The 57,671-nt window shown below is 64.2% G+C and carries 55 protein-coding genes and 1 other RNA gene (2 of these 56 running past the window's edge); 31 read left to right on the top strand and 25 right to left on the bottom strand.

The window, feature by feature from the left end:
* Nucleotides 1–576: the beginning of a DNA cytosine methyltransferase gene (locus ACOGJB_RS17765; protein WP_419840763.1), read on the bottom strand. It extends 645 nt beyond the left edge of the window; the window shows 576 of its 1,221 coding nt (coding positions 1–576); its start codon is at nt 574–576; its stop codon lies beyond the left edge, outside the window.
* Nucleotides 577–1,425: 849 nt separating this feature from the next.
* Here ACOGJB_RS17765 and ACOGJB_RS17760 point away from each other — a divergent pair.
* From ACOGJB_RS17760 to ACOGJB_RS17745, 4 genes are read left to right on the top strand one after another with little or no spacing between them, the layout of a single operon-like run.
* Nucleotides 1,426–2,850: an ATP-binding protein gene (locus ACOGJB_RS17760; protein WP_419838414.1), complete on the top strand. Its 1,425-nt coding sequence runs from the start codon at nt 1,426–1,428 to the stop codon at nt 2,848–2,850.
* A 9-nt stretch (nt 2,851–2,859) separates the two neighbouring features.
* Nucleotides 2,860–5,580: a Z1 domain-containing protein gene (locus tag ACOGJB_RS17755; protein ID WP_419838413.1), complete on the top strand. Its 2,721-nt coding sequence runs from the start codon at nt 2,860–2,862 to the stop codon at nt 5,578–5,580.
* Nucleotides 5,570–6,580 (top strand): PD-(D/E)XK motif protein, encoded by a 1,011-nt coding sequence (locus tag ACOGJB_RS17750; RefSeq protein ID WP_419838412.1) that lies wholly within the window; start codon nt 5,570–5,572, stop codon nt 6,578–6,580. Before ACOGJB_RS17755 ends, ACOGJB_RS17750 begins: the two co-directional genes overlap by 11 nt.
* Nucleotides 6,570–8,642 carry an AIPR family protein gene (locus tag ACOGJB_RS17745; protein ID WP_419838411.1) on the top strand — a complete coding sequence of 691 codons (2,073 nt, stop codon included), beginning with the start codon at nt 6,570–6,572 and terminating at the stop codon, nt 8,640–8,642. Before ACOGJB_RS17750 ends, ACOGJB_RS17745 begins: the two co-directional genes overlap by 11 nt.
* A gap of 21 nt (nt 8,643–8,663) precedes the next feature.
* Here ACOGJB_RS17745 and ACOGJB_RS17740 read toward each other — a convergent pair whose 3' ends face one another.
* Nucleotides 8,664–9,647, bottom strand: coding sequence for an NAD(P)H-quinone oxidoreductase (locus ACOGJB_RS17740; protein WP_419838410.1), 984 nt, complete (start codon nt 9,645–9,647; stop codon nt 8,664–8,666).
* 121 nt (nt 9,648–9,768) lie between these two features.
* Here ACOGJB_RS17740 and ACOGJB_RS17735 point away from each other — a divergent pair, with 121 nt between their 5' ends.
* The 7 genes from ACOGJB_RS17735 to ACOGJB_RS17705 all read left to right on the top strand — a co-directional run bounded on the left by ACOGJB_RS17735 (nt 9,769) and on the right by ACOGJB_RS17705 (nt 18,002).
* Nucleotides 9,769–10,959: a DNA cytosine methyltransferase gene (locus tag ACOGJB_RS17735; RefSeq protein WP_419838409.1), complete on the top strand. Its 1,191-nt coding sequence runs from the start codon at nt 9,769–9,771 to the stop codon at nt 10,957–10,959.
* A gap of 46 nt (nt 10,960–11,005) precedes the next feature.
* Nucleotides 11,006–12,079: a hypothetical protein gene (locus ACOGJB_RS17730; RefSeq protein ID WP_419838408.1), complete on the top strand. Its 1,074-nt coding sequence runs from the start codon at nt 11,006–11,008 to the stop codon at nt 12,077–12,079.
* Nucleotides 12,076–13,035, top strand: a complete 960-nt coding sequence (locus ACOGJB_RS17725) for a hypothetical protein (protein ID WP_419838407.1) — start codon at nt 12,076–12,078, stop codon at nt 13,033–13,035. Before ACOGJB_RS17730 ends, ACOGJB_RS17725 begins: the two co-directional genes overlap by 4 nt.
* A 182-nt stretch (nt 13,036–13,217) precedes the next feature.
* A complete protein-coding gene (locus ACOGJB_RS17720) occupies nt 13,218–14,009 on the top strand; it encodes a tyrosine-protein phosphatase (protein ID WP_419838406.1) in 792 nt (263 codons plus the stop codon).
* A 68-nt stretch (nt 14,010–14,077) separates the two neighbouring features.
* Complete coding sequence (locus tag ACOGJB_RS17715; RefSeq protein WP_419838405.1) at nt 14,078–15,865, top strand: ABC transporter substrate-binding protein; 1,788 nt, start codon at nt 14,078–14,080, stop codon at nt 15,863–15,865.
* Between the two features lie 40 nt (nt 15,866–15,905).
* Nucleotides 15,906–17,018, top strand: coding sequence for an acyl-CoA dehydrogenase family protein (locus ACOGJB_RS17710; protein ID WP_419838404.1), 1,113 nt, complete (start codon nt 15,906–15,908; stop codon nt 17,016–17,018).
* Nucleotides 17,019–17,312: 294 nt separating this feature from the next.
* The gene (locus ACOGJB_RS17705; RefSeq protein ID WP_419838403.1) at nt 17,313–18,002 is read left to right on the top strand and encodes an MT-A70 family methyltransferase; all 690 of its coding nucleotides are present in this window, start codon (nt 17,313–17,315) and stop codon (nt 18,000–18,002) included.
* Between the two features lie 57 nt (nt 18,003–18,059).
* Here ACOGJB_RS17705 and ACOGJB_RS17700 read toward each other — a convergent pair whose 3' ends face one another.
* On the bottom strand, nt 18,060–18,695 hold the full coding sequence (locus ACOGJB_RS17700) for a BglII/BstYI family type II restriction endonuclease (RefSeq protein WP_419838402.1): 636 nt from the start codon (nt 18,693–18,695) through the stop codon (nt 18,060–18,062).
* A gap of 44 nt (nt 18,696–18,739) precedes the next feature.
* A complete protein-coding gene (locus tag ACOGJB_RS17695; RefSeq protein ID WP_419838401.1) occupies nt 18,740–19,621 on the bottom strand; it encodes an MBL fold metallo-hydrolase in 882 nt (293 codons plus the stop codon).
* Nucleotides 19,622–19,738: 117 nt separating this feature from the next.
* Here ACOGJB_RS17695 and ACOGJB_RS17690 point away from each other — a divergent pair, with 117 nt between their 5' ends.
* Complete coding sequence (locus ACOGJB_RS17690; protein ID WP_419838400.1) at nt 19,739–20,188, top strand: PGPGW domain-containing protein; 450 nt, start codon at nt 19,739–19,741, stop codon at nt 20,186–20,188.
* A gap of 30 nt (nt 20,189–20,218) precedes the next feature.
* On the opposite strand, the gene ACOGJB_RS17685 is transcribed toward ACOGJB_RS17690, so the two are convergent.
* The gene (locus ACOGJB_RS17685; protein WP_419838399.1) at nt 20,219–21,934 is read right to left on the bottom strand and encodes a fumarate hydratase; all 1,716 of its coding nucleotides are present in this window, start codon (nt 21,932–21,934) and stop codon (nt 20,219–20,221) included.
* Between the two features lie 100 nt (nt 21,935–22,034).
* On the opposite strand from ACOGJB_RS17685, the gene ACOGJB_RS17680 reads away from it, so the two are divergent.
* The 3 genes from ACOGJB_RS17680 (at nt 22,035) to ACOGJB_RS17670 (ending at nt 25,174) form a co-directional block, all read left to right on the top strand.
* Entirely contained in the window at nt 22,035–22,451 is a 417-nt protein-coding gene (locus ACOGJB_RS17680; RefSeq protein ID WP_419838398.1) for a VOC family protein, read from the top strand.
* A gap of 81 nt (nt 22,452–22,532) precedes the next feature.
* Complete coding sequence (locus tag ACOGJB_RS17675) at nt 22,533–23,915, top strand: replication-associated recombination protein A (RefSeq protein ID WP_419838397.1); 1,383 nt, start codon at nt 22,533–22,535, stop codon at nt 23,913–23,915.
* Between the two features lie 80 nt (nt 23,916–23,995).
* Nucleotides 23,996–25,174, top strand: a complete 1,179-nt coding sequence (locus tag ACOGJB_RS17670; RefSeq protein WP_419838396.1) for a phytanoyl-CoA dioxygenase family protein — start codon at nt 23,996–23,998, stop codon at nt 25,172–25,174.
* Nucleotides 25,175–25,255: 81 nt separating this feature from the next.
* Here ACOGJB_RS17670 and ACOGJB_RS17665 read toward each other — a convergent pair whose 3' ends face one another.
* Entirely contained in the window at nt 25,256–26,350 is a 1,095-nt protein-coding gene (locus ACOGJB_RS17665) for an ABC transporter ATP-binding protein (protein WP_419838395.1), read from the bottom strand.
* A gap of 143 nt (nt 26,351–26,493) precedes the next feature.
* Here ACOGJB_RS17665 and ACOGJB_RS17660 point away from each other — a divergent pair, with 143 nt between their 5' ends.
* Nucleotides 26,494–27,258: an SDR family NAD(P)-dependent oxidoreductase gene (locus tag ACOGJB_RS17660; protein ID WP_419838394.1), complete on the top strand. Its 765-nt coding sequence runs from the start codon at nt 26,494–26,496 to the stop codon at nt 27,256–27,258.
* A 54-nt stretch (nt 27,259–27,312) separates the two neighbouring features.
* Here ACOGJB_RS17660 and ACOGJB_RS17655 read toward each other — a convergent pair whose 3' ends face one another.
* Genes ACOGJB_RS17655 through ACOGJB_RS17645 form a run of 3 tightly spaced genes read right to left on the bottom strand, consistent with a single transcriptional unit; the run spans nt 27,313 to nt 28,938 of the window.
* Complete coding sequence (locus ACOGJB_RS17655; protein ID WP_419838393.1) at nt 27,313–27,729, bottom strand: type II toxin-antitoxin system VapC family toxin; 417 nt, start codon at nt 27,727–27,729, stop codon at nt 27,313–27,315.
* Nucleotides 27,730–27,735: 6 nt separating this feature from the next.
* Nucleotides 27,736–27,978: a hypothetical protein gene (locus tag ACOGJB_RS17650; protein ID WP_419838392.1), complete on the bottom strand. Its 243-nt coding sequence runs from the start codon at nt 27,976–27,978 to the stop codon at nt 27,736–27,738.
* A gap of 42 nt (nt 27,979–28,020) precedes the next feature.
* Nucleotides 28,021–28,938 carry a 50S ribosomal protein L11 methyltransferase gene (locus tag ACOGJB_RS17645; protein WP_419838391.1) on the bottom strand — a complete coding sequence of 306 codons (918 nt, stop codon included), beginning with the start codon at nt 28,936–28,938 and terminating at the stop codon, nt 28,021–28,023.
* A gap of 132 nt (nt 28,939–29,070) precedes the next feature.
* Between ACOGJB_RS17645 and ACOGJB_RS17640 the strand changes: the two genes are divergently transcribed.
* Complete coding sequence (locus ACOGJB_RS17640; protein WP_419838390.1) at nt 29,071–30,048, top strand: hypothetical protein; 978 nt, start codon at nt 29,071–29,073, stop codon at nt 30,046–30,048.
* Between the two features lie 91 nt (nt 30,049–30,139).
* Nucleotides 30,140–30,503: a transfer-messenger RNA gene (ssrA, locus tag ACOGJB_RS17635) on the top strand.
* A 119-nt stretch (nt 30,504–30,622) separates the two neighbouring features.
* Here ssrA and ACOGJB_RS17630 read toward each other — a convergent pair.
* Nucleotides 30,623–31,783 carry a M24 family metallopeptidase gene (locus ACOGJB_RS17630; RefSeq protein ID WP_419838389.1) on the bottom strand — a complete coding sequence of 387 codons (1,161 nt, stop codon included), beginning with the start codon at nt 31,781–31,783 and terminating at the stop codon, nt 30,623–30,625.
* Nucleotides 31,780–32,607 carry a hypothetical protein gene (locus ACOGJB_RS17625; protein WP_419838388.1) on the bottom strand — a complete coding sequence of 276 codons (828 nt, stop codon included), beginning with the start codon at nt 32,605–32,607 and terminating at the stop codon, nt 31,780–31,782. The genes ACOGJB_RS17630 and ACOGJB_RS17625 overlap by 4 nt, the downstream gene beginning before the upstream one ends.
* Before the next feature lie 454 nt (nt 32,608–33,061).
* Here ACOGJB_RS17625 and ACOGJB_RS17620 point away from each other — a divergent pair, with 454 nt between their 5' ends.
* Together ACOGJB_RS17620 and ACOGJB_RS17615 are read left to right on the top strand one after the other, a co-directional pair.
* The gene (locus tag ACOGJB_RS17620) at nt 33,062–33,493 is read left to right on the top strand and encodes a PPOX class F420-dependent oxidoreductase (protein ID WP_419838387.1); all 432 of its coding nucleotides are present in this window, start codon (nt 33,062–33,064) and stop codon (nt 33,491–33,493) included.
* 39 nt (nt 33,494–33,532) lie between these two features.
* Nucleotides 33,533–34,087 (top strand): hypothetical protein, encoded by a 555-nt coding sequence (locus ACOGJB_RS17615; RefSeq protein WP_419838386.1) that lies wholly within the window; start codon nt 33,533–33,535, stop codon nt 34,085–34,087.
* A gap of 18 nt (nt 34,088–34,105) precedes the next feature.
* Here the strand turns inward: ACOGJB_RS17615 and ACOGJB_RS17610 are convergent, their stop codons facing one another.
* From ACOGJB_RS17610 to ACOGJB_RS17580, 7 genes are all read right to left on the bottom strand, one after another.
* Nucleotides 34,106–35,041: a GIY-YIG nuclease family protein gene (locus ACOGJB_RS17610; protein WP_419838385.1), complete on the bottom strand. Its 936-nt coding sequence runs from the start codon at nt 35,039–35,041 to the stop codon at nt 34,106–34,108.
* 83 nt (nt 35,042–35,124) lie between these two features.
* Entirely contained in the window at nt 35,125–36,153 is a 1,029-nt protein-coding gene (locus tag ACOGJB_RS17605) for a hypothetical protein (RefSeq protein ID WP_419838384.1), read from the bottom strand.
* Nucleotides 36,154–36,239: 86 nt separating this feature from the next.
* Nucleotides 36,240–37,169: a DNA-methyltransferase gene (locus ACOGJB_RS17600; protein ID WP_419838383.1), complete on the bottom strand. Its 930-nt coding sequence runs from the start codon at nt 37,167–37,169 to the stop codon at nt 36,240–36,242.
* A 272-nt stretch (nt 37,170–37,441) separates the two neighbouring features.
* Nucleotides 37,442–38,191, bottom strand: a complete 750-nt coding sequence (locus tag ACOGJB_RS17595) for a SagB/ThcOx family dehydrogenase (RefSeq protein ID WP_419838382.1) — start codon at nt 38,189–38,191, stop codon at nt 37,442–37,444.
* Between the two features lie 100 nt (nt 38,192–38,291).
* Nucleotides 38,292–39,185: an alpha/beta fold hydrolase gene (locus ACOGJB_RS17590; protein WP_419838381.1), complete on the bottom strand. Its 894-nt coding sequence runs from the start codon at nt 39,183–39,185 to the stop codon at nt 38,292–38,294.
* A gap of 4 nt (nt 39,186–39,189) precedes the next feature.
* Complete coding sequence (locus tag ACOGJB_RS17585; protein ID WP_419838380.1) at nt 39,190–40,014, bottom strand: hypothetical protein; 825 nt, start codon at nt 40,012–40,014, stop codon at nt 39,190–39,192.
* 87 nt (nt 40,015–40,101) lie between these two features.
* On the bottom strand, nt 40,102–40,899 hold the full coding sequence (locus tag ACOGJB_RS17580) for a HugZ family protein (RefSeq protein WP_419838379.1): 798 nt from the start codon (nt 40,897–40,899) through the stop codon (nt 40,102–40,104).
* Nucleotides 40,900–41,284: 385 nt separating this feature from the next.
* On the opposite strand from ACOGJB_RS17580, the gene ACOGJB_RS17575 reads away from it, so the two are divergent.
* A complete protein-coding gene (locus ACOGJB_RS17575; RefSeq protein WP_419838378.1) occupies nt 41,285–41,746 on the top strand; it encodes a nitroreductase/quinone reductase family protein in 462 nt (153 codons plus the stop codon).
* A 37-nt stretch (nt 41,747–41,783) separates the two neighbouring features.
* Here ACOGJB_RS17575 and ACOGJB_RS17570 read toward each other — a convergent pair whose 3' ends face one another.
* Complete coding sequence (locus ACOGJB_RS17570) at nt 41,784–43,100, bottom strand: CynX/NimT family MFS transporter (RefSeq protein ID WP_419838377.1); 1,317 nt, start codon at nt 43,098–43,100, stop codon at nt 41,784–41,786.
* A 161-nt stretch (nt 43,101–43,261) separates the two neighbouring features.
* On the opposite strand from ACOGJB_RS17570, the gene ACOGJB_RS17565 reads away from it, so the two are divergent.
* Nucleotides 43,262–43,876, top strand: coding sequence for a PQ-loop domain-containing transporter (locus tag ACOGJB_RS17565; RefSeq protein WP_419838376.1), 615 nt, complete (start codon nt 43,262–43,264; stop codon nt 43,874–43,876).
* Between the two features lie 37 nt (nt 43,877–43,913).
* Here ACOGJB_RS17565 and ACOGJB_RS17560 read toward each other — a convergent pair whose 3' ends face one another.
* Together ACOGJB_RS17560 and ACOGJB_RS17555 are read right to left on the bottom strand one after the other, a co-directional pair.
* Entirely contained in the window at nt 43,914–44,384 is a 471-nt protein-coding gene (locus ACOGJB_RS17560) for a hypothetical protein (protein ID WP_419838375.1), read from the bottom strand.
* Nucleotides 44,385–44,495: 111 nt separating this feature from the next.
* Nucleotides 44,496–44,750 (bottom strand): hypothetical protein, encoded by a 255-nt coding sequence (locus ACOGJB_RS17555; RefSeq protein ID WP_419838374.1) that lies wholly within the window; start codon nt 44,748–44,750, stop codon nt 44,496–44,498.
* Between the two features lie 246 nt (nt 44,751–44,996).
* On the opposite strand from ACOGJB_RS17555, the gene ACOGJB_RS17550 reads away from it, so the two are divergent.
* The 7 genes from ACOGJB_RS17550 (at nt 44,997) to ACOGJB_RS17520 (ending at nt 53,233) form a co-directional block, all read left to right on the top strand.
* Nucleotides 44,997–45,776 (top strand): indole-3-glycerol-phosphate synthase, encoded by a 780-nt coding sequence (locus ACOGJB_RS17550; RefSeq protein ID WP_419838373.1) that lies wholly within the window; start codon nt 44,997–44,999, stop codon nt 45,774–45,776.
* A 585-nt stretch (nt 45,777–46,361) separates the two neighbouring features.
* The gene (locus ACOGJB_RS17545) at nt 46,362–47,846 is read left to right on the top strand and encodes an amidase (RefSeq protein WP_419838372.1); all 1,485 of its coding nucleotides are present in this window, start codon (nt 46,362–46,364) and stop codon (nt 47,844–47,846) included.
* 189 nt (nt 47,847–48,035) lie between these two features.
* Complete coding sequence (locus ACOGJB_RS17540) at nt 48,036–49,547, top strand: amidase (RefSeq protein ID WP_419838371.1); 1,512 nt, start codon at nt 48,036–48,038, stop codon at nt 49,545–49,547.
* On the top strand, nt 49,544–50,053 hold the full coding sequence (locus ACOGJB_RS17535; protein WP_419838370.1) for a hypothetical protein: 510 nt from the start codon (nt 49,544–49,546) through the stop codon (nt 50,051–50,053). The genes ACOGJB_RS17540 and ACOGJB_RS17535 overlap by 4 nt, the downstream gene beginning before the upstream one ends.
* 70 nt (nt 50,054–50,123) lie before the next feature.
* Nucleotides 50,124–50,975 carry a fumarylacetoacetate hydrolase family protein gene (locus ACOGJB_RS17530; RefSeq protein ID WP_419838369.1) on the top strand — a complete coding sequence of 284 codons (852 nt, stop codon included), beginning with the start codon at nt 50,124–50,126 and terminating at the stop codon, nt 50,973–50,975.
* Nucleotides 50,976–51,392: 417 nt separating this feature from the next.
* Entirely contained in the window at nt 51,393–52,736 is a 1,344-nt protein-coding gene (locus ACOGJB_RS17525) for a D-alanyl-D-alanine carboxypeptidase family protein (protein ID WP_419838368.1), read from the top strand.
* Nucleotides 52,737–52,966: 230 nt separating this feature from the next.
* A complete protein-coding gene (locus tag ACOGJB_RS17520; RefSeq protein WP_419838367.1) occupies nt 52,967–53,233 on the top strand; it encodes a hypothetical protein in 267 nt (88 codons plus the stop codon).
* 157 nt (nt 53,234–53,390) lie between these two features.
* Here ACOGJB_RS17520 and ACOGJB_RS17515 read toward each other — a convergent pair whose 3' ends face one another.
* From ACOGJB_RS17515 to ACOGJB_RS17505, 3 genes are all read right to left on the bottom strand, one after another.
* A complete protein-coding gene (locus tag ACOGJB_RS17515; protein ID WP_419838366.1) occupies nt 53,391–53,561 on the bottom strand; it encodes a hypothetical protein in 171 nt (56 codons plus the stop codon).
* A 261-nt stretch (nt 53,562–53,822) separates the two neighbouring features.
* Nucleotides 53,823–54,089: a cupin domain-containing protein gene (locus tag ACOGJB_RS17510; protein WP_419838365.1), complete on the bottom strand. Its 267-nt coding sequence runs from the start codon at nt 54,087–54,089 to the stop codon at nt 53,823–53,825.
* A 138-nt stretch (nt 54,090–54,227) separates the two neighbouring features.
* Entirely contained in the window at nt 54,228–54,518 is a 291-nt protein-coding gene (locus ACOGJB_RS17505) for a hypothetical protein (protein ID WP_419838364.1), read from the bottom strand.
* Between the two features lie 90 nt (nt 54,519–54,608).
* Between ACOGJB_RS17505 and ACOGJB_RS17500 the strand changes: the two genes are divergently transcribed.
* Both ACOGJB_RS17500 and ACOGJB_RS17495 read left to right on the top strand, forming a co-directional pair.
* Entirely contained in the window at nt 54,609–55,892 is a 1,284-nt protein-coding gene (locus ACOGJB_RS17500; RefSeq protein ID WP_419838363.1) for an acyl-CoA dehydrogenase family protein, read from the top strand.
* A 55-nt stretch (nt 55,893–55,947) separates the two neighbouring features.
* Entirely contained in the window at nt 55,948–56,799 is an 852-nt protein-coding gene (locus ACOGJB_RS17495) for an LLM class F420-dependent oxidoreductase (protein WP_419838362.1), read from the top strand.
* Between the two features lie 173 nt (nt 56,800–56,972).
* Here the strand turns inward: ACOGJB_RS17495 and ACOGJB_RS17490 are convergent, their stop codons facing one another.
* Nucleotides 56,973–57,671, bottom strand: partial view of a sulfotransferase family protein gene (locus ACOGJB_RS17490; RefSeq protein WP_419838361.1) — the 3' portion only. The gene runs 555 nt beyond the window's last position; 699 of the gene's 1,254 nt are visible here — the last part of the coding sequence; its start codon lies beyond the right edge, outside the window; it ends in the stop codon at nt 56,973–56,975.

Below are 57,671 nucleotides of genomic sequence, written 5' to 3'. Positions count from 1 at the left end.
GAGATCATCTGAGTCCTTCGTCCGACTCAGTCCGGAGCGCAACGCTGGCAGTTCCCGAAGAACGTCGATCAACGCTGTGTGCTCAGATGGCGCAGGAAGCGGGCTCAAGACACTTTCCCCTCGCGCTACGCAATCGCTCCGGATTCCAACGATGATTACACGGTGCCGAGCTTGGGGCAATCCGAGCTGCTCTGTCCGCACAACGAACCTCTCTGCTGGTGGTTCGTCCTCCTCGCCGTCCATCGGTGAATCGGATGTAACGAGTGGAAAGAGCTGATACTCGACATTTCGGTGTCTCGGCTGGTAGTCGTTGAGGGCCTTCCCAGGAAAGCAGAGGTCCTTTCGGATTTGGCCGAAGACTCGTGCCCCATCGCGGGTAGACGAGAGCATCCCCTTGACATTCTCGAACACAAAGGCCGCCGGGGAGTGGTCAGCCAAGATTTTGAGGTATTCCCGATACAGAAAGTGTCGCTGGTCAGCTTCGAATTCTGCACCTTGAACAGGTTTCATCCGTGAACGGCCGACTAGGGAATAGGCCTGACACGGCGGCCCGCCTACCAAGACAGCATCACCCATGTTGTTGTCTTTTCCGAGCGCCTCGTCGACGCGCGACCGAATCTGCAGGTGATCTTCGGCACCAAGTTCAGCTAACCAAGCCTCCCGCTCCGCCTGCTCCCATTCGTCGGGATATGCTCCGGTGAGTTCAGAGAGTGGAATGTCTCCGCGTGCGTAGCAATAGTACTTAGTCGGTAGGTCGTTCACCCCGAACTGTCGAACGAACGAGCGTAGCAGCAGAGTCCTGTGCGCCGATCCTTCCATTTCAATAGAAATGACGACCCGAAAAGGGTTCCCGGCTAGTGCACTGAAACCTTCGCTAAGCCCTCCAGGCCCTGCGAAGACATCAACGATCGGCACTTGGCAAGAAGGCAGACTCCGCCGTGGGTGGTCATCAGACTTCAAATCGACTCGCTATCGCCACACAGGGCCATGTTCTAGTTGTCTCGATGAGTCCACAAGGAAGAGACCGGTCCGCACGAAACAGTTCCCGATATGGCACGATTCGGGCGAATCACTACTGTGCGGCAGGCCACCAGCCCCGCCCGGGTGCATCCGAAGCAGCGTCAACAATCGAGTCACTCTCGGCACCCTCCCGATTGGATTGCCGGCCTCGCGACAGTATAGGTAGGCACGGCCCGCGCTTATGTAGATCACACTCGACAGCAGGCTAATCTAGCGCTGCCGAGACGGCTCGAACCAGGAGCTATGCGTTCGCCGCGTCACACACCATCCTCTTTCAGCCGAAGCCAACCGACAAACTCAGCATCTAGAATCTCGAATCGTGCAACGAACCGCTCATCAAGAAAAGGAAGCAACGACTTGCGCACGGTAAACGTTCCTCCGAAGCCGTCAGCCCTTATCGAGAGCATGAGGGATATCGGGTACTCCCTCGGGACAGCACTCGCGGACCTTGTTGACAATTGTCTCACGGCTGGAGCACACACGATCCGCATCGTCGCTGACACCTCGAGTGCCGCTCCGAGAATCGGCATCCTCGACGATGGCGTGGGGATGGACGAGGCAACGCTTGTCGACGCGATGCGGCTAGGGACCCGAAGCCCGTTGGAAGAACGCGATCGCTCTGATCTCGGGCGCTTCGGCCTAGGGCTCAAGACCGCATCCTTCTCCCAGTGCAGGCAACTCACCGTTGTCACCAAGCAGGATGGGGCGGCGCACAGTGCGAGATGGGACTTGGACTACGTGGCCAAGACCAATGAGTGGCTAGTCCAAGTCCCAGAGACCACAGCCGGCATCCCGTGGGCGGAAGAACTCGGCGACACAGGGACGCTTGTGCTCTGGGAAACGTTGACAGCAGGAGTGCTGGAGGGCGCGGACGAGTCCGACCTGATCCGCGAGCTGGATGATGCTAGGTCCCATCTCGAACTGGTGTTCCACAGATTCCTCGCCGGCGAGCCTGGACTGCATAAGGTCAAGATCCTCATGAATGAACGGCCGTTGGAGCCTTTCGATCCCTTTCATTCTAAGCATCCAGCTACGATCGTCGGATCCGAAGAACGGATCCGTTTCGAAGGCGAGGCTGTGATCGTCAAGGCATTCACGCTCCCCCACCACAGCAAAGTCAGCTCTGTCGATTGGGATCTGTACGCGGGTAGAGAGGGTTACCTGAAGAACCAAGGGTTCTACGTCTACCGTGAGGGACGGCTCATCTTGCATGGCACATGGTTCGGGTTGACCCGACAAACAGAACTCGCAAAACTGGCTCGCGTCCGAGTTGACATGCCCAATTCTCTAGATACTGCCTGGAAAATTGATATCAAGAAGGCGTCAGCCCAATTGCCTAACCCGATTAGGAAACGACTAGCCAGAATCATCGAGCCACTCGGCGCCAGTTCCAAACGTGTTTACAGAACACGAGGGCGGAGACTCGCCGAAGCGACTCCGATCCCGCTGTGGAACCGGCTTCAGAACAAAGGCGACGTTCTCTACCGGCTCAACGTTACCCACCCCATGGTAGACAATCTTGCGTCTCAGCTTGAGCCGGAACACCATAACGATCTCATGAAGCTACTCGAAGTAGTAGGCTCCGCGCTGCCACTGGATACAATTTTCTCGGATCTCGGCGAAACGCCAGACCAACATCGAAACACAAGTACATCTGATGACGCACTCCACTACGCAGCTACCACCACTCTCGACTATTTGACAGAAAACGGGTACTCCGTAGCGGATGCTATGACCGTGATGCAGGACACTGAGCCCTTTAAGTCAAGTTGGAAGCGTACTCGGCAAATGCTAAAAGCCGGTACTTTGCAGACAGAGCCCGTCACATAGAAAAGAATCATGACCCCACAACTAGAAGTGCTCGAACGTATGATCGCCGCCGCGCTGGCCGAACATGAAAATCCAACTGGCGACTTCATCCGACAAACGATTAGCTATTTGCGCGAGTCTCCCATCGGTGCGGATGTCAACGACGCTGAGGCGGAACTGTTGGCTCGTCATCTCGAAGAGCGAATCAACATTACACAACATGTAGGATCGGTTCTGACTGAAGTCACCTACCGACCTTGGTTGGATGCCGCGCGGGCAGATATAGAGCCATACTACTGGGATCGCTATAAGCGCCTTCTCACACAGCAGGGATTCTCGCCCGGCGTGATGAGCACTCTAGATTCTGTGACTGACCGAGTTCTCGACCTCTTGCAGAACCCTGCTACGCCAGGATCTTGGGACCGTCGTGGCTTGGTCATCGGCCACGTGCAGTCCGGCAAGACAGCAAATTACACCGGACTGATTTGCAAGGCCGCGGATGCAAGTTACAAACTCATCGTTGTCATCGCTGGCATACACAACAATCTTCGTAATCAAACGCAAATGCGCATCGACGACGGCTTTGTTGGTAGAGATAGCGCGAGGCTGTTAACAAAGAAGGTGAGTCGGTTTGTCGGCGTCGGCCGTTTTGACAACACACGTAGACCTGTAACTCTTACAAACTCACTTCGTGACTTCAACAAGCAATCGGCCACGAGCTTAGGAATTGCTCTGCAGGACCTGAATGAACCTGCGGTATTCGTCATCAAGAAGAACGTGAGCACCCTTAGAAATCTCATTGAATGGCTGAGGGAGCATAACGCTCTTGCGGGTACTCAGCGAATCGAAGAGCCGATGTTGCTTATCGATGACGAAGCCGACAACGCATCGATCAACATTCGACGCGACCCGGATGAGGTATCCCGTATCAACGGGCAAATTCGGGATCTGCTTCAGATTTTCGAGCGAAGTTGCTACGTCGGCTATACCGCAACTCCATTTGCGAACATTTTCATTGATCCCGATACGGATGATGAAATGCTCGGGCAAGATCTATTTCCGCGTAGTTTTATTGTTAGCTTGGACGCTCCGTCTAACTACTTCGGCCCTGAAACCGTCTTCTTGGAACGGCCGACGGAATATGTTCGGCCGATCGACGACAACGAGGACCATCTTCCGCTGATTCACGATATAGCCACACCGGTTACGAGTTTGCCGCCATCACTTATCGAGGCACTTCGTGTATTCATAGTTGGTAAAGCAATTCGGCTAGCTCGAGGCCAGCCACGTGAACACTGCTCAATGTTGGTCAATGCTTCTAGATTCGTCAATGTGCAACGACAATTGCGTAACGAGTTGCACACCCAGCTGGATGCCATTCGCGCATCCCTAAGGGTGAACGGCGCCCAAGAGCCTGAGACGGCTATGTTGGATAGTGAAATTGGCAAACTCCACCAAGTGTGGAAAAGAGAATTCAGGCAAGTCGAAACCCCGTGGCCATTGGCGCTATCCCAGCTATACGAAGCTGCAGCGCCCATCCGGGTGGTGGAGGTCAACGGCCAATCTCCCGGAACCCTCAACTACCAAGATCACGTCGAAGATGGTTTGAATGTAGTGGCTGTCGGGGGATATTCACTCTCTCGCGGCCTGACGCTTGAAGGCTTGATGGTCAGCTATTTCATGCGGAACTCGATGATGTACGACACACTTATGCAGATGGGACGATGGTTCGGATACCGGCCCGGGTACCAAGATCTTTGCCGCATCTGGATGCCTGAAGAGGCACAAGGCTGGTATGAGCACATAACCGAATCTACTGAGGAGCTTCGCGACGAGCTCCGGAGGATGGAGGCGATAGGTGCCACACCGGAAGAGTTTGGACTGAAGATTCGGAGCCATCCGGATACTCTTATCGTAACAGCGCGTAACAAGATGGGCACCGGATCACGTGTTGTAGTAAGTACCGGTCTAGCTAACAAGCTGATAGAAACCTCTACATTGCGGCGCGAGGAGAGCAGTCTGTATTGGAATCGCGGTGTTGCAATCCGATTCGCGGAAAAGATCGCGGCAGCAGGTCGCCAGTGGTCACTTCCAGATGGCGATGGCTTTGGATGGTTAACGACGAAGGTACCGGCAGTTACAGTGATCGAGTTTATTGCGGAGTTCAGAAACCATCCTGGCGCCCAGCTGACGGACAGCGGGCCGATTAGGAGATATATCGAAGCACGCCAAGACGATGAACTCGCACACTGGGATGTTTTGTTATCAAGTGTTGGCAAAGGCAGCGATGCAGTCGCTGACGAATCGCTGGGGGTTCCAATTCTGTGCCAGCGGCGAACTGAGGGAAAACGAAGTGACTCCAAAACACTTCTAGTAAGCAATCGGCAGCGGGTTTCTTCACGTGGTATCGAAAAGACTGGGTTAAGTCCTGCGCAAAAGAAATCTGTCGAAACTGAATACCGTGCCCATCTCGTGAGAGAGGGCAGGCCCAGCAATGGGAGGACGCCCAACTATCCAGATTGGGCTTATCGAGCCAAGAGAACTCAGCCTCTCCTTGTTGTACATTTGCTTGAGGTGCTGGACAGTCAAGGACTGGCCGCTTTTGACAATCCCGTGGTTGCTTGGAGCATTAGTTTTCCTCCGACGCGTCGTGAAGAGAAGCGCGTCGAATTCGTTGTCAATACGACATGGTTGCGTGAGCGCTACGGCGACGACCTAGACGAAGAGGAGATGCTCGGGGATGATGTCTGACAGTCCTTGGCGCGACATTGAGCCGCCAACTTCGATTCACACTGCTAATGCCCGACGGATAGACGCAGATCTACCTTGGGATTTCTTCTGGGCGCGAGCGGTCGACGGCCGGGTGATGCTCACACTGCAGCATGCGGCCACGTCAGGTCGAACGGCGAGACTCCCGCAGATTCGGGACATCGAAGTGACGTTGTCTGATGCCGACGCCCACGGAACGCGTACTCTTGGGTTCAAGCTGCGAGATTCCTCGCTCAGGGATCTCTTCCACACACTCTGCCTCGACATTGTGTCGACAACTGCCAATGCGGTTTCCGAAGCCGACGCCGTCAACACTGCTCTACGGCGTACTTGGCGATGGCACCATCTTCTGCGCGGTGGCAGATCGGACTTGCTCACTTCTGAGGAGCAAAAGGGGCTCATCGGGGAGTTGCTGGTGCTTGAGCGTTACCTACTACCGTTGCTGCCGGCCTCAATTGCTGTGGAGGCATGGTGTGGCCCGCTAGATGCACCGAAGGACTTCGAGGTCGGTTTGTTAGCGATCGAGGCCAAGGCCCGTCGTGGAAGCTCGCAGCCACGCATTACCATCACCTCGGAGCATCAGCTTGATTCAGCTGGTGTGCATTACCTGTTCTTGCATGTCGTCGACCTGAGCGCCACCCCGGAAACGGCTAGCGAGAGCTTCTCAGTATCAGACGTAGCGAGTCGCATTCGCAAGCGCATCGTGGCCGACGATCCCGATGTCGCCGGCATCTTTGATGGTTTGCTCACGGCCGCGGGTCTGGTGCCCGAACACGACTATTCCAATATGTATTTCGTCGAAGGACAATCTCGGGTGTTCAACGTTGACGACGGCTTTCCGAGAATCACAGCAACTGACATTCTCCCTGGAGTGGAGCGTGTCAATTACTCAATTATGCTGGGCTTGTGCAAGGCTTTCGAAGTTGCCAACAGCGACCTGCACGATGCCATTGTGAAACTAGGAGAATCAGATGCCGATTGACTTGGATGAGTTTCACAAAGAAATGTTCCAAGACATCCATGGACGGGCAGACGCAGAGGGGATGCTGACCGAAGATACATTCTTCGAAGTATTCACCGAACCGTTGATCGATGCAGGAGAGTTGGAGACGGCCGACCGCGCCTATTACACAGCACCTAGGGGGATCCGCGTAGATGGTTACGGTGGTGATCCCCGTACGACCGACGGTGTGCTCAGTCTGATCGTCTCCGACTTCAGACAATCATCAGATCATTCGACGCTGACAGCCACTGAGATGGATGCAGCCTTCCGACGGCTGTTGAATTTCATTGATAGATGCCTGCGCGAAGACTTCCGCAATGCACTCGAGGAGTCTTCCCCGGCGTTCGGCCTCGCTGACCTCATCGGAACGCGCTGGCAATCAATCAATCGTATCCGATTGATTCTAATCAGTAACCGGGTCTTAAGTAGCCGCGTCGACGGTCGCGAGGCTGGTGGCGTTCGGGACACTCCCGTCTCATACAGCGTGTGGGACCTCGGTCGTATTCACCGCTTTGTAACCTCGGGACGGGAGCGAGAGGACATCATCGTTGACCTCGATGAGTTTGGTGGGCCAATTCTAGTCCTCCCTGCTCACATCGACGCGGATGACTACAAGGCCTACCTAGCTGTAATTCCTGGCACACAGCTAGCGAGGATCTACGAACGATGGGGAGCGCGCCTGCTAGAGCAGAACGTCCGCGTATTCCTCCAGGCACGCGGCAAGGTTAATCGCGGCATCCGTGGCACGATTGAGCATGTTCCCAACATGTTCTTCGCCTACAACAACGGCATCACAGCAACGGCAGAGAGCATAGAGACTAGTTCTGGCCCTGAAGGCCTAATGCTCACGAGGATGCGGAACTTCCAGATCGTCAACGGTGGTCAGACGACAGCTTCAATTCATGCTGCGCTTCGTAATCCAAGCGCCGACCTTGATCACGTCTTTGTTCAGATAAAATTGTCCATTGTCGACCACGAAATCGCCGAAACCGTTGTACCGAAGATTTCTGAGTACGCCAACAGCCAAAACAGAGTCAACGCTGCAGACTTCTTCTCCAACCATCCGTTCCACGTTCGGATGGAGGAATTCTCAAGGAGGTTGTACGCGCCGTCTCCCGATGGGCAATTCCGAGAGTCGAAGTGGTTCTATGAGCGGGCACGCGGCCAATACCAAGATCAACGCACTCGCGGCGCTGCCAAGGAGCGCCGGATGTTCGAGGCTCAGTACCCTCGAAAGCAATTGTTTACAAAGACCGATCTCGCCAAGTACATGAACGTATGGCGGTGTAAACCTGAGATAGTTAGCCGGGGTGCACAGAAGAATTTCGCCGATTTCGCGGCATTCGTCGGTAGCGAGTGGAAGAAAAACTCCGACGGATTCAATGAGGTGTACTACCGTGAGGCGATCGCCAAAGCGATCATCTTCAAGACCGTCGAGAGAATTGTGACGGAGCAGCCATGGTATCAAGGCGGCTACAGGGCCAACGTCGTGGCATACACAATTGCCAAGCTGGCCCACGACTTGGAACAAAGAGAGCGCTCTCTGGATTTCCAGCACATTTGGCGAACCCAAGCTGTTTCTGTGGGCCTTGACAAGGCGCTGACTATCGCGGCGGCGGCTATTCACGAGGTAATAGTTGCGCCACCCGCAACACACAGAAATGTCACCGAATGGGCGAAGCAGCAGGCGTGCTGGAATCGCGTCGAGCGGTTACGAGTGAGGTGGCCCGCGAGCCTCGAACAAGAGCTGCTAACTGACGACGAGGTCGTGTCGAACAAGCGAGCCGCAGTGAAGGACCAGCGGGAGCTGAATGGGATCGAGGCCCAAACTGCCGTAGTCACTGCAGGAGCCGGGTTCTGGAAGTCACTCAAGCAGTGGGGAATCGATGAAGGAATGTTGTCTCCTACTGATGCCGGTGTCCTCGATGTGGCATCCACCGTCCCTGCGAAGATTCCGACCGAAAGACAGAGTCTCAGATTGATGAAGATTCTGAAACGCCTGCAGGAATCTGGCTGCCAGTTGGAAACAGAGGCCGTGTAGACGGCGGACTAGCCGCCGGCGCTAGCTGACGTCGAGCAGGATCTTTCCGACGTTCGCGTTGGTGGCCATGTATTCGTGTGCCCCGGCGATGTCGCCAAGGGCGAATCGGGAGTCGATGACCGGCCGCAGCGAGCCGTCGTCGAAGCGCGGCAGCAGCTCGGCGCAGAACCGCTGGTTGGCATCGATCTTCTGCTCGATGGGCCGCGAGCGCAGCACGGTGCCGATGAGTGCCGCCCGTTTCGGCAGCAAGGCGCCTAACGGAAACGTGGCGGAGGGCGCACCCATGACGCCGACCTGAATGATGCGGCCCTGGACACGAACAGACGCAATGTTTCGGGCCAGGTAGTCGCCGCCGATCACATCGAGCACCACGTCGACGCCCTGACGGGAGGTCCACTCCTTGATCGCCTCGGCAAAGTCGGTCTGCGTGTAGTCGATGACCAAGTCGGCCCCGAGGTCAGTGCATGCAGCCACTTTGGACGTGGAGCAGGTCACGGCGATGCGGGCGCCGAGCGCCTTGGCGATCTGGATGGCGGCGGTGCCGACGCCCGACGCGCCGGCGTGCACCAGCGCGGTGCCGCCCGATGTCAGCCCGCCCTGGGTGACGAGCGCATCGTGGGCGGTCATGAAGACTTCCGGAATGGCGGCTGCGTCCCGCAAGACCACGCCCGAAGGGACGCGCTGGAGCATGCGTTCATGGGTCACGACGCGCTCGGCCTTCGCCCCGCCCGACACGATGCCCATGACCTCGTCGCCGACCGACCAGCCAGTGACTCGTTCGCCCAGCGTCGCGATCGTGCCGGCGAACTCCATGCCCGGGATCTCGAACTCCGGCTTCGGTCCGGGCGCGGGATAGAGACCCATCCGCTGAAGCAGGTCGGCTCGATTCATGGCCGAGCAGGCCACTTTCACGAGCACCTCCTCGGGTCCGGGGGCTGGGTCGGGAACGTCGCGCACCTCAAGCACTTCGACGCCGCCGTATTCAGGGATGACTACTGCACGCATAGACGGCGACGGTAGCCCCCAGTGCGCCGCGCCGAGGAACACGTCGCGGCTGGCGCGATACGCTCGCCACCACATCAGCGGGCTGTTGCCGCCCCCGAAGCTGAAGCTTGAGGTGTGCTGCGTGACGACGAGACGCGAGCCTGATCAGCGACTGAGTGTCTTCTCGGCGTTCACCGGTCTCGGTGGCATGGACTTGGGTTTGGAGTCTGCCGGGTTCTGCTCGGTGGGCTGCCTCGAGACCGATCACGAGGCGAAACTGACGCTCAAGGCCAACCGGGGCGATCTGTGGCCGCTCGTGGGCAACGGCGACATCGCAGTCGCCGCCTCCGAACTGCAGCCGCACGATGTCGGCGTCGGACCCGGTGGACTCGACCTGCTGGCAGGAGCGCCGCCGTGCCAACCGTTCAGCAAAGCCGCCCAGTGGACCGCGACCGCCCGGCTCGGCACTGCCGATGCCCGTTCGACGTGCCTCGACCATTTCTTCCAACTCGCTCGTCGCCTGCAGCCTCGCGTTCTGCTGCTCGAGAACGTTCCCGGTTTCGTTCGAGGGCCGACATCACAACTCACGAAGCTGCGTGTCCTCACGAGAGAGTTGGGCCGCTATTGCGACGCGCACTACGAACTTGACTTCCGCATTCTGAACGCTGCGGATTATGGCGTACCACAAAATCGCCATCGGGCGATCATTGTCATCTCCCGCGTAGGTCCGTTTACATGGCCGAGTGCATCCGACGAGCGCCGGACCGCTTGGGATGCACTTCATGACGCGCCTGCGAACGATCGCAGGCCGCAAGCTCGCGGGAAATGGGCCGACCTCCTGCCGACCATTCCGCCCGGCGAGAACTATCAGTGGCATACGAGCCGAGGCGGCGGCTGCAGTATCTTCGGGTACCGGACGCGATACTCATCCTTCTTGCGTAAATTGCATCCGCAGCAGCCGTCACCGACGATCGCCAGCACTATCGGCCCCGCCAATGGTCCATTTCACTGGGCAAATCGACCCCTGTCGGTCTGGGAAATGAAGCGTCTGCAATCACTACCGAGTGACTGGGCAATCGAAGGCAACACATATGCACAAGTACGCCAAGTCGGCAATGCGACACCACCGCTCTTGGCAGAGATCATGGGCAGAGCCCTCGCGCGCCATCTTGATGGCGCGGTGCCGACGAACATGCTGCGACTCCAATTGCCTCGAGCTGCGACGGCCTGTCAGCTCCCTCCGTTGCCTAGGAGGCTGCCGCCCAAGTACTCACCACTCGTAGGCGATCATCCCGACCATCCTGGGGCCGGCATGGGACCGAAGCCACGATGAGCCGCTCAAATCCTCTGCAATACGGCCGCGAAAGCACACCCGTGCAATGAAGCCCGACAATATCCCCATCGAATTGCTCGACCTTGACGTCTTCAACCCACGCTTGCCCGAGGAGATCACGGGCGATCGGGAGGCAATGATCGAGTACCTCATCGACCACGGCGTGCTCCACGAACTGGGGTACTCGTTCCTGGACAACGGCTTCTTCGAAGCGGAACGTCTGATCGTCATCGCATCAGAGCACTCAGTGAATCGGTACACGGTCATCGAAGGAAACCGGCGATTAGCTGCGCTGCTGTGCCTCCACGGCTACTACCCTGACAGCCCGATTGTCGATCTTGTGCCGCAGCAAGAGCAGCTAAATCGTCTCCAGCTGATCCCTTGCCTCATTGCTGTTGATCGACGCGACGTCGAGAGCTATTTGGCACATCGTCACATTGGCGGAATGAAGACTTGGAGCGCGGAAGCGCGCGCCCGTTTCTTGCGCCAGATGGTAGACGACGAGGCCCGCGTTGATCCAGTCAATACGTTCCGCAACATTGGACGCAGGATCGGCTCGAATGCCACCGGAGTTCGTAACTCTTTCATTGCGATATCAATAGTCCGGCACGCCGCCGAGGAACTGAAACTCTCGGTCAGCCACCTGCAGCATCACCGCTTCGGAGTTTGGCTGCGCGCAATGAACAGCGCCGAAATCAAATCTTACATCGGATTCGGCAATCCTCGTACGCCTAGTGAAACTCAAGACGAGTTGACTCGGTTGAGTGCGGACCGGCTCAGCGAAGTCATTCGCGATTTCACGCCAGCCAACGGCAATAGCAGAGCATTAGTCTATGATTCCCGCTGGGTGACAGATTACGGCCGTGTGCTTGCAAGTGATGATGCCCGAGAAGTGCTGCGAGCGACGAACGATTTCGCTTCTGCGCAGGCAATGCTCCTACGGCGCACCTTGCCCGAGCGCCTGCGCTCCATATGCCGAGACCTCGAACGGGCCCGTATCGACTTTGCGCAGGATTCGAGCAGTGACGACCTGTCCGAAGTCAGCAGGCTCGCCAATCGGGTGGCGGTCGAGGTACAATCGATTACTGCGCTCATCGATCAAGCTCGATCTAAACTGTGATCAACTTCAACATCGAATGGTATGGCAGGTACGCACGTCCCGGTGCCTTATGTGATTACTTGGAACTGCTGGCTTGGGCCGGACACACGTTTTCCGTCGAAGAAGTCGCCGATTTTGTGCGTGACTCGGAGTACACAGGATTGCTGCGTGACCAGATCAGCAGCGACTTCGATCACGGAACCACGGACAGGGATGCACCTGACACTGATCCAGATCTCTCGGAATCTGTTGATGCCTCGGCCGACGTAGTGAACAATGCCGTTGCGGAATTCTACGAGCGCCGAGAGATACTCCAAGACGGATATCCGTACATTGTGGGCCCGCCGTCTCGCAGCATCATCGCCCGCGGCGAGAAGCAGACTCACTGCCCGTATGACTCGTTGCTCACGTTATCCGTCGCGCATGCAACGAAGGCGAGGATCACAGGCGTCGAACTGTCGGCGCTTTTTGAGCAGATCGTCGAGGCCTGTTTTGAGTCATTCGGCATCAGGACGGCGCTGCTGAACAACGGTGCGAATGACTACCCGTCCAGGGTCCAACAAGCTGCGCGTCACGTTGGCCTCTCGGTCAATGTCGCAAACGCGTCCTACCGGCAGAGGGCCATCGACGACGGCACTGATCTCATCAGCAATTTCTGGCCCTTGGACGTTCGCCCGGGAGGCGTCCAGTTGATTGGACAGGCGACTTGTGCCAAGAGCGACGAGTGGCATAACAAGATGACCGAGGCGAAACCCGCTCATTGGAGCAAGATGATGGGCACAGGACCCGAACCGATCCGCTATCTTGCTGTGCCACACCATGTCGATTCGCGCTATCGGCGTCTCTTGCTCGAGCGAGAGAACGACACCGACATCGTAGATCGGCTCCGGCTAGCGCTGCCTGAACGGGATCTCTTGGCTGATGAATCTCGTGTGTGCGATTACGTCTGCTCACAACAAGTCGAGACGTTCGTGTAGCGCTGCAGGTTGACCAAATCCGTTTGCTGGCTTGGGTCGGCCCCAGCGGAGTAGGCACCCGCGACACGCGCCAACGCAATGCAAGCCAGCCGGGGGACGCTCGCCTCGCAGCCATCTGGGCAAAGATGCGGTCGACTGCGCTATCAGCCTTGGTCGAGACTAGATCGGTAGCCTGCGAGCCCGTGCGTCGAGATGCCGTGGTTGTGCTGGAAGGTGCGCGGAATTGCCGCGACTTGGGCGGCTACCCCGCAGCGGGCGGACGTCACGTGCGGACGGGGGCGCTGTATCGCTCGGACCGGTTGAGCACGCTGACCACCGACGATCTCGACGAACTCGGCAGCCGCGGCATCCGGACCGTAGTGGACTTCCGGGCCGGGCCCGAGGTCGAGCGGGACCGCTCGCGGCTCTGGCCTGGCGTGACCTCGCACATCTCGCTGCCGGTGGGCGACACTGTCGACGGCGACATCAGCATGGTGGACCAGATATTCGAGGGCCGGCTGCGGTCGGTGAGCGAAGACGACATGGCCGAGCTCTACCTGAAGATGATCGGCACCTACGGCGAACGGTTCGCTCAGCTGGTGGCGATCGCGGCCGACGTCGACCACCTGCCGATGCTGTTCCACTGCACCGCTGGCAAGGACCGCAGCGGCATCGCGTCAGCGCTGCTGCTCGAAGCACTCGGCGTCGACCGCGAGACCGTGCTGGACGACTACTGCCTGTCGAACGAGCTCCGGTCGCATCAGCGCATCAAAGAGCTGACGCCGGAATTCGCAAGGCTCGGCATCGCCATCGACGACGTGCGGGCCATCCTCAGCGCGCCGCGCGGGGTGATGGCCGCTGTGCTGACAGAGCTCGACCATCGTTTTGGGCGCCTTTCCAAGGCCAGCACGGCAACCGGTGTCGAGGGATACCTCCTCGGCCACGGCCTCGACCCCGCGGCGCTCGACATGCTGCGAGCAAATCTTTTGATCTAGTTGTCCTCGGGATGCGCACGGCCGAGACCGACCAGCGCGCTTCATAGACCGTGCAACCAGGAGGCACTGTGAGATTTCGATCAACCATTGCAGCCGCGGTAAGCGTCCTGTTGATCCTCTCGGCTTGCTCGACAAACGAGCCGGCGGCGGCGGGCGGCATCGTCGCCGAGCTACGCAGCAATGCCGAGGAGTTCTCCTACGAGATCGGCACCCACGGTGGGGCACTCACGCTGGCGACGATCTCCGAGCCGCTGAGCCTCAATCTGGCACTGTCCAACGACGCCGGGTCGTCGAACGTCTTGGGCTACCTGTTCGAGGGCCTCACCGAGACCTCGTGGCTCGATGACGAGATCGAGCCGTTGCTCGCCGAGTCGTGGGAACGCTCCGACGATGGCCTTCGCTGGGTGTTCAACCTGCGTGACGATGTGCTGTGGCACGACGGCACGCCGTTCACCGCCCACGATGTCGACTTCACGTTCAACCACGTCGTCTACAACGACGACTTCAACGCGTCGAGCCGTGCCACCTTCGAATTCCGCTACCTCAACGACGACGAGGAGTGGGAGGTGTCGAACATGACTGTGGCGGCGCTCGACGACCACTCAGTCGAGTTCGTGCTGCCCCAGCCGTTCGCACCGTTCCTGCGCTCGATGGGCACCGCCATCTATCCCAAGCACATCTTGGAGGGGCCCATCAACGCAGGCACCTTCACTGAGTTCTGGAACATCGACACCGACCCAACCGAGATCATCGGGACCGGACCGTTCACCATCGGTGAGTACACGCCCGGCGAGCGGGTGATCTTCGAACGCAACCCGAGCTATTGGAAGACCGACGACGACGGTCAGCGGCTGCCGTACCTCGACCAGGTGGTGCACGTCGTCGTGCCGGACCTGGAAGATGAGCTGACTTTGTTCCGTGACGGAACGAGCGACTTCCACGGTGTGCTGGGCGAGGAGTACGCTCTGCTGGAGCCGCTGCAAGGCGAGGAGAACTTCGCGCTGCACCGGCGCGGCCCCGGCTTTGGCACCACGTTCCTGACCTTCAACCAGAACCGAGGCTCGAGCGACGCCGGCGAGCCGTTCGTGGACCCGACCAAGCTGTACTGGTTCCGCAACGTGAACTTCCGTCAGGCGGTGGCTCACACGCTGGACAAGGCGGCGATGATCGATGTCGTCCAGCACGGTCTGGGCTACCCGCAGTGGTCGTCGGTGAGCCCGGCCGCCGGCGACTTCCACAACCCCGAGGTGCCCCGCTACCCGTACGACATCGACCGGGCGAACGATCTTCTCGATGACCTGGGGTGGGTCGACACCGACGGAGACGGCATCCGCGAGGACGGACTGGGCAATCCGATCTCGTTCACGCTGGTGACCAACGAAGGCAACACCGTGCGTCAGGCAGTCACCGAGATCATCCGGGACGGGATGGTCGCCGCGGGTCTCGATGTCACCTATGAGGTGGTCGATTTCGGCGACCTGGTGTCGCGGCTCACGACCACCTACGACTGGGAGGCGATGGTCATCGGTTTCACCGGTGGTCCTGATCCCTACAGCGGCATCGGGCTGTGGCACAGCTCAGAGTCGCTGCACTTGTGGTACCCCTTCCAGGACGATCCGGTAACCAATTGGGAATCCGAGATCGACCGGCTCTACATCGAGGCAAGCACAGAGTTCGACCACGACAAGCGGGTACAGCTCTACCGCGAGGCACAGGCGATCGCCGCGGAGCACGTGCCGCTGATCTACACGACGCTCTCGGAGCGTTTGGGCGCTGTGCGCAACGTGTTCGGCAACGTCACGCCGACGCTGTACGGCTACTGGGACATCCGCTACTTGTACCGGACCGACCTGTAGCCGACGCTCGCTGTCAGCGGCGCGCCGTAGGGTCTCGGCGATGGATTACTGCTGGCCCCGAGAGCTGACAGATCTGGCCGACGAAGCTGCTGCGTGGGTGCACGACGCCACGTCCGACCTGTTCACCATCGATGACAGCTGGCTGGTCGGCTACTCCGAAGAATTCACGCTGCGGCTGGGTGCGCGCGGCTGGATCGGGATGTGCTGGCCCGTCGAGGCCGGCGGCGACGGTCGGCCTGAGGTCGAGCGGTTCGTGGTCACCGAGCAGCTTCTGCTGGGCGGTGCGCCGATGGCCAGCTCGTTCTTTCCCGATCGTCAGATCGGCCCGGTGCTGCTGGCCTACGGCACCGCAGAACAGCAGGCCCGGTTTCTGCCCGAGATGCGTGCGGGCCGGTCGCGCTGGTGCATCGGCATGTCCGAGCCCGACGCCGGCTCCGATGTCGCGGCCATCGGCACGACGGCTGTGCGCGACGGCGACCGGTTCATCGTGAACGGCCAGAAGATCTGGACGAGCGGCGCCGCCACAGCGAATTGGTGCTACCTGATCTGCCGGACCGATCCCGATGCGCCGCCGCACAAGGGCATGAGCGAGCTGATCGTGCCGATGGACACCCCGGGCATCGAGGTTCGACCGATCCGGGATGCGTCCGGCGATGCGCACTTCAACGAGGTGTACTTCGACGATGTGGAGGTGCCGGTCGAGAATCTGGTGGGCGAGCTCAACAACAGCTTCTCCCAGACGATGCGCCAGCTCGAGCACGAGCGGGGCGGCATCGACCGGCTGGCGTCGAACCAGCGGCTGTATCTGGACATGAAGGACCGAGCCGACATCTCGGATCCGCTCGTTCGCCAGCGGATGGCTCGCATCGAGACCGGTTACCGGATCGGCCGGGACATGGTGCTGCGCAATGTGCTGCGCCAGACGCCGTTCCCGCAGTACTCAGCGGTGACCAAGACGTGGTGCACCGAGTTCGAGCAGGAGGTCTCCCGTTTCGTGGGCGACGTGGCCGGTGCCGACACGATGCTGGCGAACCGGGTGTCGCGCAATGTGACCTACGCGCCCGCCTACACGATCATGGGCGGCACGACGCAGATCCTGCGAAACATCATCGGCGAGCGGATCCTGCGGCTGCCCCGCGAGCCCCGCGGCTAGCCCGACATCCGTGTCGCAACATCGTTTCGGCTCGAGCCCCGGACGAGTATCGGCCAGCCAACATCACCCAACCTCTTCTGGCTTCGCGTCGATTGGCGTGCACAAGTGTCCAGAAGTGCCCGGTCGCCGGTTGCGGCACGAGACGGGCGCCCTGCCAGCGCATTGCGTCGGCGGCGCTTGAAATGGTGCGGCAGCGCGTCGCTCCCGGCTGCTAGGACTATGAGCGAGGTTGAGGCGCTTGAATCTCAGCCTCTCTTGTTCTCCATAGTCTCCATAGTCTCCCCAGGTGACGCCGTGCCGGACTCCGCAGCTCCCGCCCCCGAGCCATTTGACTTAGCGCTGGAAGCGTTCGGAGGCACACCGTTCGGGACCGTTCTCGCAGATCCACCTTGGCGGTTCCAGAACCGGACTGGCAAGGTGGCACCCGAGCACCGACGCCTCTCTCGCTACGACACGATGGAGTGGCAGGACATCGCCGCGCTCGACGTCGGCAGTCTGATGGCCGAGCAGTCGCACTGCTATCTCTGGGTGCCGAATGCCCTGCTGCAGGAAGGGCTCGCGACGCTTGACGCGTGGGGCTTCACGTACAAGGCCATGCTGGTGTGGGCGAAGCGCCGCAAGGATGGTGGACCTGACGGGCGAGGCGTTGGCTTCTACTTCCGGAACACAACCGAGCCGATCCTGTTCGGCGTCCGAGGCAAGCTTCGCACGCTCGCTCCAGCCAGACGACAGGTCAACATCATCGAGACCCGCAAGCGGGAGCACTCCCGCAAACCGGACGAGCAGTACGACATCATCGAAGCGTGCTCGCCCGGTCCGTACCTCGAGATGTTCGCTCGCTACCCGCGACCGGGCTGGACCGCCTGGGGTGATGAGGCCGCTGCGGATACGACACCACGGGGACGCGTGCACGCCGGCTACCGCGTTCCGGATGACGCCCAGCGGCCTGGCGTCCATCAGGAGCCGTTGCTCGTCGCGGATTGAGTCCCCCGGTCAGGCTTTGCGCCGGGCGCAAGCATCGCTGCGCACACTGGCTGTTGGCTAGACGATGTCGCTCAAGGTCCTCGCGCAAATCGCAACTGCGAGCACTGGGCAGCCTCCGGCGTCGCCGCGTGTCAGTCTCGGAACGAGTTTGTCCAAGTTGGTCGTCGTAGTCGTATCGAACTTGGTAGTGGTCGGCTCGTAGTCGAGAGCGGCCGCCCTCAAGTCTTCTTGTGTCCTCGTGATGATGACGCCCGCATCGAGGAATCCCGCCTCATACATGGCCCGGTAGGTGCCGATGTCCCTGTCCAGATTTCCGTCCTTGGCGTTCCATTCGACATCCAGCGCGATCCGACCCTTGAAGCCGTCCACCAAGTAGCCCTGATTCGCGACGCTGGAGGTCTCGCGTTGTGTCTGGGTCTCTCCCGCCGGCCTGTAGGGGCGTCGCTGGGTGGTCAATGTGATCTCGGTGTCAAGCCGAGACTCGCGCCAGCCGCGATTCTTGAAGGCGCTTTCCAAGCGGCCCGTCAGTCCCGACTTGTTTCCGCCGGGCAGCATCAGCTCCTCGATAGTCAGCTCGAACTCGTCGAGGACCGTCATGATGTCGTTCCACTCCTCGCGGTTGGTGGCCTCGGCAATCGCCGCGGCGTTGCGCACTTCGCGCCATTCGAAACGCGCGAGCAATGGACCCGGCACGGCTGATTGGTAGCTGTCGGTGAGGTCCATGGCGACGCGTGACGCTACGGAGTGAAGATCCAGCTGTTTGGCTGGTCGGTCGCGACGATGTGGCCGGCGGTGCGGCCGGCGAAGTGGGTGCCGATGACGAGCCGACCGTCGGACCAGCGCGGGAACGCTTCGAGACGGGTGGCCGTAGAGGTGCCGTCGGCCGAGTAATCGGCGCTGGAAGCCATGTCGGGGCGGGCGAACTGCAGCGGGTGGTGGATCATGTCGCCGGTGATGACCGCCCGCTCCCCCGCTGAGGAGATGATGACGCTGACGTGGCCCGGGGTGTGGCCGGGCGTCGATTCGAACCAGACCTCGTCGTTGATGCGATGGTCGGGGCTTACGAGGTCGGCGAGTCCGGCGTCGGTGATCGGCTGCACCGAGTCTTCGAAGACCGGCCCGTAGTCCTGCGGCTCGGCGCGCCAGTAGTCGTACTCGGCCTGGACGAACAGGTAGCGGGCGTTCGGGAACGTCGGCACCCACTGCCCGTCGACGAGGCGCGTGTTCCAGCCGACGTGATCGACGTGCAGGTGGGTGCACACGACGTAGTCGATGGTCTCTGGGGCGAAACCGGCGGCTTCGAGGTCTTCCATGAACGGGGTGGAGAGCTGCTCGAACGGCGGTGCTCCCGGTCGCGATTTGTCGTTGCCGACGCAGGTGTCGACGATGATGCGCAGCCCGTCCGACTCGATGACCACCGCGTGCATCGACAGGCGCATGCGACCGTCGTCGGTGACGAAGTCGGGCCGCAGCCAGTCGTAGTCGTCGATGACGTCCTCGGCGCCGGGCAGCAGTACGCTGAACGGCCAGTGCACCTCGAGTTCTGCTATCCGGGTGAGGCGGGCGTCGCCCACGGTCCAGGTGATCGGGGTGGACTTGTCGACGGTCGGCATCGTCATGTCTCCTTGTTGCAGCGTTGATGCGCCCAGAGCGCGACGCTGATCGCGGCGGCGATGTTGCGCCGCGCTTGGGAACCGCCACACTATTGCCGCCCTTGCACCCTGGCGGGAAGACTGATGAACGAAGCTGCGCCGACCGCTGCCGACTCCGAGGCCGATGATGCGTCTCGCGGTGATCGCTTTCGCGAGGCTGCCATCGAAGCAGAGCTGGCGACCGGCGAGCGCGAACCGACGAGGCAGAAGGCGTGGCGCAACTCGGTCGTTCGGTTGTCGCGGATGACGCTGGGACTCTGTGTGGTCGTGCTGGGCATCATCATGATGCCGCTGCCGGGGCCGGGAATGCTGGTGGTTGCGGTCGGCTTGGCGATCCTGGCTCGGGATGTGGCGTGGGCGGATCGACTGCTCCACAAGGTGCGCGAGCGGCTTCCGTCCGATGACGATGGCAAGCTGCCCCGCTCAACGATCGTCACGATGGTCTTACTGGCCGCCGCCGGCATCGCAGCCTCGATCTGGTTCGCCGTCGGCGGCATCAACCCGATCGACGTAGCCCTGTTCTGGCGCGACTGAGCAGAACTCGAGGGCGAAGCCCTGCGCTTTCTATTGTCGCGAGCGGGGGCGCAGCCGTTCCGCTTTCGAGTGTCGCGAGCCGGGGCGGAGCCCTTCCGCTCGCACAAGAACAGGGGTGGAGGCTTCGCTGTAGAAGTCGTTGCCCTTGTCGTCGACGATGATGAACGCGGGGAAATCCTCGACATCGATCTGCCAGACGGCCTCCATGCCCAGTTCGGGGTATTCCAGCACTTCGACCTTGCGGATCGAGTCCGTCGCCAGCCGGGCCGCGGGGCCGCCGATGGAGCCCAGGTAGAAGCCGCCGTAGCGGGCGCATGCCTCGATCACCTGACGGGAGCGGTTGCCCTTGGCGAGCATGACGAGGCTGCCGCCGGCGGCCTGGAACTGCTCGACGTAGGAATCCATGCGGCCTGCGGTCGTGGGGCCGAACGAGCCCGACGCGTAACCTTCGGGGGTCTTGGCGGGGCCGGCGTAATAGACGGGTCGTTCGCGCAGGTAGTCGGGCAAGCCGTTGCCGGCGTCGAGGCGCTCTTTGAGCTTGGCGTGGGCGATGTCGCGGGCGACCACGAGCGTTCCGGTCAGCGACAGCCGGGTCTTGACTGGATGGCGGGTGAGCTGGTTGCGGATCGCGTCCATTGGCTGGTTCAGGTCGATCGGCACGACGCCGGTGGTCAGCTCCTGCTCATCGGTCTCGGGCAGGAACCGGGCGGGGTCGGTTTCGAGCTGCTCGAGGAAGATGCCGTCTGCAGTGATCCGCCCGAGCGCTTGGCGATCGGCCGAGCAGGACACAGCGATCGCTACGGGGCAGCTGGCGCCGTGGCGGGGCAGCCGGATGACTCGCACGTCGTGGCAGAAGTACTTGCCGCCGAACTGCGCCCCGATGCCGAACTCACGGGTGAGCTCGAGGACTCGTCCTTCCCATTCGAGGTCCCGAAAGCCATGGCCGGCCTCGCTGCCCGCGGTGGGAAGCGTGTCGAGGTACTTGGCCGAGGCGTACTTGGCGGTCTTGACGGCGAATTCGGCCGAGGTGCCGCCGATGACGACCGCCAGGTGGTACGGCGGGCAGGCAGATGTGCCCAGCGTGCGCAGGGTGGTGTCGAGGAACCCGATGAGGCTCTCGGGGTTGAGCAGCGCCTTGGTCTCCTGGAACAGGAAGCTCTTGTTGGCCGAGCCTCCCCCCTTAGCCATGAAGACCAGCTCGTACTCGTCGCCCGGCGATGCGTAGATCTCGATCTGGGCAGGCAGGTTGTTGCCGGTGTTGCGCTCGGTGAACATGTCGAGCGGGGCGAGCTGGGAATAGCGCAAGTTCGAGGTGAGGAAGGTGTCGGCGACGCCTTGGGAGATGGCCTCGGCATCGTCGAAATCGGGATTCTCAGCAGTGCCGGTGAGCACCCGCTCGCCCTTGTGGCCCCAGATGATCGCGGTGCCAGTGTCCTGGCAGCTCGGCAGCACGCCTCCTGCAGCGATGTTGGCGTTCTTGAGCAGTTCGAGGGCCACAAAGCGGTCATTGGGCGATGCCTCGGAATCGTCCAGAATCGCCGCGAACGAGGCCAGATGGTTTGTTCGGAACAGGTGCGCGATGTCGCGCATGGCCTCTGCGGTGAGCAGCCGCAGCGCCTCCGGTTCGACCTGCAGGAAGCGCCGGCCCGCGGCAGAGACAGTGGAGACGTGATCCGACGTGAGGTGCCGGTAAGTCACATCCGCGGGGCCCGTGGGAAGCAGATCCACGTGGGAGTACTCACTCATTGCTTCATGCTAGGAAGCCGTGCCGAAAGGCGCGCCTGCTGCGAAGTCGGCAAGACCCGCCAGCGGGCGCATCGCGCCGGTGCACTCGCGGCTGCGCGGCATGGCACGGAGCGGCGAGAATGTGGCCGTGACCGGTGTCGAGTCGATCAATGCGATCACGTTGCGGACTTCGGTCATGGCGGCGTCGGTGCGCTTCTATGAGGCCCTGGGGTTCCGAACCACCTACGGCGGTGACGATGCGCCGTTCAGCACCTTGCGCAGCGACGGGTGCTTCGTGAACCTGATCGCGGTGCCCAGCGCTGCCGAGGCCGAGACCGGTTGGGGCAGGGCGATCTTCCACGTCAGCGACGTGGACGCGCTCTACCAGCAGGCGCTCGACGCAGGCCTGGCGCCCCGAGCGGCGCCGCGAGATGCACCCTGGGGTGAGCGCATGTTCCCGATCACCGACCCCGCCGGGCACGACCTGAGCTTCGCCAAGCGGATCCGCTCCTACGAGGTGGATCACCCAGACCTGTGACCTTCGCATCGGTCGAGGCCAGACTCCCCCGCCTCGCGGGGCCGTGATGGGTGACGTGCAGCCAGCGCGTACCGTCGGGGTGTGAGCGAGGGGCTGTTCGAAGCGGCGGGCAGGGACCGCCTGGCCCGTCAGGCCCCGTTGGCGGCACGGCTGCGGCCCCGATCTCTCGACGAGATCGTGGGCCAGAGCCATCTGCTCGCCCCTGGCAGGCCGCTGCGAGAGCTGATCGAGGCTGATCGCCTGTCGTCGGTGATCCTGTGGGGACCGCCTGGCACCGGCAAGACGACCTTGGCCCGAGTGGTCGCCGTGAGCACTGCCAAGGAGTTCTGCGAGCTGTCGGCTGTCAGCGCCACCGTGAAGGACGTACGCGAAGTGATAGCCGAGGCTCGGCTGCGCATCGGCGAGCACGGCCGAGGCACCATCTTGTTCCTCGACGAGGTGCACCGCTTCAACAAGGCCCAGCAGGATGCGCTGCTGCCGGCAGTCGAGGACGGGCTGATCGTGCTGATCGGCGCCACCACCGAGAACCCCCACTTCGAGGTGAACCCGCCGCTGCTGTCACGCTCGACGCTGTTCCGCCTGGTGCCGCTCGACGATGCTGCCCTGCGGACGCTCATCGACCGGGCTCTGGCCGCCGAGGGCGCGACCGGCGAGGTAGACGCCGTCGACCACATCGCTGCCCGCAGCGGCGGCGACGGCCGCCACGCTCTCACCAGCACCGAGGTGGCGGTGGCGCTCGCCTCGCGTCGCGGGGAAGCAGAGGCCCTCGAAGCCCCCGAGATCAGCGGTGCCGCCCGCGCAGCACCCGACGCATCAGCCGGGAACCCGCACGTCACTCTGGCTGACGCCGAGCACGCCGTGGACGCCAAGGCCGTCCGTTACGGGGCCGACGGCCACTACGACACGATCAGCGCGTTCATCAAGTCGCTGCGCGGCTCAGACCCCGACGCCGGGCTGTACTGGCTGGCCCGCATGCTCGACGCCGGTGAGGACCCCCGCTTCATCGCCCGCCGCATGGTCATCCTGGCCTCGGAGGACATCGGCATGGCAGACAGCACTGCGCTGCTCGTGGCCGAAGCCGCAGCCCGAGCCGTCGAGTACGTCGGCCTGCCCGAAGCTCAGCTCAACCTGGCGCATGCCGTGGTGCGCTTGGCCACAGCGCCAAAGTCGAACCGGGTCACCGTTGCCATCGGTCGTGCTATGGCCGATGCCCGTTCCGCCGGGGCGGGCGAGGTGCCCATTCACCTGCGCGACGCCCACTACCAGGGCGCCGCATCGCTGGGTCACGGCGAGGGATACCAGTACCCGCACGACGATCCGAGCGGCTGGGTGCCACAGCAGCACCGGCCCGACGAGGTGGCCGCCAACGTCTACTGGGAGCCCTCCGAACATGGCCGCGAGAAGGACCTGCGCAGGCCAGAACCGGCCGAAGGCACCCGCGGGGCAGAGGACGGAGCCCGGTAGGAGGGCCTCGCGCCGTGGTTGAATGACAGGGACGGCAGGGGCACCTCGGCATGCCCCAGAGCCTGGTACGGGAGTGTGACATGAGTGCAGGCGCGGCAACGCTCGGGCTGGCAGAGGTGCCCATCGTCAATTACGGCGATGTCGAGGACGAGATGGTCGCCTACCGGGCGGCCGGCACCGAGCGGGCGATGCAACTCGGCAATCGTGGCCCGATCCGGTTCACCGACGAGGGCGACTTGCACCCCGAGATCGCCGAGGCGTACTCGCGCTGCGGTTTCTATGTCTTCACCGGCGTGCTCGGGCCCGACGAGCTGGCCGACATCGAGGCCGACGTCATCGACCTGCTGGACCGCTGCCCCACTGCGCCCGATGCCGACACGGACCGTCACGGTCGCCCAGTGCTCGGCGCCGGCCATCAGGGTCGCAACGTCAGCTTCGTCCGCCCGCTGACCGACCCCTACGGCGGCACCGACGTGGCCCACGGTCGCCATCCGTTCAAGATGTTCGAGCCCTCGGCGCCAGACGAAGCGCCCGAATGGGTCGTGCAGGTCATCAGCGGCTCGCTGCAGTTCTCCGAGGCGTGCCTGCGGCTGTACGGCCATCCCGGTCTGCTCGGCGTCGCGCAGGCACTGAACGGCCCCGACTTCACCCCGTTCAACGAGGTCGTGTGGATCAAGCAGCCCGGATTGGGCGGATCGGTGGCGTGGCACCAGGATGGCTGGACGCACTGGGACCATCCCGAGCTCGACGAGGGCACCCACGGCTTCAACTTCATGGCTCAGCTGTACGGATGCGATGCCACCAACGGCCTGTGGGTGGTGCCCGGCTCCCATCGCAAGGGAAAGGTGGACATCAAGGCCATGTGCCTCGCCGCCGGCTCCGACCGCCTCCCCGACGCAGTCCCGGTCGTGTGCGACCCCGGCGACGTAGCCATCACGAGCCGCCAAGCCATTCACGGCTCGTTCGCTAACACCTCCGAACGGCCCCGGGTCACCCTCAACTTCGGCTTCCACCGGCGCCGCTCGGTGTTCGGCGTGCGCAGCGGCGGCGTCCACAACCCGATCTCGCTCTACGACGAGGCCTACATCGCCGAGCGGTCGCGTGTGATCGGCTGGGCCATCGACGCTCGCTCCAAGCGCTTCGAGGCCGAGACGCCGTTCGTCTACCAGCCCAACGCGGGCCGCGAGCACAAATTCGTCTGGGACGACGCCGCCCGCGAGGCCATCGCGGACTACAACCTCAAGGACATCGGCATCTAGCGCCCCTGGATCAGCTGAGGTGCTGGCTCGGCGGGACGGCGCGTTCGTCGGGGCGAAATCTTCGGCCTGACAGACGTCGTGTCAGGACTCGAGTGCGAGCACGGCGCTTGGGCCGATGTGCAACTGGACGCCAGCACCGACTGCTGGGCCGTGGGGAGTGATGGCGTCCAAGGTGGTGGCGACCCCGCCGACGTCGGCCTCTACCCGCAGCTCGTAGCGGTCGCCGCGGAAGCGACGCCGGACGACCGTGGCGGGCAGCCGCGCGATCGGGTCATCGCCCGAGACGCCGGTGTTGTCGAAGCCTGTTGCCACTACCTCGATGCGATCAGCGCGCAGAACGAAACTGCTCGGGCGCCCAGCGGCCCTGGCCAATGCCGGAGGGACTTCGAAGTCGAAGACGTTGGTGTGACCCAGGAATCGAGCCACCTCAGCAGTTCGAGGGTCAGTCCAGACCTCTTCGGGGGTCCCGATCCGCAGCAACCGACCTGATGCCATCACCGCAATGCGGTCCGCCAGAGCAAACGCCTCGTGATGGTCATGGGTGACGTGAACGGCGGTGACACCGACCTGGTCGAGCACTGGGCGCAGCTCGTCGATGAGCCGCTCTCGCAGCAACCGGTCCAATGAGCCGAACGGCTCGTCGAGCAGCAGCACATTGGGTTCAGGGGCGAGCGCCCGCGCCAGCGACACTCGCTGGGCCTCGCCACCCGACAGCGTTGCGACATCGCGACCTTCGAATCCCGACAAGCCGACCAGTTCGAGCACTTCGGCCACCCGCCGACGCCGTTCCGCGAAGGGCACCTTGGCCATGCGTAGGCCGAACGCCACGTTGCCCTCGACGTCGTAGTGCGGGAACAGCACTTCGTCCTGGAACATCAGGCCGATGCCGCGCTGGTCGGGGCGACGGCCGGTCAGGTCACGCCCGTCGAGCTCGATCCGACCAGCATCGAGCGGCTGCAGCCCCGCGGCTGCGCGCAGCAGCGTGGTCTTGCCGCATCCCGACGGGCCGAGTAATACGACCATCTCGCCATTCCCGACGGCAAGGTCGACCCCGTCGAGTGCTTTGGTCTGATCGAAGCGGACGTGAGCGCCGGTGATGCGCAGCAAACCGCCGCCGCCAGCTGCGCCGGTTGCCGCAGCGCCGGATTCTGCCGTGCTGATATCAGGTGCGGTCACGACCTCGACGCTACGCACTCGGCAGGGGTCGCCGGTCCAGGTTTTCTTGAGCTTGCTCCCCTTCCGCGCTGGCTCAGCGAGCAGGCGCAGAGCTTCCTGACCCAAACTGAGGGCGACTGGGCGTGCGACAGGAGTCTCGGGACATGGCGGATCGGCTGAACGGACGAACGGCGCTGGTGACCGGAGCCAGCCGGGGCATCGGCGAGCACTGCGCTCGAGCGCTGGCCCGGGACGGTGCACGGGTTGCGCTGGCGGCACGGACCACCGACGATCTTGGCCGGATCGCGGCTGAACTGCCCCATGAACCGGTGGTGCTCGAGAGCGACCTGAGCGCGGCGGGTGCTGGAGCCGAACTGGCCGCCGCTGCAGTCGAGGCGCTCGGCGGGGTGGACATCTTGGTGAACAACGCCGGACGAGGAGAGCTGCGCGAACCGGGCGGCGACCAAGCGGTGCTGCAGCTGAACTACCTGGCGCCGCTGGAGACCACCCGGGCGCTGGCACGTCAGATGGGCGAGCGCGGGCACGGCTCGGTGATCCACATGTCGTCGATCGCCGGTTCGGTCGGCGTGAGCGAGCTGCCTACTTATGGGGCGACGAAGGCTGCGCTCGACTCGCTCACCCGCTCGCAGGCAGCCACCTACGGGCGCTTCGGCATCCGGGTGAACGCCGTGGCGCCGGGGCTGATCATCACCGAGATGTGGGAGGCCGGCCGTGAGATCCCCGGCCTCGCCGACGGCCTCGAGCGCCACATCGCTCTGGGCCGCTGGGGCGTGCCCGAAGAGATCGCCGATGTGGTCGCGTTCCTCGCCTGCGACGAATCCCGCTACGTGACCGGCCAAACGATCACGGTCGACGGCGGCTACCAAGGTGTCACCGCCTGGGCCAACTACCCAGCCTCCGGCTCCTAGCGGGCAGGAATCCTCACCGTCGCCCTGCCGACTTAGTGCCGCGAGAACGGCGAACTATGGCAGCACCCTGAACGCTCGACGCCGCTCGGGGCCGTAGCGATACACCCGGAAGTCAACGTCCAAAGACAGCGCCTCGGAGATCCCGAGTCGTTCCATGAGCGCCCAACTCGTCCTGTCGGTCAACGAGAAGCCCTGGTCTTCAAACTTGAGCCGGATCGACTCGGCAGCTTGAAGATCGTGGTCGGTGGTGCACTCGATTCGGGTCCGCGAAGCGTGGATCGCGCTCACTGCTTGGTTCGCTGCCAAATGGTGAATCCTGACGTTCGCCAGGTTCCACAGTTCGACCAGCACGTGATCGCTGGTGACGAGCGATGACTCATGTTCGCTCAGGATCGAACGAGCAATGTCCCTGTCGGCATCGCTCTTGTTCACCGCCGCGTACCAGACGCTGGTGTCGACGAACGTCGCCACCTGGGCTCACAAACCCTTATCGGCGTAGTACTTGTCGATTGCCTCGCCGATCATCTGATGCTTGTTCTCCCGGATGTTCGAACCGCCGTCATCGATCAGCCCGAAGAGGGCTGTGATGCTCTGTGCGGGAGCGTCTTCCTCTTCGAGATCTCGATCGACGAGCCGGCGGATGTACTCCGACAGGGAGATGCCTTGCTGGGCTGCCTTGCGCTTGGCGAGGGCGTGCTGGTTGTCGGTCAGAACGATCATGGTGCGCATACTGTCACCCCTGCATATGCGGCAGAGCATAGTTTATGCCGTCGCGTCGTCCGATCGTCTGTTCGCTACAGCCACCCAGTCGTCGAGCCGAACGGGGTCGGCCAGTTCGATGCCGTGGGGGCGATAGGCGGCAGCGACTGACGAAGTCTGCGCTGCGGAGATGCCGCTGACGGCGAGCCGTCCATCCGGTGCGACCCGTGCCGCAATGTCGCCGGCGAGCGGCATCAGCACGTCGGCAGTGATGTTGGCCACCACCACGTCGAATGTGCCGAGCTCGGAGCTGCCGACAAGGGCCGTGCTGAAGCTGGCCACTCCGTCGAGGCCGTTGCGCCGGGCGTTGGCCTGCGCCGCCGATACTGCCGCTGGCTCGATGTCGATCCCCACCGCCTCAGCTGCGCCCAGTCGGGCAGCCACCAGGGCCAGCACCCCGCTGCCGCACCCCACATCGAGGACCCGCTCGCCGCCAGTCAGCTCCCCCGCCAGCCATTCGGCCAGTAGCCGGGTGGACGGGTGGGTGCCGGCTCCAAATGCTCCGCCGGGATCGATCTCGACGACTGCCGGGGCCGCGGCGTCTGCCCACGGGAAGCACACGGCCGACTTCTCCCCCACGGGCACCGCCCGGTTGCGGTTCAGCCAGCCAACGCCATGCGCCTCGTCGGGCGGCGCCAGCACGGCCGCATGACCGTCGCCGCGCAGCTGCGCCACCGCATCGCGGGCGGTCACATCGTCGGTTACCCGAACCCGGCTCACCCAGCGCCCCCGAGCCAGGCGTTCCTGCGTCACCGCGAGCGCGATCGCCGCCAGCCATTCCGGCAGCGACGGGCTGTCGTCATCGCAGGGCATCTGGCCACCATCGGCTGCGCCCAATGGGACATCGTCGGCGACGACGACGCACGCACGGCCGAACCGCTCATCACCCCATGGGTTCGCCCACCAGCGCTGTTGGCTCACCCCGGCATTCTCGCCGTCGAAGTCCCATGCCTCGCGCAACAACCGGCCGGCTCATCTCGGCGGCCAGTGCCACCAATGTGATGCCGAACTGCGGTACAGGTGAAGGGCCACGACTGCGAAGGCGGCGACACCATGACCAACAGATTCGTGGCAGCTATGGCGTTCGCTGCACTGGTGATCTCAGTGCTGTCGCTGTTCGTCGCCCTGAACGCCACCACAGAAGAAGAGACGCCCCAGACCGGCGATATGTCCCCTTCGACGACCGCCCCGCTCGGCGACGACACTCCCTCAGCCTCTGCCGCAGCGACAACTACCACGACACGCTCGCCGGCGGTCGTAGCTCAGACCACGATTCCGGTGCCAGCGACAACGGCGCCCCCACCGACCATCTCGGTGCCGCCCACCTCGGAGCCGCTGCCGGGCACGCCGGCCGAATTCGGGCCGGCCGCCGGCACATCTCTCGGCTTGGTCGGCGTCAGCCATGACGACTTCCTCAATGTCCGTGACGTTCCCAACGGCAGCGTCGTGGCCACGCTCTCGCTGCGCATCGCTCCCGGCGATCCAGCAAACAGCAAGCTGCAGGTCCGCGATCCAGCCGCCGAGAACTCGATTGCGACGCTGAGTCTCGACGGCATCACGGCAACCGGTCGCACACGAGATCTGGCCACCAGCACGTGGCACGAAATCCAAGCCGGGCCGGTGATCGGCTGGGCCAGCAGCAAATACCTCGCGCCGCTGACGCCCAGCGTGAGGCTCGACATGACCGCTCAGGTCCAGAGTGCGGTGGGCAGCACGCCGACTGCGCCCACGCTGACCGAGCTCGCCAACATGGTCGCTGCTGCGTTCGCATCGGACGAGCCGCCGTCGCGCATCCGGGTGACGGCCGCGCCCAGGGCGATCGACGGATTGGCGGAGGTCACCGTCGATGTGGTCGGGCTGCCCGACGATTCCGTGCGCGGCTACCGACTGCTGATTTCAGCCGACCCGGCCGGCGACTGGAGGGCTGACAACGTCGACACGGCCGGCGGCCCATTCACGCTGCGCAACGTGATGGCGACACCCCTGTGCTACAGCCACCGCGGCACCGGCGACAACGGTCTCTGCAACTGAGGTGGCAAGGCGTTCGTTTGGTGTCGCAACCCGTCGCTAGGGTTGTAGCCCGCCGAGGGAGCCCGCACAGCGTGGGTTCCGCAACCACCTTGGGGGTGATCGGTTTCGACTTTGACGGTTGAAGTGAGAGAAGCGAGCCGTGGTCTCCGGATCCACGCTAAAGAGCCGGAAAAAAATACAAACGCCAACGTCGATCAAGACGATCTGGTGCTCGCAGCCTGATCTCAGGCTGTGAGTTCGGCCCGATAGCCCCAGTCCTGCGGGCGTCGGTGCCATCATCTGCAGGGCTCGCCCGCCGCCCGTGCCGACGGGGCGGCGGGGACACTCACAGACGGCTACGGAGACATGCAGGGTGTCGCTGCCCTCAGTCTCCCGACAATCCCTTAGCGACTGCGCTCGGAGAAGACTCACCGAAACGTTGAAGGACGCGGGTTCGATTCCCGCCACCTCCACGTCGGGATATCGACGCGCTCTTTTGCAGGTGTCGACTGATTGAGTCTTCCGGGCGTTTTCGAACTCCTAACTACCCCAAAGAAACTCTCGGCGACGTCGCAATTCAGACACGCATATCGCGTCAGACCAGGTCGTGGGGCATTGTGCTCATCAACTCCGCACCTGCCTCAGTTATCAGGTACTGGTCTTCGAGCTTGACGCCTTGGTGGCTCGCCGCATCGCCGATGTAGCTCTCCACGCAGATGACCATCCCGGGTTCGAGCTCGCCCGCGAGGGGGTACGGCCCGGGCGCCTCGGCCTCGTACACCGGGATGTACGGGCTCTCGCCGCACAGGCCCAGGCCGTGGGCCAAGCAGTAGTAGCCGTATGGCGCGAACCACTCCGGCACCTCCCACGCCGAGCGGGCGAACGACTCGAAACTGCGTCCGGGCGCCAGCAGCGCGGCGTTGTGCTGCAGCTGCTCAAGCGCCATGGCATGGATGCTGCGCTGGGCCGCGGTGGGCGCCGCATCGCCGCACACGAAAGTCCGAGAAAAGTCGACGGCATAGCCGCCGGGTCCGAGCGCATCGGTGTCGACGCAGAGCAGGTCGCCGTGGCGGATCGGGTTGGGGCCGGCCTCGTTGAAGTACGGGAACGTCCGGGGCCCTGCCTGGGCGAGCCTCGTGGAGAAATACTCGCCGTTGCCGGCGATGAGGCCACGGTGCAGCTCGGCCCAGACCTCGACCTCGGTGCGTCCGGGCTCGATCTGGTCGCGCATCCCCTCGAGCGCTGCGGTGACGACATCCATGGCGCAACCCATGGCGGCAGTCTCGTCAGCCGTCTTGATCCGGCGGGCCAAGGCGAATACCTCGGTCGCCGAGGTGAGCTCGCAGCCGTGCGAGCGCAGCGCGTCGGTCACGTGCTGGTCAAACCGCTCGACAGCCAGACGTGGCTTGCCGACCTGCAGTTTCGCCACGAGATCGGCGACTTCGCGAGCAAACCCGTGCGTCGACTCCACCCACCGAGTTCCGCCCGCCGGGGTGATGTCGGGCGCCGCCCGCACCTCGGTAACGGTCCCGGCGTCGTCGGCCAGATGCTCGCAGCCGGCGTATTCCCACAGCACGACCGGCCCATCCGCCTGCACGAGCACGAACCTGAACGATCCCATCATCGAGAACACCGTCATGTTCCGCACGCCGGTCGCGTAGAAGATGTTGATCGGGTCAGCGGTCAGGACCGCAGCAACATCGAGCGATTCCATCGAACGGCGCAGCCGGTCCAGCCGCCCGGTTTCCAGCGTCACACGCCGCCGCCGAGAACGTTTTGCGCCACGCCGCCCAGTCTCTCAGCCCGTCGCAGCTCGTAGATCTCGCCTCGATACTTGGCGGGAATCTCGACAGCCGGAGCCTCGTCGAGGCCTCCGAGCACGGCTTGGGCGTAGTGCGCTCGTTGAGCTGCGAGGAGCTGGTCTCGGACTGCCTCGTCGAGCGTGGGATAGGTCGCTGCGAACTTCCCGCACTCGTGCAGCAGCTCCATGTATTCGAAGTACGACATTCCGAAGTCTCGCTTGACCAACCGGCTTGGGTATTCCCCTGGCTCTGGGTCGCCTCCGACATACAGTTCCGCAGCAGGCCACGGCGAAGCACGGCAGCACTGATCGAGTGCGTCGAAAAACGCATCATGCAGCTTGTGAGGGTCGACGCTCGGCGGCAGCCCATCCACCAAGACCCCATTCGCCGCCTTCAAGACGCGGTCCTCGAATTCTCGTCTCGCGACGCTCACGGCGTCGTCATTGGGATGAAGCACCGCCGTCGCGCGCTGGGCGGCAATCAGCTCGAGGTTTGCCAGGAATGCTGCTGTGGACGGAAGGTCGAAGATGTAGTCGTCCAGGAATTCCAGGACACCCACTTCGCCAAGCAGCTCGGAAACTCCCAGGAACTCGACTCCTGCACCATCGTGCACTCGGGCGGAACTGAGGTCCCGAGGGTCGATCTCGGGCCGCGTCGCCTCAGCGTTGTAGGCATCGGCGCTGGCCCACTTCAGGGCGTACAGCCTCTCGTGCACCTCGACGAGACCGCTGGCCGCCATCGACCTCTCGCAGCCGAAGGCCAGCAATGCTGCAGCCACTAACAATGCGCACCAGTGCAACGCCGTGCGTCGCCGAGGTCCTCGTGACGTCGGGCGTGAACACGCCTGAGGGCGCGCCAGCCCCATGCTTTCTTGTTCCATTTCCTCCTCTTCCATCGTGAGGGGAGCGATGCCACGCAGGCATCGCAAGGTCTGACAAGAAGGCGTGCTTCGAATCGGCGTCGAGGAGTGCTTCGAAGCGCCGGACGCAGTCGAGATGACAGGCGGCGATCCGGCTGGCTGCTTTCGAGTGCCTCCAGCGGGTTGCCGGGAGCGATGCCTTCCGGCCCGAACTCCCGAGTCCGGCCACATTCTCCGTTGCTCGTGCGATCTGCTCCCTTTTCGAATCAGTCCCCGTGTCTGCCTTGCTTGCCTGACCCCTCAATACCACTATTGGCGTGCGCCGCGTACGCGCCCTGAACCCCGCACGATCTGCTGCACGAAGGGGATTGAGATGCGCCCGATGAGCACCTCAGAGGCTCTGGATTTTCTGAGCGATGAATCGCGGACCGGCAAGCTCGCGTGGGTCGCCTCCGACGGGCGGCCCCACGTGGCGCCTGTCTGGTTCATCGTGGAAGACGGCGACCTGCTCTTCGCTACCGGCACGCGCAGCGGCAAGGCCTTGGCCATGACCCGCGAACCACGGGTCTCGCTGGTAGTCGACACCGAAACGCCGCCGTACGCGTTCGTGAAGGTAGACGGCATCGTGGAGATCTCCCAAGATCTCGAGGAGCTTCGGCGCGTGTCCACGCTCACCGGTGCCCGCTACGTAGGCGCCGATCGAGCCGAGGCATTCGGCGAACGAAACTCCGGCCCTGGGGAATGCCTGGTGCGCCTGCGCCCGACCAGCATTGTCGGCGTCGACGGCGTCGCCGACTGGGACTGACGACGGCCCGAGGACCTCCACCCCGCTACGGTCGCCGCTGTGTCACGGGACCGGCTGAGCCTCGGAGAATTTCGCCGCTGGGCGCTCGGCAAACTCGTCGACAACCGCAATCGCGGGTTATTCGCAGAATGGCTCGTTGGCATGGCCCTCGGGGTCATCGACAAGTCCAGCGAGCGCCAAGAATGGGATGCCTACGACCTGCTGTACCGCGACAAGAAGATCGAGGTGAAGGCAGCGGGCCATAGCCAGAGCTGGGACCCCGACCATTCCGCGCCGATCAGATTCGGCATCGAACAGAAGAAGACGTCGTGGTCAGCTGTGAGCGGCACCTTCACCCATCACACCCAGCCCAAACGCTTTGCCGACGTGTACGTGTTCTGCTTGCACACGGCGGTACCCGCGAAGAATGAGAACGTCGCCGATCCCGACTGCTGGCAATTCTGGGTCGTACCAACCGACGCTCTCGACCGCGAATTCGGCACTCAGAAATCCCTCGGCATCAACCGCCTAAACGAACTCGCCGCGCCAGTGCGATGGAACAGCATCCAAGCGGCGGTCAACAGGTGCTTGCGTGAGGCTCACAACGATGAGTGAACTGACCGATTGGCCGCGCTAGACCGCATCAGATGTGTCGAGCGCAACGATCTCCAGACTGAGCGTGGTCGCGATCGTGTCGAGAAATTCGAGGCTTGTTTCGAACCACTCCGTCCCTCCTAGCTGGCGTCGCAGCGAAGCCCGGCGTGCGCCAGAGTGACCAGCTGCGTCGAGCAACTGATGAAACTTGCGTTCGATACCTCGAACTTCTTGCTCGGTTGTCGGCTGATGAGGCATTAGGTACAGGCGCAAGATGCGGCGCGGCTCTGGCGCAGCGGTCTCGTTGGCGACCTTGTCGATGCGTGCGCGAATGTTCTTCGCGGCGCATCCGACCTTGACAAGGGTGCGATCCGGTAGACGATCGGTTCGCTCGGATGGCGCGGTGGGATGCCGCATGTAGTGCGGGTACGTGAATGCGTACACCCCGCCCGAGCCAAGCTGCTCGGCGAACGCCTCCTCGGCTTTGGCGACTTCTGCATCCTCGGCTTCTCTCGCGTCCTCCGATTGCATCGAGCCAAGAAGCGACTCGTTCTCAGACAGAAACACCGCCGCTTCGGTCGATAGCGACTTGTCGAAACGGCTGCGGAAAGTCCGCAACCGACGCTGCACGTAGCTCGCCAACGTCGGCGACTGCGGCAATACTCCGAAGCGCAAGGATTCGAGCATCTGCCGCAGCGTGTACGCGATCGCCGGCCTCTCATGCCCCAATGTCTCGCGCAAGCGCAAGACTTGCTCTTGTTCGTCTTCCTCACCAAGCACCTCGAACGCTCGGCCCAAGTTCTCATCTGCCATCGAGCGAAGGCATCGCTCGATTTCGACAAGCACCGCCGGCGTCGGGCTGCGCCCCAGCGTTCTCCTCGGCCGCTCGGTCACCAGTCGCTGCCGCTCTTTATCGATAGTTTCCTGCGACTGGATCTGGTCGGTGCCCGCCTGGTGCAACTCCGCGTCGCTCACCGGGCTGACGCTACTCGCGGCCTAAGTAACGGCAACGCTGCGTCATTGGACCAGTTGGGCCATGCGTGCCAGGGCCGCGGCCGTTACTTCTCGTGTGAGATGAGGGCCTGAATCTCGGACAGCTCCAGGATCTGTTCGATCGTCGACAACGTGTAGGTGCGGCCTTGGGTCGCCAAGATGACGTCGCAGAGGGCGTTCGGCCGTTCGGTCCACCCCTTGCCATCGATCAGCGCGCACGCCCTCAACCCGCGTTCGGTCGCAGCCGTCACCAAGTTTCGGATGCGCGCAGCCTTGTCGCGTGCCGTCCCACCGTCTTCGGCCACCTTGGACTCGATGACAAGCGTGGGCGAGTCGTCAGGAATAATGAAGTCCGGACCCGGCTTGAGGCCGAACCGGGCTCGAGTCTCTGCGGCACCAGCCGGTCCGCGCTTCGTTCGGTGGTAGGGCACCCCATGGGCGTCCAGCAAGTCCTGGAGCGGAATTTCCAGAACGGCATCTCCCTTGATTTCGGAGTACGCGTCCTGCACCTGCCGCCAAACCCCGCCCACGTACCGCTGGAACAGCAGCGCCGAGTAGGGCACGCCACCGGTGTGGTCGCGCACGCTCTGCCACCCGCTGGCAGTGTCGCGTTTGTCGAGCTTGGAATGGAAATACGTCGTGAGGCGAGGCGGCACGGTAAGCAAGTCACGATTCATCATCGCCAACACTGCACCCGTGATCGAAGCAACCGTTCGTTGCCTCGTTGCCGTCGGGCGTCCTTGAGCAGCGCTGCGTTCGAGGCTCTTGAGCGATCCGCCGGCCACTTTCGATTCGGGATCGTGGAGACGGATGGCAACCGCCAACTCGTTGTGCGTCAGTCCAAGGATCATCCGTAGCGGCGCCAACGCCGAGGGGCATTCGAGCAACGTCGCCTTCAGCGTTGTCTCGTCGACACGAGTGAAGTTGTCAGTGCCCTTCGCCAGCGCCTCATACGCCTCAGCGAATGCGTCCTCCTCGAACATCGAATCGCCTCTCGGCACCAGATGAAACGACGGGCTGAGATGCGTGAGGTAGCTCTGGGTCAGGAGTGCACGCGAAGCCTCGGCTTCTTCGCCATGTTTCGCGAGCGCCACGCCGACTGCCTGCAGGCGCGCCACCGGACTCGGGTCCGAGCCTGCTGCGCGGAGAATCCGTTCTTCAGAATCCGAGAGCGCCATGCTCAACCTGCGAGCCGCAGTTCGCCCGGTTCAGACTCACATTGATCGCTCGCAATTCGGTGCGCAGAAACCTCGACATACTCGCGATGCAATTCGACTCCACCGGCGCGACGGCCGTGGCGTCGCGCAACGACCATGGTGGTCCCAGAGCCCGCAAACGGGTCCACAACCAGGCCTCCGCTCGGGCAGGCAGCCTGAACGAAGAACTCTGCTAATCCCTCCGGCATCACCGCCGTGTGCTGACCGGCGGGGCCCCAATGCTGGTTGTACGTCTGGCTGACCTCGATGACGTTGCCCGGGTCGGCCCCGCCCTTGTCGTAGGTGAATCGTCTGTCGCGGCCGAATCCGGCCTCGGTGTTCCGTCGTCCGTTCCGATCGCGGCGACGGCGCGCTATTTCTTGCTCGCTCGATCGGTACGGCACCCGGACGGAATCGAGATCGAAGTACGGCTGACCGCCCTTGGCGAAGTGGTACACGTACTCGAAACTGTCCTTCGTTCGCGGCCCGAATCGGCCCGGAATCGCGTTGGGCTTGGACCAGATGTAGGTCTCGAGCCAGCGCCAGCCCATGCGTTGCAATTCGAGCACGAGTTCATACACATAGGGATGTCGCTGTCCCCTGAGGTGGCCGCTCGCAGCCACCCGGTTCTTGATGTTCAACACAAACGATCCGGTTTCGGTCGTCGCCCGCAACATCGCTTCAGCGAACGGAAGGAACCACTCGACGTAGCGATCTGGGTGGATCTCGGAATACCGCCGTGCGTCCGCATACGGGGGCGAAGTGAAGAAGAGATCGACGGATTCAGTGGGAAGGTGCACGAGCCAATCGGCGGCGTCACCCCACACGACGCCGTCCTCGACGAGCCGCGTCAATACGGCCTCAGGGTCATCGGGAGCGGCCGGAATCTCGGTTGAAGTGTCGTCGCCTGCCACGTGGCCGACAGTAGCGACCCCCAGTGACACGAACTGCGACCGACCCGCATCGTCGGCGTCGACGGCGTCGCCGACTGGGACTGACGACGGCCCGAGGACAACCACCCCGCTGCGGTCGCCGACTGTGTCACGGGATCGGCTGAGCCTCGGAGAATCTTGCCACTGGGCGCTCGGCACGGCCGATGCCGCCTGCGGATCCGGTCATGACGATCGTTCCCATCGGTGTATTCCCAGCCGGGATCGAGCAAGCGCTCGGGGTCACCCGGCGAGGGTTACTCCGACACAGCTCGCCCGATGCCCAATCCGAGGACAGGTGTCTCCGAGTCCTGGCTCCAGTCAAGGCCGAGCATTTCCGAGAGCAGGACATCGTCGAATCCGCCGAGCCAGACAGTGTCGAGCCCCGCAGCAGTACTCGCTAGATCGAGGGCCATGATTGCCGCTCCGGCTTCCTGGTACGCAAATCTGGAGCCCCGGATGCCGTATCTGACCCACGACCGCATGAACGTCGCCGTCGCGACGGCCACTGCCTGAGGCATCGGGCTGAACTCTTGCACTCTGAAGCATTTCTCGAGCCACTCGGCGCTGATGCTCGCGTTCACAAGAGCGAGCATGTGGTTTGTCGCGTCGTAGTGGTACGCGCCCTCAGCTAGACCCTCGACGTTGCGGGCAATCACGTACGTCTCAACGGGCCATCGCGCACCTGCCGATGGATAGGGCCGCGACAATGCGTCGCCGCGGGTCAACAGCGCGCCTCCCAACGCGGAAGCCAGCGCCGTGAGCTGCACTGCTTCACCCGAGAAATTCCGGCACGAGCGACGGCGAGACAACACGTCGCCGACTGACATCGGAGCGGGAGCAGGGTGGGGCAACTGCAGCTTCTCCGCACGCGGATAGGACTTGATGTTCTTGCGGACCCACGAATCGGGCGGGATGTCGGGCGGACTCGCCTCTTCGGCCTCGGCAGCCTCCCGCTGGATCGTCTCCTCGAGTGCCCTGGCGACGTTCAGACCTTCATAGTCCACTCTTCGCTCCTGCAATCGCACCGATTGACAGCGAGTCTGTCACGTCCGCGGAAGGACCTCTCACCCGCCCGGCCATCGGCGCATCACGACCTGCGACGGCTCAGCTCCCGGGTCGAGCACCGCCGAGCATCGGATTTGCCGGAGTGGCGCGTGGGTCACGGCGCGTCCACTGTTTCGACTCAACTGCGCCGAAGAAATCGGCCGCCATCTGGTTGAACGCAGCGGGCTCTTCGAGGTTGATTCCATGGCCGGTGCGCGGGGCGATCCATAGGCCTGCACGTGGCAGCACTCGCTTGAGGAAGATGTTCGTCTCGATGACCGGGTCGTCCTCGTCGCCGACAGCGAGCAGCACGGGGACGTCGAGCTGGCGCAATTCGGCTTCGAAGTCATACAGCGACGGGCGCCCACCTTGAAAGTTGCGCATCGTCATGCCGGAACCGACGGCCGAATGCTCTGACAGGTACTGCCTGAACTCCTCCCAGCCCCTGCGGTCCTTGTTCTGGAGCTGAACACGGGTGGCGCCAGCAGCGATGCCGTCCGCGGCTGCCTCCATGCCGTGCTCGATCATCGCCTCGGCGGCGGCGCGAACCTCGCTCAAGAACGCTTCGCGGGTGTCGCCGAATGCTCCGGACCCGCCACTGGCAAACAGCAGGGACGTGACCCGCTCCGGATGCCGCATCGCGAACATCAGCCCGGTGTAGGCGCCCATGCTGAGACCGACGACATGGGCGCGCTCGATTCCGAAGCTGTCGAGCACTGCTCGCAGGTCTTCCCGCTCCCGCTCGAACGTGTAATCCGAGTCGTTCTGCGGAACCTCCGAAGGCGGATAGCCGCGGGCGTTGTAGGTGATGCATCGATGGCTGCGGCTGAACCTCCGAACCTGGGCCTCCCAGGTGCGGTAGTCGGCCGCAAACTCGTGCAGCCACACAATGGGATGCCCAGTACCCGTCTCCTCCGCGTACAGCCGAACGCCGTCCCCTCGTATCAGCGGCATGCCGTCAGACGCGGGCCTCGGCTGCGTACCGCTTGTTGTAGCGCTCGCGGCAGATGTAGAACTCGTCGACGCTCTGAAAGGCGTCGTGGGCAATCAGCAGATCGAGATTGCGCCGCACGAGACGATCAGGCGCAACACGAGTGGCGAGCACTTGAATCGCTCCATAACCCACGGGGCCGGATCCCTCGGCCGTGTCCCGGCCGTGGGTCACCCCGAGCAAGTACTCGATCTCGTCGAGCGCAGCGTCGAACAGGGCGTCCTCAGTGGTCTTGGGGATGAACTCGTCGGTAATCGAGCGCAGTGTCATCCACAGGCGCAGAGAAGCCTGGATCGGCGCTTCGTCAGGACGCTTGAGCCGATCACAGTTGACCAGGTAGGTGACTCGGCCGACCCTGCCGTCCTCCTCGGCTCGCACCGTCCCGATGATCCTCGCGATGGGGTCGATCCGGTCTGCAGCAGCGGCGCCGAACGCGACGGCGTAGATCGCCAGCAGCGTGACGTGGTGCTGCAGGTTGATGGCGGGCCCGTCGGCAGAACTCGCGTACGGAATCCGATTGGCCAGCAAGCGCACGGCGTGCGCCCAGGCCTTGTCATGGTCGGCGCAGTTGGAGAAGTAGGCGCCGGTGACGAGCAGCCTGATCAGCTCGGCCGATGCGTGCTCGTAAGCCCGTATGCACTCGTCGTACCCCTCGCAGTCGGCGCTCCCAATGGCGTCGATGGTTCGCAGCGTTTCCTCGTCGATGAACTCGTGGAGCTCAATGCGGCCGGCTGGGTCGGAGAGGATTTCTTTGAGTTCGGCCACAGTGGCCGTTTCGGGCTGTGACGTCACACGCCAAACAGTACCGCTCTCGCTTCAGGGTCTATTGCGCTTTGCTCACAACAGCAACGCAGCCCGCAAGGCCGCCTGCGCAGTGGCTCAGGCTTGCTGCTGCTGAGCCCGTGCCACCTTGAGCAGGTCGATCACGGCCGACTGCGCGGCATCCGCATCGGCGAGCGGTTCGGGAAACAGGACGCGCGCCATACGGGGTCCAGCCGGAGTCGCAACCCGCAGGGTGAGCCCATAGCGGTCGATCCCCACCATGGCGGCCTCAGTTGCATCGCTCAAGCCAGCCTGGACCTGTGCATACATCAGGTTGGCGTCGGCGTGGTCGTCGTTCATGTGCTCGATGATCCCGGCGGCGGCCTCCCACAGCGGGTCGACACCGGCGCCGCGGTACGCATCCGCGCTGACCCAGCTCATATGACCGAACCCGCCCACATAACGGCATTGCTCGACCTCGAGACGCCAGAACGAGAAATCGGTGAAATCCGCGTAGTAAGCCGAGTACGGGTGCGTCTTGAGGTAGCGGTCGCGCAGCTCACCGGGATCGTCGAGCACCTCCAAGCGGCCCACGAGCGTCAGGCGGGCCTTGCCCAGCGGGTCGCCGGCGCCGGCGCCGTCGACGATCAGCATGCTCGCCCGGTCGTCGCCCCGAGCGTTCACCGTGTGCTCCGCCATTTCCGAGATGAGGACGACAGGATTGCCTGCGTCGTCGGCGGCGTATGAGACGACGCTGCCATAGGGGTATCCCTCGGCCGTGAGTGTCGAGAGGCTGGCGATCTTGGCCGCTGCCACCAAGGTGCGCGACAGCTCGGCATCGGCGGGGAACGACGACGGGTCTCCCGCGATTGGGGGTCCGGCCTCGCCGCCGCCGTGCGATGTGGGACGTGTCATGACCGCAACTACTCCCCGGCTGGTGCTGTTTCAGCGCAGAACGTACCGGCAAGTCAGCTCGGCCGGCGGCTGTTCCGGCGGCTCTGGGACACGGCTGCAATTCCTGTGCACACAGGAACGATAAGGATGAATATGCCAATCGAGAGGATGGAGAGCCAGCCCGCCACAACCAGCAAGGCCGTCGACAACCACAGGGCCCTTACTCGCGCTTGTGGGAACGCGACAGCCACGACGATCGAGCCCAGTCCCACGATGAGGGACCCGAAGACGATGATCGACCCGAGCGTTGCCATGGGAGCCTCCTGACGTGCACAGCGCACAGAGGGTCCGCGCGCAGCCTAAGACGCGCACTGCCGGTGCCCGCACGATCGGCGACAATGGCGGTGTGGCAGTGAATGTGTGGTCCGATGTCACCTTCAAATTGGCGAACTGGGCGAACCGCACAGCGATCCGCTGGAGCGGCGGGCGAGTCGGCTGGATACACAAGGGCACGCCCATCATTGAGCTGACCATGACGGGCCGGCGCAGCGGTCAACCTCGCACGACACTGCTGTCCGCTGCCGCCGAGCGAGACGGCGCCTTCGTAGTCATCGGCTCGCGCGGCGGCGACTCGAAACACCCGGCGTGGTTTCTGAATGTGCGGGACAACCCCTCGGTCACGGTGCGTAACCGCGACGGCGCCCAGCAGATGACCGCCCGCCTCACTGAAGGCGACGAGCGCGCCGCACTGTGGGAACAGGTGACAGCGAAGGGCGATCACTACCTGCGCTTCCAAGAACGAACCGATCGGGTCTTCCCGATTGTGATGCTCGAACCCGTCGACGGCATCTCAGCCGCAGACACCTGAGATCGACCGAAGCCGAGGCCGGCAAAGGCTCAACCCCTCAATGAGTCGCAGCGCGCTCCGCAGGGACGACGTCGTAGGTCATGTCGATCTTTCGCCAGTCGAGCAGAGAAGAGGCAACCGGCACCGAATCCGGCACCGGCGGGAATCCGAGACTCGACCGACGCGGCAGGCCGAGCGACGCGAACATGCCGACCACGCCCAGCGCTGCCGACAGTAAGAACACCAGCGTGAACGAGCCCGCGGCGTCCGCCACGAAGCCGCCGAGCTGCGGCGAGATCATCTGGGCCATGCCGAAGCAGAACGTCGTGGCGGCGAACGTCGGTCCGTAGTCGTCGGTGGTGGTGTTCTGGACGACGTAGACGGTCAGCACCGTCGGCATGGCTGAGAACAGCAGCCCGATCACCACGCACAACACCAGCGTCGGCACAAACCAGCCCGGCAGGACCAGCGTGGTCACGATCGACCAGCCCGCGAATGAGATCACCAGCGTGGCGCGTGTGCCGATGCGCTCGGACAGGGCGATGAATAACGGCCCACCGAAGATCATCGCCATGCCGACGAGCGTGAAGGCCCAAGACGCTCGTGAACTCGTCCAGCCGCTGTCGTCCTCCAGCCGAGTCGTCAGGAAGGCGATGACCAGCAGATACAGCAGCCCGAACGTCGTGAACGCGCCTACCAAGGGCACCCATCCAGGCAGGCGCCTCAGCGTGGAGAACCCGCCGATGCCGGTTCCCGATGCCAGGCGCGCTTGGCGATGGTCGATGAACAGCAGCACCGCAGCCGCAATAACGGCGCCGATAAGGAGCTGGGTGAGGTACACGTTCCGCCAAGACGCATCGCCCATCGTCGAGCGGACGAAACCCGACAGCTGACCGCCGAACACGACGCCGAGCCCCATGCCTGCGCCGAGCGCAGCCACCGCGAACGCTCGCTTGTCGGGCGCGAGCGCATCAGCCGTCACCACGGGGGCGGGGATCCACGCGAGCGCTCCGCCCATGCCCATGGTCGCCAGAGCGACTCCCAGCACCAGCGGCCCCGGGGCGATAGCGGCCAGCGCTTGGCCGACGACGGCGAGCACCACGCCTACTCGCATCACCCCAAGCAGCCGGAAACGGCTCGACGCCGCCGCGACGACCAGGCTGCCTGCCAAGTACGCCGCCATGTTCACGGTTGCGAGCGAGCCGGCGACGGTGTTCGACAGACCGAGGTCGTCGCGGACAGCGGGGAGCAGCACCCCGTAGGTGAACCGGCCGAAGGACTGCGCGACGGCCGCGATGAGCGACATGAGAGCGACTGCTGCAACACCGGTCAGCGTGCGCCGTCGGGTCTTCGGTGCGTTGTCGCCGTCGATCACAAGTGACTATGCAACATGCAATCACCCCCGGATGCACGTTCGGGGCGCGGTCTGGGTGCCGGCGTCGGGTGCGAGACTCGCAAAATGGCGAGGGCGCGCACGGCTGTCCGCTATGGCAAACGCCAGCCGGCGTCGCGCCGGAGTCGGCTGCAAGACCGTCGATGACGCAGGATCAATTCGCTGTGCTGGTCGCCGGCGTGGCCACCGCAATGACGTTTGTGCAAGTGGTGCCCCAGGTGGTGCGGCTCTTGCGCCTGAAGCGAACCGAAGGTGCCTCGCCCGCTTGGGCGGCAATCGGCATGGTGATCAACTTCGGCTGGATCGCGTACGTGATCGCCGAGGAATTCTGGGTCACGATCCCCGCAATCCTCGCGGCGGTCATCAGCTTCGGAGTGGTGCTGTACCTGCTGTGGCGCAACGGCGCCGACGTACGCCTAGCGGTGATTTCCGGCATCGCCGTGGGCGTGGCTTGCGTGGTCTTGCAGCGTGTCGCCGGCTGGAATGACTTCGGCACGGTGCTCGGATTGTCGAATGGTCTCTACCTCGGGCCGTCGGTGTATGCCGCGTGGCGGATGTATGCGCCGGTCGGCGTGGCCCCGCTGACGTGGGTGCTCACCGCGGGCGAGGGTCTGCTGTGGGGCTACTACGGGGTGCTCGTCGAGGCGGTCCCGATCATGGTCTACGGCAGCACGGCGTTCCTGCTCGCGGCGCTCATCCTCCTGCGACTGTGGATCACCCGGCACCGGATTCGGGCTGAGCTCGCACCACCCGACTGACCGAGCACTCGACGCTCGACTACGGCGCAGGCCTCGTCTACGACGTGGGAAGCGGGCAGGCGACGGCCTGATACGTGCGCAGCCGCTTGCGCAGCGTCCACACGAGGAGCGCAAGGGCGGCCAGCCCCACGACGGGCTGCACCGGCGCCCACCACGACAGCGCCCCCGAGATGCCCACGAGCGCAACGACTGCCTGGTTGCACACGGGACAGCCGACGGCAAGGAACGAGACAAAGCCGCCCCAGATGGTGGAGGTGCCCTGGCGTTCAACCGCCGCTTCGGTGACTGCGTCGCCGCTCGCGGCCGGGCGGATCGCAAAGATCAAGCCAATTAAGGCCGAGGTGACCAAGAGGATCACGTAGTCGAGCCACCCCGTCTCGACGGGCCTGCCGAAGATGGGCGTGTCGATCACATCTGAAGGGACGCCGATCAACACAGCGGCAACGGCGCCGTACACCACGGCTCTGGGCCACACCGTACGAGGCAGCTCCCGCAGATCCCTCAGCACCAAGGCGACGCTACTCCGCCCCCCGTCCCAGCCGTCCGCGCCACGATCGGAAGCGACCCAACGGTTGATGAGAGGATCGCTCCTGCGGCCGACCCTTGTGCTCGCACACGTTCAGCGCTCGAGTTCGCGGATGGTCTCGAGCAGGGTTGCGGTGTCGCGCAGCCAGCTCACTACCCGGTCGATGCAATCTGGGCGGGTCACGTCGAGCAGCACTGTGGCGACTGCGATTGTGTCACCAGATTCATCGTCGGCAACCATCGTGGTGGTCGGCCGCAACCGTGCATCAGCCGCCACCAGCACACCGGCCGCACGGAGTTGGCGCCGCTGGATCTCACCGCCATCGTCATTCATGAGGTCACTATTCATAATATTTCAATGTATTTCTATGTCTTCCTTGGGACCAATCGATTTCCGCTACCAGCCACCGGGGCGGAACGGCGCCGGTGACCGCTCCGACCTGCTCACGACTCGGCAGCGAACCTGACTTGGCGGCTTGCTTGCCCCAGAGCAACACCGACTGCTTGGAACTCTTCGTTTAGGTCTGTGTGGGGGCCCGTAGAGTCTCGAACCAATCAAGCCGACGCCATCGACTCTTGGGGGGTGTTCGTTCCTATGGCTGCTGACAATCCGGCTGCCGACGACGCCGAGAACGGCTCGGTCGTCGCCGGACATCGATTCGCTGACGCACTGAGGGAAAAGGGGCTGTCGGTCATCGCCGAGATCAAGCGGCGGTCACCGTCCCGAGGGGCACTACGAGCCGACGCCGATGCTGCGGATCTCGCGTCGGAGTACAAGTCGGGCGGGGCGGCGTGCCTGTCGGTGTTGACTGAGAGGGAGCGGTTCGGCGGCTCCCCCGAAGACTTGCAGGCTGCGAAAGCGGTGACCGGTCTGCCGGTGCTTCGCAAGGACTTCCTGCGCACGCTCGACGACGTGCGTGACAGCCACGAGATGGGTGCCGATGCGATGCTCGTCATCCTGGCCGACATCGAGCCGGCACTGCTGCCGCCGATGCAGGAACTGGCGCTGTCACTCGGTGTGGACGTGCTGACCGAGGTCCGAGACGAGGCTGAGTTCGAAGCGGCCCTCGACCTCGGCGCCTACATGATCGCGATCAACCAGCGTGACAACCCCGAGTCGACCAAATTCACCGTGGACTACGACAAGGCGGTGCGGGTCAGCCGCTACTTCGACGGGTTCGCCAGGATCGACCAAGAGATCCTGGTCGTGGCAGCTTCTGGCATCGGCGTCCAAGGCGGAACACCGATGAGAGCGATTGCACAGGCCGGCTACGACGCCGCCCTAGTCGGAGAAGCACTGGTAGTGGCAGACGACCCCCCGGCGCTGCTGCGAGGACTGCTCGCCGACGCCGAATCCCAGGCTGGCGCGGGATAGTCGATACTTCGACGCCCCAGACTTCGACGCCCCAGACTTCGACGCCCCAGACTTCGACGCCCCAGCCCCGTGACCCAATAGTGCCGGTCAATTGCCGCCATCGAGCGGCACATCGGGCGGCCCAACGACGACACTCCCTGCCAACCTGTCATGCCAGCCCTGCCGACGACGGCCTTTCCCGCCGGCCCCGCTCCTGTGTCCATGAATCCCATGCAGGCTCCAATTCTTGGAGCCTGCGCGAAACCCAGGGTGAATCAGCTGCGGATGCGGAGGTTGCTCCGACTGCGCGCCGGCGGCTGCACTGTCCAATCCGTGCGATGATCCGTTCAGCCCTGCCCGCTTGCCATGGCCGTGTTTGATGCGCCGGCCCTCACCGGGCCGGCCGGGTGAAGGCGGCCGGTCGGGCAGCCGCCGCTCCAGCTCCCGCCAGGGAATGCCCGAATTCGTGAAACCCACGGCGCAACACTAACGAACATCAGTTCTAAGAACAAAAGTTCCTAGAACAGAAGTTCTGAGGTCGTACCCGTCCAGATGCGCGACAGCGCATCCCGTGATCCCACCCGGGAACCGCACTACGTTGCGCTCATGGCCGAATCATCACTCGCCGGCACATCTGCCGGCGCACCAGCCAGCGACCTGCCCGACGGTGTGGACACCGCTGAGCTGTTCGCCTCGGGCACCGCCTCGGCCCTCGAGCTCCTCGATGAGGCCATCGCCCGGGCCGACCGGCTCAACCCCCAGATCAACGCCATCATCGGGCGGCTCGACGGCAATGCCCGCCAGGCGGCCGAAAGCCACGACGCCGCACGGGACGCGGGCGCCGGCGGCGGGACGCTGGCAGGGGTCCCGTTCCTCACCAAGGACCTGACCTGCACCACCGAAGGCCAGCCCTATCACGCCGGCAACGCGGCGCTCAAAGACGCGGGCTATGCCGCATCGAGCACAGCTCATCTGGCGACCATGTTCGCCGCATTGGGATTGGTGAATTTCGGGCGCACCAACACGCCCGAATTCGGCCTGACCATCACAACCGAGCCGGTGGCCTACGGCCCTACAGCAAACCCGTGGAACACCGGCCATTCGACCGGCGGGTCCAGCGGCGGGTCTGCCGCGGCAGTCGCCGCAGGCATCGTGCCCATCGCGCACGCCAACGACGGGGGCGGCTCGATCCGCGTGCCTGCCGCCAATTGCGGGCTCTTCGGGCTGAAACCCAACCGCGGGCGAGTCTCGCTCGGACCCGACTCAGGAGACGGATGGGCCGGCTTCAGCGTCGACGGCGTCGTCAGCCGCAGCGTGCGCGACAGTGCCCGGGTGCTCGACGGCATCAGCCGGCCGTGGCCCGGTGACCCGTACTGGGCACCGCCGCCGTCGGACACCTTCGAATCCGCTGCGGGCCGCGAGCCCCAAGCACTGCGGGTCGGCCTGTGCGCTCACTCCGAGTGGGGTCCAACCGATGCGCAGTGCCGTCACGCTGTCGAAGCCGCCGGGCGGCTCGCCGAGAGCTTGGGACACAAGGTCGACTACTCACACCCCGCCGAGATGTTCCACGAAGAGTTCTTCGATCACTTCCGCACGATCGTGTCTGTGCAGAACGTCGTCATGCTGGCCGGAGTCGAACAAGCCCTGGGCCGGCCCATGAGCCGGCCCGATGTCGAAGGCGACACGTGGGCGCTCTTGGAAATCGGGCGCAGTGTCAGCGGAACGCAGTATGTGGCCGCGCTCGAGTGGTGCCATGCGTGGACGCGACGCCTCGCCGCATGGTGGGCTTCTCACGATGTCCTGGTCTCGCCGATCATGGCCGAGCCGCCGCCTCGCCTCGGCGAGTTGCGCAACCCCGAGACCGGCCGAGGCCGGCTGAACGAACTGCTGCACTTCACGCCCCAGTTCAACGTGTCCGGGCAGCCTGCGATGTCGGTGCCGCTGAGCTGGACCGAGTCAGGACTTCCCGTGGGCGTGCAGTTCGTAGGTCCCCACGCCGGCGAGGAAATGCTGCTGTCGCTCGCCGGCCAGCTGGAGCGCGCCGCGCCATGGGCGGGGCGCACACCGCCTCTCTGGGCCGGGACGGCTTGAGGAGACACGCTGACAGGTGAGCCTTCCCGCTGCCCCATCGTTTGTCCCCCGCTCTTGTTCGCTGTCGCTCACGGGCCGCTCGGGCCACGGCTTCGCCCTGCACCTCCCGCTCTTGTTCGCTGTCGCTCACGGGCCGCTCGGGCCCGGGGCTCAGCCTCGGAGACTTCCGGCTCTGCGTATGCCCGCCCGATGACCGCCGGCTGCCGCAACGAGGACGCGACGGCGCTGGAGGCGGCCTTTGCAGCCGGCGAGACGAATCCGTCGGAGGCGATGCAGGCCGCGCTCGAGCGGATGGAGCGGCTGAACGCAGCGCTGAACGCAGTCATCCATCCTCGACCCGAGCGGGCCCTGGCTGAGGCCGCCGAGGCGACGCAGCGCTGGTCGGATCGCCGTGCGGGCGTATGCGATCACCGTGACGCGCCGTTCGACGGCATCCCGATAGCGGTCAAGGATCTCGGCTGCGAGCAAGCGGGCGAGTTCCACCACGCCGGGGCGCGCTTTCTCATCGACTTGGAATGGCGCGGCACGCTCGACAGCCACCTGTACCGGTTGCTGCGCAGTGCGGGAATGGTCTCGGTCGGGCGCACGAACACCCCTGAGTTCGGCACCACCATCACCACGGAGCCGGCTGTCTATGGCCCGACCGCAAACCCGTGGGACCTGACCCGCTCTGCGGGCGGGTCGAGCGGCGGTTCGGCAGCGGCCGTCGCGGCAGGCATCGTGCCGCTCGCGCATGGCAACGACGGCGGTGGCTCGATACGCGTGCCGGCTGCGGCATGCGGCCTCATCGGGTTGAAGCCATCTCGAGGCCGGGTCTCGACCGCTCCGCGGCTCGGCGAGCATCGCGGCGGATTCGCCGTCGATGGGATGCTCACGCGCACAGTGCGCGATGCAGCGCGATGCTTGGATGTCATCAGCCGTCCAGCCCCCGGGGATCCCTACATCGCTCCCCCGCTTCGGCCCGGCGAGTCATTCGCCGACTCGGCGACAGCCTCGTTGCCGCCTCTGCGCATCGCCGTGTCGACGGGAACCGGCGGCCGTGCCAGCGAACCGGTTCGGAGTGCCACTGAGCGCACGGCAAGCCTGCTGGCCGAATTGGGCCACCGTGTCGAGCCTGATACCGCACCTGACGGCTGGTACAGCTCCGAAATCGCCGATCACGCGATCGTCGTGCGCACCGTGGCCATGGCGGCCGAACTGGCCGGCTGGACGGAACGGCTGGGGCGGCCGATGACAGCCGACGACATCGAGCCCGCCAACTGGTGGTCGGCCGAACTGGGCCGTTCGCTGCCGGCCACCGCCTTCGTGCAGTCGCTGGAAGAACTCGCACGCTGGCGCAGGCGCGTCATGCCGTTCTGGAGCGCTGGGCCACTTGTCCAAGGGGGCCCGCGGAGCCAAGACACCTACGACGTGCTGCTCACGCCCGTGCTCGCCGACGTGACACCGCCGCTCGGCTACCTGTCCGACCCGACCGACGGCGCCAGGCGCATCGCTGAGTTGGCCGTGTTCGTCAACCAGGCCAACATGAGCGGGCAGCCAGCCGTCTCGCTGCCGACGGCGCTCGACCCCGATGGCCTGCCGCTGGGCATGCAACTGCACGCCGCGCACGGCGGCGAGCAGTTGTTGCTCGCCGTCGCACAGCAAATCGCCGATGCCGACGGGCTGATCCCCCTCGGCCTCCCGATGCAAGAGTCGGGATGACTCCCTCGGACCGTGCACTCGAGCGAGCAGTCGAACTGCTCAGCGAGATCGGCTCGACCGTACGCAGCGCAGTGGTGGTCACCGATGTCGCAACGGCCAGAGCGCACCGACGCATCATGATCGTCCGGGTAGCCGGATTCGCCCTTGGCGCCGGCTTTGCGATCGCGTGGGGCATCGGCTGGCTGCTGATCGTGGCGGCAGTCGTCGCGCACCAACTCCTGTTCAACGTGCATCGACTGCTCGCAGCGACCGATGAAGGGCTTGTCCTCGCCGACATCAGCTTCCGCCGGGCAGATGTCGTCGCTCGCTGGGCCGCCGGCGCCGACGCGACCCTGGTGCTGCGCACCGACAGCCCACGGGTGGAGGTCACCGTCGAGCCGCCGCTGGACAGCCTCGGCGTCGGCGAGCCGTGGACCGGTCACGTGAGCGGAACGGACCTCGACTCATTCGAGGCCACGATCCGCACGGCGGGAGGCGAACCGCTGCGCCGAACCGCGACGAACTGACGCCCAGGGGCCGAGTCGACGAGCACACCCTCAGCGAGCAAGCCGGCGCCGACAAGTACGGTGGCACGCCGTGAGACTGCTGCGCTACACAATCGCCGGCGACGACTCGACCCGCATCGGTGTCGCGACTGATGACGGAGTCGCGCGGCTCGACGGCCGGGAAGCAAATGGCGGAACCATCACCACCATCGGGCAGGCGGTTGCTGCCGCCCTGGCCGATCCGGCGTCGCTCGCCCAGATTCCAACCGAACGTGGGTGGGACGACATCACGTTCGCCCTTCCCGCAGACGTGGGCGCTCGCATGCTGTGCGCCGGTGCGAACTATCACAAGAAGTACCCGCTGGGCGGCAATGTGCAGGCACCGGCGCAACCGGTCTACTTCAACAAGCCTCCGGGCACGCTCGTGGCTCACAACGAGCGTCTCGTCCGGCCCACGGCGTCGGTTCAGTTCGACTACGAGGTGGAGCTGGCAGTGATCATCGGTCGGGCAGGCCGTCATATTGACGCTTCCGAAGCGCTCGGCTTCGTGGGCGGCTACACGATCCTCAACGACGGATCGGTCCGGGACTGGCAGCGCCACAGCGTGGCAGCGGGCAAGAACTTCTTCCGCTCCGGGTCGATGGGCCCCTGGATCACCACCGCTGACGAGATCGCTGACCCCGCCGCGCTGGAGGTGATCTGCCGCGTGAACGGCGCGCAGCGCCAGCGGGCCAGTGCGAGCGAGATGATCTTCTCCGTTCCCGAGATCATCTCGTACCTGTCGAAGGTGATGCCGCTCGAACCCGGCGATGTCATCGCCACGGGCTCGCCCGAGGGCACCGGCGGATCTCACGAACCGCCACGCTGGCTGGTTCCGGGCGACGAGATCGACTTCGAGGTCCCCGGCATCGGGATTCTGCACAATCGCGTCGTCGACGAGTAGCCGCGCTCAGCCCGAGCCGGCAGGGTCTGAGGGGCCGAATCACCTCACCCATGCCGAGGTTCCCTGCCGTGACCATGACTGTCGGGGACAGGATCGTTCTGGGAGCGGGCTGAGAATCCCTGAGGGCGACACCCACGGCCGGCCGTTCGTCGGTACCTTGGGCCGAAGGTCCCGGTCATCGCTTGCGATGACCACGGGCGACCGCAAGCACTCGACGGCGCCGGCGCCGAGCTGGCTTCAGAGGAAGCGCGATTTGGTGAACCTTCCCGCTGCTGCATCTGCTGTTTCCCGCTCTCGCTCGCTTCGCTCACGGGCCGCTCGGGCCACGGCTGCGCCATTCGGCTCAGCCTCCTAGCAAGGACGCGCCTGGTGCGAGGTTCACGGCAACGCTCACGCCGAGATGCGACTCACCGACCGGTGGCGCGGCGCGGCGTCGCAGCGATCGCGTTCGCGCTCGTCGTGAGCGTCGTGCCGATTGCCGGCACCGGTGCGCAGTCGCAGCCCTCCGATGCTGAGCTGCGCAAGCGCCAAGAACAGCTGGAACAGCAGCAGAAGGAACTCGAGGCACAGCTTGCCGAGGAGAAGCGGATCCGTGATGAGGCCCAAGCGGACCTGCTCGGGAAGATCGTGGAAGTCGACTTGCAGCAGGCCGATGTCAACGAGGTGCTGGTGGCCTTCGACCAGCTGAGGCTGCTGGTGAACGAGCAGCGAGCCGATCTCGACCAAGCCGAGTTGGCCTTGGCCGGCGCTGAGGCATCGGTCGAGGCGGCGATCCAGCGCGTTCTGTCGCTCGACGAGCAGCACTCTGAGTTGGGCCAGCGCGTCATCGACCTCATCGTTCAGACCTATGTCGGTCACGACGCTCTGGTGGAAGGCTCCTACGGTTTGGTGCGCACCGGCGACATCTACGATGCTGCCCGCATCCGGGTCCTCATCGGTGCGGCCCTTGGCGACTTGAACGCAACCGGTGACCAGCTGAGGGCCCTCACCATTGACGCGGAACTGGCGTTGCGCGAATTCGAGCGAGCCGAGGAACTGCGAGACATCCGTCGCGTCGAGTCCGAGCGCGCACTGGAGGACTTGCTCGACGCCGTCGAGCAAGAGGCCATCGTGCTCGTGGAGCTCGAGGACGAGCTCGACGCCTTGCTGTACGAGCAGGCGGCGCTGCAGGAATGGAACGACGACGCCGCAGCCGATGTCGCCGAGACGGCAATCCTCGTCACCAGCGCCATCACCGAGCAGCGACGCATCGAGACCGAACTGAAGCGCCGGAAGGCAGAAGAGGAACGCAAGCGGCGCGAGGCAGAGGAACGAGCCCGCCGGGAGCGTGAAGGCACTGCTGGGCAACCCATCGACAACAACATCGACCTCAGCGAGCTGACGTGGGTGGGCGGCATCCGAGTGCACGAGTCGATCGCCAGCAAGGTGCAAGACCTGCTCGAGCACGCGGCCCGTGACGAGATCAGGCTGACCGGAGGCGGCTACCGCAGCGCCGCATCGCAGATCGCGTTGCGCCGGGCGCACTGCGGGACGAGCCAGTGGGCGATCTACCAGAGACCCTCCTACCAGTGCCGACCGCCTACCGCCCGGCCAGGTCGATCCATGCACGAGCGCGGCCTCGCGATCGACTTCCGGCACAACGGGCGCTCGATCACCAGCCGCAACTCGACGGCATTCCAGTGGTTGAAGAGGAACGCTGCGACTTACGGCCTGTACAACCTGCCCAGCGAGCCTTGGCACTGGTCCACCAACGGCAACTGACCCGGACCGGCGCCGGCTGATTCCGGTGCTGGTGTTCCGATAATCGCTGGCACTGAGACGCGTGTCAACATATGTTGCAGCCCTGCCTCGCCGCCGGGCCCTCACGGCGTGCCGACCATCGAAGACCGCGGCATCTGCCGGACTTCGCACTGCCCCCTCAGCCGGACTGATCCGCGTACAGGGTGCCGGAAGCCCGTCTCACCGCCGCGCCTAGACTCAAGGAGCACCCCGTGGCTATCGACGAGATCGAACGGACCGCCTTGGTGAACCAACTCATCACCACGCTCGGCGAAGAACCCGCCGCCACGCTCATGAAATGCGTCCTGCCCGACGGTGCCGACAGAGTCGCCACCAAGGATGACATCGCTGCCGTCGAAGAACGCATGCGCGCCTACGTCGACAGCGCCATCGCCAAGCAGACTCGCACGATGATGCTGTCGATGACAGGAATCATGGTGGCCCTCTTGACACCGCTGTACGCAGGATTGCTCGGCTAGCCAAACCGGCACGCACTTCGCCAGCGCACCGCCATACTCCGGCTCAGTCGTAGGTGGCTTCGCGCTGCCAGCGGCCACCCTCGACGGCGCACAGATGGGCGGTGCCGTCGTCGAGCACCAGCTGGAACCGGGCCTGGCGGCGGCGTGCTCGCAAGTCCTACCAACGCTCGTCCAGCGGCCACGGCCCTGCCCACGCCGTGATGGCGCTGGTGCGCCCGTCAGCCCGCCGCAGCACCACGGGAGGAGCGCTGAGGTGCACCCTGCCGCTCACACCCACCGGCTCGCCGTCTGCATCAAGTACCACGAGCGGCTCTGGTTCTGCCAACACCTCGGCAGGGGCCGGCGCACCCAGCCGTCCCGGCCAGGGGGACGCTGTATCTGATTCGCCGGCCCCACGAGGACCGGCTGTGTTTGATTCGCCGACCCCACGAGGGCCGGCTGTGTCCCGCATCTGTACTGCCATCGCGACAGGCTAGACGAACAATTGTCTTCACAAACGAATGTTTACTTGCTGTCGTCTGTATTCGTGCTTCGCCTGAAGCGTCTGCGGCAAAGGCGACGCTTCGGCCAGGAGTCGCGCTGCGTCGAGCTACTTCGTCCCGACGAGCAGGGTGGCGCCGATCGGGCCAGCCTGCTCGCTGTGCAGCATGCCAGCGGGAACCTCGCACCAGTCCCCCACGGCCATGACCCGGGTCTCATCAGTGAGCCCCAGCCGGAACTCGCCCTCGGTCACCATGGCCATCGCCGAGAAATCGTGGCTGTGAAGCTCCCCGTCGGCATCGGGCGCGAACACCGCGTCTCGGGGCTCGCCATAGCCCCGCGCAGTGAGCTCGGAACGAAACTCGTCTTCGGTCATGGGCGCAACGGTAGCCCTGAAGTGACGATGCCGGTACGCGTGGCGGCCGTGCTTGTCGCTACCGCCAGCGAGCCAGCGGCCGTGCTTGTCGCTACCGCCAGCGAGCCAGCGGCCGTGCTTGTCGCTACCGCCAGCGAGCTAGCGGTAGTGAGCGAACAGCTCTTCGATGATCTCGGCGATGCCGTCAGAGGTATGACCCCGAGAAAGGTCGATGGTGGCCACGTTGCCGTACACGTGGATGTGGTCGACGCCGCCCCGCTGGAACAGGCGCCATGCCAGCAGGTCGGCCGGGTCCTCGGCGCTGGCCGCATCGTCCGCACTGTTGTAGTAGCGATGGCCCGCCCCGGTCAGCGGACGGTTCGTCTCGAATTGAACGGTGCCCGCACGGACGGACGACGGTCGTTCTGCTACACGGACGGGCTGACCCATGGCCGATGAGCGTAGCGAGATATGTCGCTAGCTTGGGGCTGCTTGTCCGCCGGACTTCCCCACAGTCCTCCCCACCATCAGGAGCCCGACATGGCCGCTGCCGACACCGCTGAGATCACCGAGGAGCAGTTTGCCGCTGAGGCGCTGGAGTTCTTGGAGGCCAACGCCAAGCGCAAGGCCGAACGGCGCGAGTTCGTGTGGGGCGAGGGCCCCGACAATGCGGCGCTCTTCGAAGAAGTCGACCGCGAGCGCGAGATGCAGGAACTCGAGGCGTCGAAGGAATGGCGGGCCACCAAGTACGACGCCGGTTTCGGCTGGATCAGTGGGCCGACCGAGCTGGGCGGCAGCGGCATGCCCCGCAAGTACGAGCGCGTCTGGGGCCAGCTCGAGAGCCAGTTCGACACGCCCGACGGCGGATTCTTCGGCATCGGCCTGGGCATGGTGGCACCCACCATCTTGGCCCACGCCAGCCCCGAGGTGTCCGCCGACGTGCTGCCTCAGATGTACCGGGCCGACATCGTGGGTTGCCAGCTGTTCTCCGAGCCGGGCGCCGGTTCAGACCTCGCCAGCCTGCAGATGCGAGCCGAGCGCGACGGCGAGGAGTGGATCCTCAACGGCCAGAAAGTGTGGACTTCGGGCGCGCACTACTCCGACATCGGCGAGGTGATCGCCCGGTCCGACTTCGACCAGCCCAAGCACCAGGGCCTGACCGGGTTCCTCGTGGACATGAAGGCCCCCGGCGTGGAAGTGCGGCCGCTGCGCCAGATGACCGGCGGGGCAAATTTCAACGAGGTGTACTTCACCGACGTGCGAGTGCCCGATTCGCACCGCCTCGGCGATGTGAACCAGGGCTGGGGCGTGGCGCTCACCACACTGATGAATGAGCGAGCGGCGATCGGCGGCGGCTCAGGGGGCGGCACCGGCGGCGGCAGCTTCACCAAGCTGGCGGCGATGGCCAATCACTACGGCCTGAACGCCGACGCGCTGTCCCGCCAGAAGCTCGCCGAGATCTACACCCACGGCAAGGTGCTCGGCTGGTCGAACCAGCGCACCATGGATTCACTGCGGGCCGGCCGCACGCCCGGGCCGGAGATGTCGCTGTCGAAGATGGGGCTGATCCGCCAGATGAACGCCACCTGCGAGTTCGTAGCCGACACGATCGGGCCGAGGCTGGTGGCGGACTCGGGCGAATGGGGCACGTTCTCGTGGGCCGGCTTCGTGCTGGGCTTCCCGGCCATGCGCATTGCCGGCGGCTCCGACGAAGTCATGCGCAACATCGTCGGCGAGCGTGTGCTCGGTCTGCCCAAGGAACCCGGCATCGACACCACGAGCCCGTTCCGCGACCTGAAAGTCGGCACCCAGCGCGCTGAGTGACCGAATTCGGCGGTCGGCGGGGCCTCAGGGCTCATCGACGGGAAGGCGCAAGCGCATGAAGATCGGGCTGGCAACACCGAACAGCGACTACGGGCACCGCACGACCGACATGGCGGTCGAGGCCGAACAGCGCGGCTATGACTCGCTGTGGGTGGGCGAGCACAGCCACATTCCGGCAAGCCGCGAAACGCCGCACCCGGCCGGAATCGAGCTGCCACAGCTCTACTGGCACATGCGCGACCCGTTCACCTCGCTGGGCGCGGCGGCGGCTGTGACGTCGAGGATCAAGCTGGTGACCGGCGTGTGCCTGGTGCTCGAGCACGAGGTGCTTGACCTGGCGAAGAGCGTGGCGACGCTGGACGAGGTGTCCGACGGGCGGTTCCTGTTTGGCGTGGGCGTCGGCTGGAATCGAGAGGAGCTGGCCAATGTGTCGGCGGTGCCGTGGGCGCAGCGGTACGTGGCCATGCGCGAGACGATCGAGGCGCTGCGCGGCCAATGGAGCCAGCACGAGGCGGGCTACTCGGGCACACATGTGCACATCGAGCCGTCGTGGGTGTACCCCAAACCGGTCCAGCAGCCGGGGCCACCGGTGCTGATGGGCTGCCAGGGACGGATTGGCATGCAGCACGCGGCGGAATATGCCGACGGGTGGTGCCCGCTCGACGACTTCTTGGGCGATCCGCGCAAGGCCGTCGATCGCTTCCGGTCCGCTGTGGAGTCCTACGGGCGAGATCCCGACAGCGTGCCGATCTCGATGTATTGCTTCAGCCGGCCGACTGAAGAGAAGCTGGAGCTGTATCGGCAACTCGGTGTGGAGCGGACCGTCTTCGGCGCACCCGACGGGGCCGAGCGGCATCAACGCTTCGTGGAGCGCAATCAGCACCTCCTCGACACCTTCGCCGACTGACGCCCGGCCGCAGATCCGGCCGGTCAGCGTGCCGATCGGCGCCCTCGATACGCGGCGGGCGGCCGCCTCGACCCGCTCAAGCGGGTGGTCCTCGACCGAGCGCTCCGTTACGCACTCAACATCGTCTACTGACGGGCCCGCTCCCGATCCTCGGCAAGGGGGACGAGCTCGGCTCAGCCTTCTGGGGGCAGGTCGAAGTGTTCGATGTACTGCTTTGTGGCGGCACGAATGCCCTGCGCAGTGAATCCCCAGTCCTCGGGCTGGTAGCGATGAGTGCCGTACTTGCCCTTGGGCTTGTGCGCCAGGTAGTCACGCACGGCTTTGGCGTAGGCATCGGTCATCGGCAGGCCCATCTGCTCGAGGGCGGTGCCCAGCGCTCCGACGGGGTCGCTCACCAGCTGGGTGTAGCGGACGTCCACGAAGCGCTCATTTGGCACGACGCCGGTGGTCCGCAGGTTCACCGAGTCGTTGAGGGCGAAGGCGAAGGCATCGTGCACGAATTGGGCGTACCCGCCGACGTCCACATCGGAAAAGCGCATCCAGTGGACCAAGGTCGTAATGCTGGCAGTGGAAGCCATGGTGCGCGCCGGGTCGCGGTGGGTCTGGATCACCCAGGCGTCGCCGAAGGCGGCGAACAGCTGCGGCAGCACGAAGAGGTGGCCGGGCGTCTTGAGCACCCATCGGGTGGGACCCGCGCCGTGCTGGAGCACCTGGAGAATCTGTCGCTCGTAGCTGAAGTTCACGTCGAGGTCGGGAACCCACCCGGTCAGCGGGGCAATCATGCTCCAGTGGTAGCCGGCGAAGCTGCCGGTGGTGAGCGTGATGCACTCGACGGGCAGGTCGGCCCGGAATTCGTGCATGGCCAGGAACTC

It is taken from the genome of Candidatus Poriferisodalis sp., from assembly GCF_965208895.1.
Lineage (GTDB): Bacteria > Actinomycetota > Acidimicrobiia > Acidimicrobiales > Poriferisodalaceae > Poriferisodalis.
The sequence above is the reverse complement of the archived record's forward strand: the minus strand, read 5'-3'. Positions and strand labels throughout refer to the sequence as shown.

Coding starts and splice junctions, on each gene's coding strand:
- ACOGJB_RS17760 (WP_419838414.1), top strand. CDS start 1,426: ATGAGGGATATCGGGTACTCCCTCGGGACAGCACTCGCGGACCTTGTT.
- ACOGJB_RS17755 (WP_419838413.1), top strand. CDS start 2,860: ATGACCCCACAACTAGAAGTGCTCGAACGTATGATCGCCGCCGCGCTG.
- ACOGJB_RS17750 (WP_419838412.1), top strand. CDS start 5,570: ATGATGTCTGACAGTCCTTGGCGCGACATTGAGCCGCCAACTTCGATT.
- ACOGJB_RS17745 (WP_419838411.1), top strand. CDS start 6,570: ATGCCGATTGACTTGGATGAGTTTCACAAAGAAATGTTCCAAGACATC.
- ACOGJB_RS17740 (WP_419838410.1), bottom strand. CDS start 9,647: ATGCGTGCAGTAGTCATCCCTGAATACGGCGGCGTCGAAGTGCTTGAG.
- ACOGJB_RS17730 (WP_419838408.1), top strand. CDS start 11,006: ATGAAGCCCGACAATATCCCCATCGAATTGCTCGACCTTGACGTCTTC.
- ACOGJB_RS17710 (WP_419838404.1), top strand. CDS start 15,906: ATGGATTACTGCTGGCCCCGAGAGCTGACAGATCTGGCCGACGAAGCT.
- ACOGJB_RS17695 (WP_419838401.1), bottom strand. CDS start 19,621: ATGACGATGCCGACCGTCGACAAGTCCACCCCGATCACCTGGACCGTG.
- ACOGJB_RS17690 (WP_419838400.1), top strand. CDS start 19,739: ATGAACGAAGCTGCGCCGACCGCTGCCGACTCCGAGGCCGATGATGCG.
- ACOGJB_RS17685 (WP_419838399.1), bottom strand. CDS start 21,934: ATGAGTGAGTACTCCCACGTGGATCTGCTTCCCACGGGCCCCGCGGAT.
- ACOGJB_RS17680 (WP_419838398.1), top strand. CDS start 22,035: ATGGCACGGAGCGGCGAGAATGTGGCCGTGACCGGTGTCGAGTCGATC.
- ACOGJB_RS17670 (WP_419838396.1), top strand. CDS start 23,996: ATGAGTGCAGGCGCGGCAACGCTCGGGCTGGCAGAGGTGCCCATCGTC.
- ACOGJB_RS17660 (WP_419838394.1), top strand. CDS start 26,494: ATGGCGGATCGGCTGAACGGACGAACGGCGCTGGTGACCGGAGCCAGC.
- ACOGJB_RS17650 (WP_419838392.1), bottom strand. CDS start 27,978: ATGATCGTTCTGACCGACAACCAGCACGCCCTCGCCAAGCGCAAGGCA.
- ACOGJB_RS17640 (WP_419838390.1), top strand. CDS start 29,071: ATGACCAACAGATTCGTGGCAGCTATGGCGTTCGCTGCACTGGTGATC.
- ACOGJB_RS17620 (WP_419838387.1), top strand. CDS start 33,062: ATGCGCCCGATGAGCACCTCAGAGGCTCTGGATTTTCTGAGCGATGAA.
- ACOGJB_RS17590 (WP_419838381.1), bottom strand. CDS start 39,185: ATGCCGCTGATACGAGGGGACGGCGTTCGGCTGTACGCGGAGGAGACG.
- ACOGJB_RS17580 (WP_419838379.1), bottom strand. CDS start 40,899: ATGACACGTCCCACATCGCACGGCGGCGGCGAGGCCGGACCCCCAATC.
- ACOGJB_RS17565 (WP_419838376.1), top strand. CDS start 43,262: ATGACGCAGGATCAATTCGCTGTGCTGGTCGCCGGCGTGGCCACCGCA.
- ACOGJB_RS17555 (WP_419838374.1), bottom strand. CDS start 44,750: ATGAATAGTGACCTCATGAATGACGATGGCGGTGAGATCCAGCGGCGC.
- ACOGJB_RS17550 (WP_419838373.1), top strand. CDS start 44,997: ATGGCTGCTGACAATCCGGCTGCCGACGACGCCGAGAACGGCTCGGTC.
- ACOGJB_RS17545 (WP_419838372.1), top strand. CDS start 46,362: ATGGCCGAATCATCACTCGCCGGCACATCTGCCGGCGCACCAGCCAGC.
- ACOGJB_RS17540 (WP_419838371.1), top strand. CDS start 48,036: ATGACCGCCGGCTGCCGCAACGAGGACGCGACGGCGCTGGAGGCGGCC.
- ACOGJB_RS17535 (WP_419838370.1), top strand. CDS start 49,544: ATGACTCCCTCGGACCGTGCACTCGAGCGAGCAGTCGAACTGCTCAGC.
- ACOGJB_RS17510 (WP_419838365.1), bottom strand. CDS start 54,089: ATGACCGAAGACGAGTTTCGTTCCGAGCTCACTGCGCGGGGCTATGGC.
- ACOGJB_RS17505 (WP_419838364.1), bottom strand. CDS start 54,518: ATGGGTCAGCCCGTCCGTGTAGCAGAACGACCGTCGTCCGTCCGTGCG.
- ACOGJB_RS17500 (WP_419838363.1), top strand. CDS start 54,609: ATGGCCGCTGCCGACACCGCTGAGATCACCGAGGAGCAGTTTGCCGCT.
- ACOGJB_RS17495 (WP_419838362.1), top strand. CDS start 55,948: ATGAAGATCGGGCTGGCAACACCGAACAGCGACTACGGGCACCGCACG.